Origin of the sequence: Erwinia sp. QL-Z3, from assembly GCF_004551645.1 — a bacterium.
Taxonomy (GTDB): domain Bacteria; phylum Pseudomonadota; class Gammaproteobacteria; order Enterobacterales; family Enterobacteriaceae; genus Erwinia; species Erwinia billingiae.
Genome location: NZ_CP037950.1, coordinates 2,703,329 through 2,760,756, shown reverse-complemented (window position 1 = coordinate 2,760,756; position 57,428 = coordinate 2,703,329). Strand labels below are relative to the sequence as shown.

Below are 57,428 nucleotides of genomic sequence, written 5' to 3'. Positions count from 1 at the left end.
CTGGTATATAAGTCATCTGGAAAGTCGCTTTGCTGTAACCTATTGATGCTAAGGGCAGCACTAAGGGGATGGGAATGTACTTCCAGTTATCACGCGCCGTCACCCCTGCGGTGTAGCCTAAACCGAGGTGAAAATCCTGATCGTTCAACGGTCGCCAGGTCTTTTCCCAGCCGTAACCGCCGATCGGTTCCCATTTATTATACGAGTCCTTAAACGCCATCAGATAGAGGCCGTTCCAGTTCCCTTTCTCATCGTAATGGGAAATCCCGCCACCTGCTCCCCAGGGACGTTCATTGTATCGGTCGGTTTTATCACTGTCGTAGGTCAGCCGGTTATGCCAGGTCACAGCGGGAAGATACAAATCGTAGTTATCAGGGGTGTTCCAGGTTTCGCTGACGTTGTCAGTAAACGCCGTCCAGGTATTTGAGATACCGGTCGCCAGGGTGATCGCCCCGGCAATAGGCGCAAAACACAGACTGGACAGGGCCAGCAAGAAACTGGAAAGTTTTAGTGACTTCACTGAATGATCTACCGTTCGAATGGTGTTGAAAAAGACGCTGTTACTAACGGCAATCAGAAGCAATCCAAATGTCGTTCCGTCGTAAAAATAGCCATTATACCGATGCCGCTTAAACGCTTGCTGAATGTGCCTGCTTTATCTTTATGCAGCTAGCGAGCATCTGACTCAATTTTTTCTGAAGGCTATTTTAACAATGGCTTGCCACGCTTTCTCCAGGATGAATCCCAGGCAAGCGTAGTCCTCTGCTTACCGTCATGAGCGAATCCCCCTCAGTGGCTCCTGCTAAGAATCCCCTGTAAGCAAAATTAAATCCCGCCCTAAGAAAAATACTTAATCGTCAAACGTGAAATAATCACCTACAGACTCTAAGGTCATCCTTATTAATCAATTTGTTACCGGTGAATATCACCTGAGTTTACTGATAAGTATAATTTATCAATGTGCGGATTTTTTTTGGTAGACTCAGAGAACGCTTAAAGCAAGGAGGTGAGAGCTGATGATAATTCGCTGCAATAAATGTGGTGAGGTGAAGATAGTCTTTACCACCCGAGGAGATCGGTTCGGTCAACATCATGGCGCACGTTGTGCAACCTGTAATAACCCCATCAGCCTGAAGGATCTTTCTTTCAGAAGCGCCATATTACAAAGTGAAGAGGTGACAGCGCGCAGGACTCCACTGCCACCTGAGTCTTAGAACAGAATTTTGAACACGCCTGTGATGGTCAATAAACCAACAATAAAAATAATCGCAATAATCCAGAGTATTAGCTTCATTCCATTTTCCTCAGCCACAGTAAAAAGTCACTACGATGTAGTGGCTTGAGTATAGAAGAAGATTTTTTCCTTTGCTCAATCGGCTCCTCACGCCAGCGAATAAAGCCCGTTCAAACACTTAGCGTCCAGATACTAAATTAATGCTTTATTGTCATAACGTTAGCTAAATAATTAACGTTAAAATCCCCTATCCGATTTTTTTCGCGATGGCGGTCACGCTCTGCGTTTTCTTTACGTTTCTCCCCAGGATGTCACTGCGCGGTGGGACTAAACTGATGAGTGTCATTTGCTATGGACTCACTTGCTATGACTTCATGACGTTAACAAGGAGATCTTATGAGCACAATTAATAGCAGCATGGGCCGTTATAGCTTGAAGGCCAAACACAACGGCAATCATATTAAAGGATCGATTGCCATCAATGATGAAGGCGGGTCGCAGCTCACCCTCCAGGAGTTTAATGAACATTACCTGGACGACGTGGTGAATAACGTGATTTATCCCGTTACCGGCGGAAACCGGGTGATTGCCAATGCATTCAGAGATGAGATGGTAAAAGCAGGCTTTGTTCAGCCGCACTAGCGGTGGCGTGATTGATTAAGGGCCCTTATCTCAGGGCCCTTTTGTTTTCCGGACAATCGCGGCGTGCTGATTGTCTCCCCTTACTTCAGGCCGTGCATTCACTCAGGTTACCCGCAAATCCTCATAGGAAACCATCACGTGCTCGACAAAAGCGGGCCGCATCTGCAGGCGCTGATAATACGCCTCGACGGCCGGAAATGGCGTGCGGGCGAGTTCAATATCGAAATAACGGAACAGCAGATGGCCGAACTGAATATCGGCCAGCGTCAGTTCATTTCCCGCCAGATAGGCATGTTGGTTCAACTGCGCCTCGGCAATTGCCAGTTTGCTATTCAACACTGACAGCGCTGCCGCAATGGCCGGATAATCGCGATCTTTTTCCGCCGTTCTGACCACTCGCCAGAACAGGGGAGCAGTAAAGCTGTGGGCCACATTGATCTTGGCCCACTCCGCCCACTTCTCCACTGCCGCGCGTCGTGCAATATCCGCCGGCCAGAACGTCCTGTCGGCATAACGATTGGCGAGATAACGCAGGATAGCGCCGGTTTCCCATAGCGGCTCCCCTTCCCCGTCACGGATCACCGGTACGTTGCCATTCGGGTTCATGGTCAGAAATTCAGCCGTGTCATTGCCACCGTACTTATGGCCAATATCTACCCGTTCACAGGGTAATCCCAACTCAGCAATGCACCACATCACCGCCTGCACGTTGGAAGAGGTTTTTCTGCCCCAGACTTTCAGCATGACGTTATCCTTATGCCGTTAATTACAGGTTTGGTCCTCAGCCCGCGGGAGTTTGCGCCTCCGCCTTTTGCAGTGGCTCTTCCGCTGGCTCATCATCCGATTCATCATCATAGTTTCTTCGTAAGCGCTTGCTCACCAGAAAAACCGGCGTGGCAAGGAACAGCAACAGGCTTCCGGCCATGCCACAGACCAGCAGGCTGATGCAGCCGGTAATCCCTTCACCTGCGGTAAGCCCTGCTACCACCAGCGCCAGGATAAAGAAGAACGACAGCGTCAGGCTGACCGGCCAGATATTGGTGATATCCATATCGCTGAGCGCCATTTTCACCGGTTTTTTAGCCGCTTTTTCCGCCAGTTTTTCCGCTTCAATCGCCTCTTTAACCGCATTCAGATCGACACAAGGCGCAATAAAGTCTTCCGCAGGTTGCGGATGATACAGTGCGTCGAAAATACGCTCGACCGGCGGAAATGTCACTGGCCAACTGCCGCTGTGCACACCATAGGTGGTTAATGCTGGCAAGGTGATGCGCGGCCATTGAACCGGTTGAAGATAACGGTCGTTAAACACCACCCAACTCTGCCGCGTCTGGCCTTTGGTGACGTGATAAAGACGGAAACGGTCGGCCGGAGGATAGTTCAGATTACTCACCCGTGCGGTGATAAAGGGGATATGCCGCAGACGACAATAGTTCACCCGACTTTGCCCCTGCGCAGCCAGCAGCAGCCCAAGCGAAGGCAGGAAATACCATGAGGTACTCTCCGCCGCCATCGGACCGTCCAGGTGCTCAAGGAGTTTCGTTTCACTGGTGGCGCTCAAATGCTCTGGCCACCAGCGCCAGCTGCGCCCAATGACCCGCTCCGTCGGCACGCGGAAAATGCCCAGCGGTTCGGTTTCCGCCGGCAGCCTGGCAAAGGGAAAAATTTTGCTAAAAAAGGTCAGGGCATCATCCGGCCCGTCCCATTCACCGCTGGCTTCAAGGCCGTGAAGGTTGGCCGTCAGTTCACCCCAGCCTGTTTTCCCGAGCATATCGATCTGATATTTGGTGTCCGCCAGGCGTTTTCCTAACCGCAGTATTTCCTGCGAGATCCCCTTAAGCGGCAGCTCGGGGAGCGTCGGCACCTGAATCTGTTCATTTTCCATACTGCATACATCCCCAAAGGCAATTGCCCACAGACCTGTTTAATAAAAAGGATAATTAACCGTTTAACGCAGAAGGCGTTTGAGAAAGGTGTTGGTTGGCCTGCGCCGAAAATGGGGCAAATTGACTTAAGGTCGTTTGTTATTTTTATTGCCGGTCGAAATTTGGCTTTAGTCAAAAAACTAAATACTATCAAGGTGATAGTATACTTAGCAAAGGTGTTTTTTGGCAACAGCCTGGGATGAGATTACCGGGTGCAGGGCGGGATTCGCGAATAAAAGGAGCCGACAAACGGCTCCAACTGATAACGATTTCAGCGAGCTAGCGATAAAACCTGGCCGCTGGTTAAGGCCATTGTATGGCCGGTAGACGCAGCCAGATTGACATCCTCGGGCATATACACCGCAATGCCCTGTTGCTCTGCAGCCAGCGCCACCGAGCCGTGGAAGTGATTTTCTCCCACCACGTCTGGATGGGTGAAGACCGCCAGAACCTCAATCCCGGCCTCGATCAGCGCCTTCAGTCCGGCGCAGCCCATGTCGTGATAAGCAAAGACGATCGCTTTCATCAACGCTCACTCCCTCAATCAGCGGCAGCTTGCAAGAATGTCATCAGACGGCACATATTCTTTGGTCTCGGTCCCCGTGAGCCCCAGCAGGGTGGAGAACAGATTATCCTGAGAATAGTTGTTGTTCGCCGCCTCTTTCTTCAGACAGGTCTCATTAATACCAAAGCGTTTTTTGTAATCTTCCGACAGCCAGATCAGCATCGGCACATGCTTTTGTTGAACCGGCGCAATGGCATACGGCATACCGTGCAGATAGACGCCACTTTCACCCAGCGACTCGCCGTGGTCGGACAGATAGACCAGGCTGGTAGTGAAATTCGCATCGTTCTGCTTCAACACCGTGATGGCTTTATCGACGACATAATCGATATACAGAATGGTGTTGTCATAGGTATTTACCAGCTGCTCGCTGCTGCAGGTCTGGATCTCGTTCGTATCACAGGTCGGCGTGAACTTACGGAAGCTGGCAGGATAACGATGATAATAGGTCGGGCCATGGCTACCGATGGTGTGCAGCACAATGACGCCGTTGCCTTTCAGATTTTTAATATAATCGTCGAGCTTATTAAACAGGATCTCATCGTGGCACTCACCCTCAATGCACATGCCGGGTAAATCCAGGCTGGTGACATCTTCATGGGGGACACGATCGCAAGCCCCTTTGCAGCCGCCATCATTTTCTTTCCACAAGACGTTAATCCCCGCACGCTGAATCACATCCAGCAGGCCTTCCTGATGACTGGCCAGTTCTTCATCGTAATGGGCTCTGGGCATATTCGAGAACATGCACGGCACAGAAACCGCGGTGGCGGTGCCACATGACGTCGTATGAGGGAAATAGAAGACGTTATCTTTCGCCAGCAACGGGTTGGTATCCCGGTTGTAGCCAGATAACGAGAAATTATCGGCACGCGAGGTTTCACCGAGCACCAAAATGGTCAGGGTCTTCTTCGGGCCGGCCAGCATTTTTGGGTTCTGTTTCGCATCTTCGCCTATTTTCACCAATGGCAGATTATCCAGCTTGTGGTGAGAGTAATAAGAATAGGACGCGACGATACTGTTGGAAGGCGAGAGCGATTTCACCAGCTCTTTATCGTTGCGGAATAACGAGGCGTAATCTTTATAAAAGAAGGTGGCAACGAGAGCAATCAGCGCCACCGAGACCACCAGGCTGGCCAGACGAAAAACCAAGCTCTTCCACACCGGCTGCGTTTTTTTAATTTTTATCCAAAACGCCACAAACACCATCAACAGGCCAAGGACCAGGATGGCGAATAACAGTTGCGGGGTCACTAACGCCAGCGTCTCGGAAGGCGTGGTGTCCAGCATATTGGTTATCATTGAACGATCGATGATAATCCCGTAATTCATAATGAAATATTGGGCTGATGCTGAGACCAGAATAAAAATGGCAATAAGAATGCGGTCGAGCCATATAAAGGAGGCAATGGTTAGCAGGATATTAATCACGTTGAATGCCACCACCGGCATCGATAAAAAGACCAACAGGTTATGGAATGAGGTCAGCGGCAGGTTGGCCAGCACCTGCCGGTAATAGGCAATATTGAGGAATACGGCGATATAAACGGAAAACAATATCAGGAAGGCAACCCGACTGAGCGTGGGCCGTTTCAGAATCGATGACAGTGACATAAACAAAGCAGGTCCGGTGAACGTCAGAAATTATTGCAGCAGTATGACATTTTTAAGATTAGGACAACCTTAAGCATTTTAATTTTCTGGACCTGAGGCTCACGACAAAAACGTTATCTGTTCTGGCAAATGGGGGCAAAGGCCTGCCCTTACAGGCAGGCCAGCAAGCTTACACCACGTTCTGCAACAGCAGGCAGCCGATTAGGCCGCACAGCGAAATCACCGTTTCCAGACCAGACCAGGCACGAATGGTTTCGCCGATAGTCAGGTTGAAATACTCCTTGAACAGCCAGAAGCCGGGATCGTTAACGTGCGAGAAGATCACGCTACCGGAACCAACCGCAATCACCATCAGCTCAGGGCTGACGCCGGTGGTGGCGATAATCGGGGCGACAATGCCACCGGCAGTAATCGCCGCAACGGTTGCAGAGCCCAGCGCAATACGCAGCGCGGCAGCAATCGACCAGGCCATCAGGATTGGCGAGATGGTACTGCCTTCCATCATGCCGGCGATGTATTTATCCCCGCCACTGTCGACCAGCACCTGCTTGAAGGCCCCGCCACCGCCGATAATCAACAGCATCATGGCGATGATTTTGATTGAGTCGGTCAGCGTCTGCATCACTTCATCCATGGTGCGGCCGCGGTTCAGCCCGAAGGTGAAGATCGCGATTAACACCGCAATCAGCGTTGCCATGATCGGGTCACCAAAGAACTCGGCATAGGCCAGCAGCGGATGCCCTTTTGGCAACACCATCTCAGCAACTGCACGCAACGCCATCAGCACCACCGGCACTAACGCGGTCCAGACGCTGACGCCAAACCCTGGCATCTCGGCTTCGGTGAAGGTTTTCTTGTTATACAGACCTTCCGGGATTGGCTTATCAATGCTCTTCAGGAAACGGGTGTAGACCGGGCCCGCCAGGATTACCGTAGGGATCCCCAGCAGCGTACCGAACAGCAGCGTTTTCCCCATATCCGCGTGGAACAACGTGGCGATAGCCGTTGGGCCAGGGTGAGGAGGCAGGAAGCCATGGGTGACGGATAGCGCCGCCGCCATCGGCACGCCAACGTAGAGTAAAGGTACGCGCGCAGAAGCCGCGATGGTCAGCACCAGCGGCAACAGCAGCACAAAGCCCACTTCATAGAACAGCGCGAAGCCGACGGTAAACCCGGTCAGCACCACCGCCCATTGAATGTGTTTGGTGCCGAATTTGGCAATCAGCGTGGTGGCAATGCGCTGCGCACCGCCACAGTCCGCCAGCAGTTTGCCGAGCATCGCGCCGAAGCCCATGATCAGTGCCAGGCTGCCCAGCGTGCCGCCGACGCCAGCTTTGATCGAACCAATCACTTTGTTAACAGGCATTCCCTGCATCACGCCGACCGCCAGTGCGACCAGGATCAGGGCAATGAATCCATTCAATTTCAAGCGGATCATCAGCAGCAGTAACAGCACTACGCCAATCGCAACGATGACTAATGGCATAAATATTCTCCGGTGTGTGGCCCGGATGCATCATCAGGGTCACATTAATTTTTCCCGCCTTGCTCAGGGCGTGACGGGTATCAGTGTCAGGGTAATCAGGCATAACTCACGAGGTGTTACCGGGAACATGTTAACGGTAACATCCCAGCGCTGATATGCTCCGGTAGCGGGAAATTTACATTTTGAGATGAAGATCAAACTTTTGACACATGGCGCGTCGATGGGATTTTTCCACTTACTTTGCGCATAGTTACTCTATGCCGTTGCTGTTAATCTGTTTTTCCTCGTCGTATGCAAAGGATCGCCAGATATGAAACTTCATCACGCCACCCTCCCGGATGCAGAGCAACTCTCATCGGTTGGCACGCGTAGCTACTACCACCACTTCGCCAGTCTGTGGCATAACCCTGCGGAGATGGATGCGTTTGTCCAAAGCCAGTTCTCCATTGAATCGATCACCCGTAGCCTGCAAAAACCCGATACTGACTGGTTCTGGATAGAAGTGGCTGGGGAAGCAGTCGGCGTCTGTCTGGTGAACTGGGCCTTGCCGGTGGCAGAAAACCAGCCTGACGGCGCTTACCTCAATAAGATTTATATCTTGCCGGAACACACCGGGAAGGGTTATGGCGCAGGCGTTTTCGCGCACATTGAAGCGCTTTGTCGGCAAAAACAGAAAGCTTACTACTGGCTGGAAGTATTGAAGGAGAATCCCGGCGCCATGCAATTCTACCAACGCCAGGGATTTACCTTTTTAAGGGAAGAGCTGTTTACCAGCCCCAGTCAGCAAAGCGTGGTGTATATCATGATCAAGCGGTTGTCTTAGGCAGGGTAGGCCGTTTGTGGAGTCACACAACGGCTGACCACATTTTGACCCAAAACAAGAAAACGCGTTTTTCGTAAGGGATAAACGTAACAAAATGATTCTATGTGAATCAAAATAAGAAATTAAGGTTTAACATTTACACGGTTTTTCATAGCAAGTGATGACGCAGGGGAACCTGACCATTGTTGATAACATTTAGCGGGTGAATATTTAATTTCAAACACCCTTTAAAATAACAATAAAATAACATACCCCTTTTTGCAGTGATGTTTTTTCTGATTAATTTCCCATTTGTGCGCTTGTTCGAAGAATTGAATCTCTAAAAAGTTATAGCAACGCGCTCATACATAATTAAAAGTCGCGCGCTTTTTTACAATACGTCGCCCTTCCCTCTCCCCGACGGCGGCTGCAAAAAGCCCTTCCGGCCCGAAAGACACAGTATTCTTACATTGCGGCATCATTCGGCTACTCTTATTTAACAGCGCGTCAAAATATTTTAACCTGATGATGAAACAATTCATCGCAAAGATCCGCGCTGTTATAGGCAGATTTCCTATTACTGTAGCTACTCCTTCACCTGATTTGGTCTCAGGATCAATCCTTCGATGAAATACCCGTTTAGCGGCGGCTGAATGTAGCCCGCTTGTTAAATGTCGGTAAATAAAAAAGAAAGGCAGTTTTTTATTATGTTAGATCGAGGTAAGCAATGTTTGGATTAGATGCGTTCCACCTGGCAAGGATACAGTTCGGGTTTACCGTTTCCTTCCATATCCTCTTCCCGGCCATCACTATCGGCCTCGCCAGTTTCCTGGCGGTGTTGGAAGGGCTATGGTTGAAAACCAAAAACCCGGATTATCGCGACCTGTACCATTTCTGGTCAAAAATCTTCGCCGTTAACTTTGGTATGGGCGTGGTGTCCGGCCTGGTCATGGCGTATCAGTTCGGCACCAACTGGAGCGGCTTCTCGCAGTTTGCCGGCAGCGTGACCGGTCCGCTGCTGACTTACGAAGTGCTTACCGCGTTCTTCCTCGAAGCGGGCTTCCTGGGCGTGATGCTGTTCGGCTGGAACCGCGTGGGTCCGGGCCTGCACTTCTTCGCTACCTGCATGGTTGCGTTGGGCACCCTGATCTCGACCTTCTGGATCCTCGCCTCGAACAGCTGGATGCAGACCCCGCAAGGTTATGCCATTCAGAACGGCATTGTGGTCCCGGTTGACTGGTTCAAGATTGTCTTTAACCCGTCCTTCCCGTTCCGCTTGCTGCATATGTCCACCGCGGCGTTCCTCGCCAGCGCCTTCTTTGTTGGCGCTTCTGCGGCGTGGCACCTGCTGCGTAAAAACGACACGCCGGCAATCCGTAAAATGCTGTCGATGGCCATGTGGATGGCGCTGATCGTTTCGCCAATTCAGGCGATGCTTGGCGATGCCCACGGTCTGAACACCCTTGAGCATCAGCCGGCGAAGATTGCCGCGATTGAAGGTCACTGGGAAAACCCACCGGGTGAGCCAACGCCGTTGGTGCTGTTCGGTATTCCCGACATGGAACAGGAAAGAACCAAGTATGCGGTTGAAATTCCGTATCTGGGCAGCCTGATCCTGACCCACAGCCTGCACAAGCAAGTGCCTGCGCTGAAGTCATTCCCGAAGGAAGATCGTCCTAACTCGACCATCATCTTCTGGTCGTTCCGCGTGATGGCCGGTCTGGGCATGCTGATGGTGTTCCTTGGCTTCGCCAGCCTGTGGCTGCGTTTCCGTAACCGTCTTTACACCTCTCGTCCGTTCCTGTGGTTTGCACTGGCGATGGGTCCATCAGGTCTGATTGCACTGTTGGCGGGTTGGTTCACCACTGAAATCGGCCGTCAGCCGTGGGTGGTTTACGGTCTGCTGCGCACCAAAGATGCGGTATCTGCCCATGGCGATCTGCATATGAGCATCAGCCTGATTGCCTTTATCGTGGTCTATATGTCGGTGTTCGGCGTGGGTTATACCTACCTGTTCAACCTGATCAAGAAAGGCCCGCAACCGGGTGAAGGTGACCACACGCCAGACGGCGGTCCGGGTACCCATCACACCCCTTCACGTCCGCTGTCAGCCGTGCAGGAAAAATTAAATTCGCCGGAAGAGGGGAAATAACGTGGGTATCGATCTTCCTGTAATCTGGTTCACCATCATCGTCTTCTCGACCCTGATGTATATCGTGATGGATGGTTTCGACCTGGGTATCGGCATCCTGTTCCCGTTCAATAAGGACGCCACCGAGCGCGACATGATGGTTAACACCGTCGCTCCGGTGTGGGATGGTAACGAAACCTGGCTGGTGCTGGGCGGTGCAGCACTTTACGGTGCCTTCCCGCTGGCTTACGCGGTGATCATTGACGCGCTGTCCGTGCCGCTGACCGCCATGCTGATTGGTCTGATCTTCCGTGGCGTGGCGTTTGAATTCCGCTTCAAAGCCACTGAAGAGCACCGTCCGTTCTGGGATAAGTCGTTTATCGTCGGCTCTTATCTGGCTACCTTCAGTCAGGGTGTGGCGCTGGGCGCGATCATCAACGGTTTCAGCGTGACCAACCGTGCCTACAGCGGCCCGGAACTGGGTTGGCTGACGCCGTTCTCACTGTTCTGCGGTCTGGGTCTGGTTGTGGCGTATGCACTGCTGGGCAGCACCTGGCTGATCATGAAGACCGAGAACGAGCTGCACCGGAAGATGACGGCACTGGCTAAGCCGATGTTGCTGGCGCTGCTGGCGATCATCGCCGTGGTCAGCATCTGGACGCCGCTGGAGCATGCCAACATCATGCAGCGCTGGTTTACCCTGCCGAACCTGTTCTGGTTCCTGCCGGTCCCGGTGCTGGTGCTGCTGGCTTCGTGGGGACTGTTGCGTTCCCTGAAGCGCCATGCTCACTACTCGCCGTTCCTGCTGACGCTGGCGCTGGTGTTCCTGGGCTTTACCGGCCTCGGCATCAGCATCTGGCCGAACATTATTCCGCCGTCCATCACCATCTGGCAGGCGGCCTCACCGCCGCAGAGCCTTGGCTTTATGCTGGTCGGTGGCCTGCTGATCATCCCGGTGATCCTGGTTTACACCTTCTGGAGCTACTACGTGTTCCGTGGGAAAATCAAAGCAGACGAAGGCTACCATTGATTTAACGGCAATCTGATAACCACAACAGAGCCGGGTGCAGGCGGGCAGTTAAGCCACCGGCACCCGGCATACTGCGGGATATTTTGGAGACACGATGATGATTGAAGCACAACACACACAGCAGGCGGTCAAACCGCGAGCGTGGAAACGCGTACTGTGGATGGTTGCCATTTACGCGGGTAGCGTAATGGCACTTGGCGTGGTGGCGATGCTGTTCCGCGTGATGATGACCGCTGCTGGCATGAAGTCACATTGAACCTCTGATTGCCAGTTATTTGCGAAGGGCCGACATTTGTCGGCCCTTTTTCTTTACAGAAGTCATAAATAGTCACATAACCGAGGCGGCATAAGGCGCAGGATGGTCTAAGCTTTTAACGTTCATGAGGAAATCATGCCATCAAGAAGGAGACAGTATGAGTTTATTAGATAAAGCATCAGACAAAGCTGACGAAGCGCTGGGTAAAGGTCAGGAGCAATTTGGTAAAGCTGTCGATTCTCCCGAGCATGAGTTCAAAGGCCGTGTGCGCCAGGGCGCAGCTAAAGCCTCTTATGCCGTTGACGACGCCCTGGATTGCGTAAAAACCAAGACGCAGGACGCCCCGTTTGTCTCGCTGGCGATTGCCGCTGGCGTGGGCTTCCTGGCCGCGAAGATTTTTGGTCGCCGCTAATCAGCCCGCAGCGTCGCCTGGCGACGCTCTGAAAATAAAAGGCCGACATTTTCGGCCTTTTTTTCTGCCCGCTATTCCGCTCTCTGCCCCGCTTTTCCCTGTTGTTACGGCTGTCGCGATTGCTAAATTGTGATCCGATTAAAACTTCTATAACTCATTACTACCAGGCTAATAATTTCAGCACTAATTAGAACACCTTTCCCGCCAATTAATGCTTTCATTCCGTCTGTTAAGGCCGTCATTCCCGGCTTATGTCAGCACGTCCCCCCTGAACAGATCCCCTGAGCAGGAGAAAATGCTTAACAAAGCAGCGTGGCCGCGACGCACCCTGTCCAATAAATAACCTTTTGGACAGCGCTATCACTATAAGAAAGAAGGTGTTTCACATGAAAAGCAAGCAACCAAAAACCACGTTAAAAAGATCGGTGGCGTTCTGTGGTTTAGGACTGATGCTGGCGTCAGGGTCTGCACTGGCAGATTTCGCGCCGCTCAGTATGGATTCTCCCTACGCATTTGGTGACTGGGAGGGTTCCCGCACCCAGCTGAAAAATGACGGTGTGGATTTCCAGGTGAATTACACCATGGAATCCGCCAGTAATTTCTCCGGCGGCTACAACCAGTCAACCAGCGCGCGTTATACCGACCAGTGGGCGTTCGGGACCACCCTGGATCTGGAAAAACTGCTGAACTGGAATGACACCCAGTTCCAGACGACCATCACCAGCCGTAACGGTCAGGACTTAACGCAATATATTAACGATCCGCGTTCGGGTGGCCTTTCCTCAGTGCAGGAAGTGTGGGGACGAGGACAAACCTGGCGCCTGACGCAGTTCTGGTTGAATAAAGGCTTCTTTGATCATGCCGTAGAAGTGAAAGCGGGACGGGTCACGGTTGGTGAGGACTTCGACTCCTTTGACAGCAACTTCCAGAACCTGGCATTTGGTAGCGGCCAGGCGGGTAACTGGCGTGGCGACCGCTGGTATAACTGGCCGGTCTCCCAGTGGGGCGGACGCGTGAAGTTTAACTTCACGCCAGAGCTGTTCTTCCAGGTGGGTTTCTATAATCAGACGCCGTCGAACTACGATACCGGTAACGGTTTCCGCCTCGATACCAGCCCAACGCTGGGGAATATGGTGCCGGTGGAATTGGGCTGGAAACCGGCCCTGGGCGCCGACAAATTGCCGGGTAATTACCGTGTCGGGATGTACTACTCCTCGGTGCGCGGCGATAACTACAGCAGCTACAACGAGGGACAGTACGGCGAAGACAACCACTCTTACGGCGGCTACCTGCTGTTACAACAACAGCTGACCGCGATGGAAGGCGACAACTCGCGCGGTTTAGGCGTGACGGTTCAGGCCGTAATGAACGACCAGAAAACCTCGAAGACCGACAACTATCAGTCCGTCTCCTTCGTCTGGAAAGGACCGTTTGATGCCCGTCCGAAAGATGAGATCGGGGTCGGTGCCGCGCGTATTCACGTCAACAATGATTACGGCAATATGCTGCGCAAAACCAACCAGGAAAACGGGGTTAACGATTACGACAACCCAACTTACCTGCCGATCCAGAGTGGATCCGAATATAACTATGAGATCTATTACAACGCTCAGGTCACCAACTGGCTGAAACTGCGTCCAAACCTGCAGTACGTCGCGTCTCCAGGTGCGGTCAGCGAAGTGAAAAATGCCTTCGTTGGCGGTATCAGCGCCAATATCAACTTCTGATCCTCGCGCGTCAGGCGGATCGTTCGATCCGCCTGCTCTTCATCCCTGCATCAACATCGACATACCCCACCTGCAAACATCAGCCCTGACTAGCGTAGCTGTGCGCGTGCCGTGTAAAAGCGGCGGTAGGCGAGATAGCCCGCAATAATTGTGGAGATGCTGGCCGTCCCCAGCAGCATAAAGGTCACCATGATCTGGTATTTGATCGCTTTAACCGGATCGATGCCGGCAAAAATCAGCCCGGACATCATGCCCGGCAAGCTGACCAGCCCCACGGTTTTAGCCGCATCAACCGTTGGGATCATCGCCGCACGAATGCTGTCGCGGATAAGCCTTCCCGACGCGGTTTTGATTGACGCGCCCAGGCTCAACATCTCCTGGATTTTCTGCCGGTTGTCGGTAAAGCGCTGGTTCAGATTGCTGTAACAGAGCCCCACCGCCACCATCGCATTACCGGCAATCATCCCTGAAATCGGGATCACCTGCATCGGCATAAACTCAATCGAGCCACTTAACACCAGGATCACCAGCGTCAACGTGGTGCTGACGGTAATGGCGATAAAGGAGAGCATAAAGGCATTGCCAATATTGCGGCTGCGTTTACGGGCGTTGAGTGCCGCATTGACGCAGATAAACAGCACCATCAATACCGTCAGCCAGCGGTTGTTGAGGTCGAAAATATACTTGAGAACGTATCCGACAATAATTAGCTGAACGATCGCCCGGGCGATACTCCAGACAATGTCTTTCTCCAGCCCGAGCTTCTCTTTCTTACTGACCAGCAGCGCAATCAGCACCAGAATCAGCGCCAGGCCGAGGGATTCGTTGCTAATATTATGCTGATTCATCTGTGCCCTTCCTGACCGGTGGTTGAAGCGTCACCACGCGTTGCGCCTGATTGATCTCGGTGGCGTCATGGCTACTCCACATCACCGCCACGCCACTATCTTTCACCAGCCCGGCAACAAGCTGATTAATCGCCTGCTTATTTTCCTCATCCAGTGCGCTGGTGATTTCATCCAGCAGCAGCACATCCGGCAGGAATTGCAGATTGCGCAGTAACGCGACCCGCTGCTTTTCGCCGCCGGAGAGCTGTTCGGTTTTTTTGGTCAGCATCTCAACCGGCAGATTGACCTTTTTCAGCCAGTCTTTCAGTTTTTCGCTGTCGACCTTTTTCTGGCGGATTTGCCACGGCAACGCAAGATTGTCATACACCGTGTCGCCAAACAGCGCCGGGGTCTGGAAGCAGTAAGAGACCTGCTGACGATAGCTTTCCGGCTTAAGTTCGTTAATGCTGCGGCCCTTAAACTGAATATCGCCGGTGGTGGGTTCGAGCAGGGAAGCGATGATTTTGAGTAGCGTGCTTTTGCCGCTGCCGGAGGGCCCGGTCAGCAGCACAAACTCACCTTGATTCAGCTGTAGCGAGACGGGGGCCAACAACGTGGTGCCATCCTGCACATAGCTAACGTCCTGCACGTCCAGCAGGAGAGAAGTTCGCGACATAATGAGTCAACCTGATGTGAAATTTAACCCCAGGATAATAACGTGATAAGGCAATAAATTTTCGCCTTTTTATCATTTACGCCGCCCGCAAACGCCCCGTTATGCCCTGGCTGAACGCCATTATCGCTCTGGCGGGATCGGCCGAGGGTCGTCACCGGCGCCTTCAGGCATTTCCTGATACCTTCCATCCCACGCCCCGGACGTTCTTGATCGCTTTACTGCCGAATTTCTTACGCAACGCATGAATAAAAAATTCCACTGCGTTGCTCTCAATCTCTTCACCCCAGCCGTAAATCTTCTCCTCCAGTTCGCTGCGCGACAGCAACGTCCCCGGGCGGATCAACAGCGCCTGCAGCAAGGCAAACTCACGGTTGGAGAGCCGGTAAACCTCGCCCTTTTCCACGTCGCAGGCCTCATGGCTGGCGGGATCGAGCCGGATAATGCCGTTACTCAGCACCGGGCCACAGTGGCCTTCTTTACGCCGCATGACCGCGCGTATTCTCGCCAGCCACGCGGTCATGTCGAACGGTGCGATCACGAAGTCATCCGCGCCCGCGTCAAGCCCGCGCAGCCGGTCTTCCAGCGCGTCGCGGGCGGTGATAATCAGCAGCGGCAGCGAATTGCCTTTACCGCGCAAGCTACTGATTACGCTAAAGCCATCGTTGCCTGGTAGCCGCAAATCCAGCAGCACCAGGTCATAACGCGGGATCGCAAGCATGGCGATAGCCTCGGTGCCGCTGCGCACCCAGTCCACCGCGTAGCGGGCTTCTTTTAGCGCTTCAACAACCGCTTCACCCATTATGGCGTCATCTTCTACCAGCAATATTCGCATGCTGTTCTTCCCGTCAGTGTGAATCGACTGCGTCCCCTGGCCAGCATATCAACAGTAACCCGCTAAAAATCAGCGCCACGCCTGCCAGTTTTCCCCACTGAAAGACTTCATTGAAGGCAGGCAAAATCAGCGCTGCCGCCCACACCAGCACGTAACTCAGGCTGAGCAGCGGGTAAGCTTTACTCAGGGCGATGCGTCGCAGCGCCAGCAGCCAGCACAGCATGGAGCAGGCATAGGCCGCCAGCCCGGCGAACAACGCGGAGGCGGCGAAGGGCCAGCTCAGCAAGGCGCTAAAAAAGGCTGATGGCTCGCCCACTGAAGGCAGAGACATCATTGACCAGCGCAATAACAGCTGCGCCCCGCTGACCAGCAGGACGCTGCACAGTGCCCATAAAATCCCCATCAGGTGTAGGCTCCCATCACCGCCACACCCGCCACAATCAAGCCGATGCCCAGCCAGTGGCGGAAAGGAACGGGTTCTTTCCACAACCCGCGGGCTGCCAGCACCACAAAGATAAAGTTCAGGCTCAGCATCGGATACGCCACCCCGACCGGCACGCTTTGCAGCACCACCAGCCAGATCGCCATCGCCACGCCCAGCAGCAGCACGCTTAACCCCAGCCAGATCAGCAGGTGGCCTTTCCCCTTTTGCAAACCATGATGCGCAGCCTGCTTCTGGCACAGTTGCCCGCCGCAACTCAGCAGGCTGGCCAGCAGGATCAGCAGCAGACTCATGGCGTCTGACTATAACGGAACAGGGCTAACCGGCCCTGTCGGTAACTGAAATCGGCTTTGGGCAGCTCTTTGTCCGGATCCTGATTGCGGGACAGCGACAGCACCAGCGTCACATCGCCCGTGCGCCGATGCGCTGCCAGCCAGGCCGGGAAGTCGGCTCCGCTGACAAACTTATCGCGCGCATCCGGGTAGCTCAGCCCGTACTGCACTTCGCCCGGCTGATCGTACAGAGTGATATCGCTGCGTTGCATCTCCCACGCCAGGCCAGAAGCAATGCCGGGGTTATTCGCCAGCAGATAACGGCTGCCGGCAATATCGCTTTTGATCGCCCGGATAAATTGCTGAGGCTGTTTGGCATCCATCACGCCTGACGGGATCGCCTGGCCGATCACCAGCGCCAGCACCAGCGGGCAAAGCGCGGCCAGACCCCAGCGTGCCTGTGGCGCTTTCAGCGTTAACCCACCGCACAACGCCCAGAATGCGAAGGCCGCAGCGGCCAGCAATACTTTGATCACTTCGTGATGACCGTAAACCGGATGCTTCGCCAGCCCCCACGGCGCCAGGAAACCGAGCACGGCGACCGTCAGCACCAGACCAAACGCCAGGTTTATCCAGCCATTGATTTTTAACGCTTTGCCGTTGCCTGACATCATGCTTATCGCCTGACGCGCCATCAGGATCGCCAGCGGCGCAAAGCACGGCAGGATATAGGTTGGCAGCTTGCCTTTGGCGATGCTGAAGAACAGCAGCGGCATCACCACCCAGCTCAGCAAATACAGGCTGCCGCTGTTACTGTGCCGATCCTGCCAGCCTGAACGTAAGGCAGACGGCAACAGGGCCAGCCAGGGCACGCAGCCCATAACCAGTACCGGCAGGTAATACCAGAACGGCGCTTTATGCTGCGCGTTGGCTTCGGCAAAGCGCTGGATATGTTCCACCCAGAAGAAATAGTGCCAGAAGTCCGGTTCGCTTTTGGCGATAGCCATCGCCCAGGGCGCACTGATTAACGCCGCACCGACGATGGCCAGTGGACCAAAGCACAGCAACGCTTTGAAGCGACGCTGATGAATCGCCCAGGGCAGAATGGCAATCACCGGCACTGCCAGCGCCAGGAAGCCCTTGGTCATAAAGCCCATGCCGCAGGCAAACCCGAGCAGCAGCCAGCTCAGCACTTTTTTGCCGGTGGTCGTCGCTTCCGTTGCCAGCCAGTAGCTGCACATGGCGGCGACCAGCCACAAGGTGATCATCGGATCCAGCACCGCATAGGTGCCGATCCCGTACACCAACAGACAGGTAAGGAAAATGACGCCAGAGACCATCGCCGTAGCACGATCGCGCCACAGGCGGAACGCCAGCCAGGTGACCATCAGCGCGGTCAGGGTAATGGAGAAAACGGAACCAAAACGCACGGCAAAATTGTTATGACCAAAAATCAGCTGACTGAGGTTGTTGATCCAGTAACCGGCAATTGGCTTTTCGAAATAGCGTAAATCAAAGAAGTGCGGCACCACCCAGTTACCGCTGACCAACATTTCACGGCTGATCTCCGCATAGCGGGTCTCATCAGGCTGCCATAACGCCCGAAATTCCAGTGGGACCAGGTAATACACGGCAAATAACGCCAGAAGGAGAAAGCCCTTTCTCGTCATAGTCATAAAAAATTACTCGGTTAATTGCTGGCATCCCAGCCATCCTTCACGACCGGGGAGGCTACCCCGAACAATTTTTCCTGTCGGCAGGCTGTTAAGATCGTCAGGTAAGAGCTCACTCAGCGGGCAAAACTGAATACCCTCCTGCGCGGCCAGCGTCAGCAGATCGCTGAACAGGGTGCTCATTACGATCCCCTCCACTTCCGCATGGATGGTATAAACGGGCGTGCCCTGATCCTGCTTAATCCGGTCGATAATGAACGCATTGAAGTCTTCTTTGCTCACCGTGGAGCCGACCACCTCATCCCAGGTGGGCAATGTCACCGGGATCTGCACCGTACCGGCAGTGCCATCACTTAACAGCGGACGAAACGGCGTGGTTCCCCGGCAGTCGCTGTTGTAATGAAACTGGAACGGCTCCTTCGCATTCACCACCCGTTGGTCAGCACGCCATCCGGCGACCGCTGAACAGGTCACCGGCTGTTCGGTAATCACCGCCAGCGCATCCTTTCCCAGACGGATTTGCTGCGTAAGCTGTGCCGCAGGCCAGACGCCCGCCCAGGTTTGCCACGCAAAGTGATCCCAGGCATGCAGGCCGACTTCGTGATGATCGCTGGCGGCGCTGACGATCTCCGCCAGCCCGCGTCCGATCTGACGGCCCGGCCAGGCGGTGCCCGCCAGCAGAATATCCCAGCCATACAGCGAGGCGGCGTTCGATCTCAGCATCTTCCACAGAAACTTGGGCTTCAGCAGGCGCCACAGGTGGCGCCCCATGTTGTCGGGTCCAACGCTGAAGAAAAAAGTGGCCTGAGTGCGATGCAAACTGAGGATTTCCAGCAGCTTTGGCACGCCATCCCGCGTGCCCCGCCAGGTATCGACATCTATTCGAAGGCCGACTTTCCTCATTTTTTCTCTTCCGGCACGTCCAGTTCGACCGTTCTCAGGAAGAAGTCCAGCGTGGCATCGATGGTTTTATCCATGGTCACTTCCGGCGTCCAGCCCAGCAGGCGACGGGCGTTACGGATTGCCGGCTTGCGGTGCTCAACGTCCTGATAGCCTTTGCCGTAGTAGCTGCTGCTTTCCACGTCGCGGAAACCGGCAAAAGGCGGGAAACGATCGCGTAGTGGATGGCGCTCAAAGCTGGCCAGCAGCTGTTCCGCCAGCTCTTTAATGCTTGCTTCGTTATCCGGGTTACCAATGTTGATGATCTGTCCGTCGCAGTTATTGTCTTTGTTTTCAATAATGCGGAACAGCGCCTCAACGCCATCACTGATATCGGTGAAGCAGCGCTTCTGCTTACCGCCGTCCATCAGTTTGATCGGCGATCCTTCAACCAGATTGAGGATCAGCTGGGTGATCGCCCGTGAGCTGCCAATGCGCGCGGCGTTCAGGTTATCCAGGCGCGGACCCATCCAGTTAAACGGACGGAACAGAGTGAAGCGCAGCCCTTCTTTGTCGCCATAGGCCCACAGCACGCGATCCAACAGCTGCTTGGAAACCGAGTAGATCCAGCGCTGTTTGTTGATCGGCCCCACCACCAGATTCGAGGTGTCTTCATCGAAGTTCGGGTCATCACACATGCCGTACACTTCAGAGGTGGACGGGAAGATAATGCGTTTTTTGTACTTAACGCAGTCGCGGATGATCTTCAGGTTCTCTTCGAAATCGAGCTCAAAAACCCGTAACGGATTACGCGTGTACTCAATCGGCGTGGCGATGGCCACCAGCGGCAGGATCACGTCGCATTTTTTGATGTGGTATTCAATCCCCTCCGAATGGATGCTGATATCCCCTTCGACGAACTGGAAGCGCGGATGGCCGATAAAGCGGCTGATGGCATCGGAGCCAATATCCAGGCCGAAAATATCGAAGTTATCGTCCTGCAACAGGCGCTCGGTCAGGTGGTTACCAATAAAGCCGTTAACGCCGAGGATCAGCACGCGCGTGCGGCGTTTCACTGCCGAAACCGGTTTGTTGGTCAACAGCGCCTGGTTTACCAGACCCAGAGTTTGTGCCAGCTGCGAGCCCTGCATGTAAACGCCGTTTTCGCTCTGTCCGGTCATCACTTCCAGCGCACCTTCACCACAGGCCACCACCAGCGGATTCACTGACAGTACGGTTCCGGCTTTGGCGGCAGGCAGATCGTGACGCACTTTGCCTTTCCAGATAATGAATTTGGCCGCGCCAACGTAGCCAAACGCACCCGGCCACGGATCGGTCACCGCACGCACCAGGTTGTTGACCACTTCCGCCGGTTGCGACCAGTCGATACGGCCATCGTCCGGCGTACGGCGTCCCACCACGGTAGCCTGCGTATTGTCCTGAGCACGTTCGCTGATCTGACCATTTCTCAGCGCTGGCAGGCAGTCCGCCAGCAGATGTTCAGCGGCGGCATTCAGTTTGCGGTGCAGTGTCAGCGCATTATCGTCGGCCAAAATGCTGACTTTATCCTGCGCAATAATGGCACCGGCATCGGCACGGGCCACCATGCGGTGCAGCGTCACGCCGGTTTCCGTTTCACCGTTGACCAGCGCCCAGTTCAGCGGCGCGCGGCCACGGTATTTTGGCAGCAGAGAACCGTGCAGGTTAAACGCGCCTTTGGTCGCGATGCTTAACAATTGATCGCTCAGCAGGTTACGGTAGTAGAAAGAGAAAATGACCTCCGGCGCCATGGTTCTGATGCGGTCAACCCACAGCGGATGATTGACATCCTCGGGCGCATACACCGGGATCCCCTGCTCTGCGGCGGTACGGGCAACGGAGGCAAAAAAGTGGTTTTCGTTCGTTGAGTCAGCGTGGGTAAAAATCGCTTCAATTTCATAACCGGCATTCACCAGCGCATTGATCCCAATGCAACCCATATCGTGATAGGCAAAAACGACAGCTTTCATTATTGGTCTTCCTCAGAGCGGACAGGCGCGGAGGAGTTAACTACGCGCTGGATAAAATAGCGTGGGCGGGCACGGACATCGTTGTAGATACGTCCGATGTATTCCCCTAACAGCCCCATACCGACAAACTGCGCACCGATAAAAATAAACAGCACGGCAAACAGCATAAACACCCCGTCTCCGGACCACTCCGGGCCAAAGAAGAGACGTAAAACAATCAGTAACAGTGACAATGCAAAGCCGGCCAGCGCGATCAGGCTCCCAAACACGCTGAGCATCCGCAGCGGCGTGGTGGTCAGGCAGGTGACGAGGTCATACATCAGATTGATCAGCTTCATCAGGCTGTATTTGGAATCACCAAATTCACGCTCGGCGTGCAGCACCGGAATTTCAATCGCCCGACGGGCAAAGGTGTTGGCCAGAATGGGAATAAAGGTGCTGCGCTCGTGGCAGTTGAGCATCGCGTCAATGATGTGACGGCGGTAGGCGCGCAGCATGCAGCCGTAATCGCCCATCGCCTTACCGGTAGTGCGTTGAATAAGGTTGTTGATCAGCCGGGACGCGCGTTTACGGAACCAGCTGTCCTGGCGATTTTGCCGCACGGTGCCGACCACGTCGTAGCCTTCCTGCGCTTTCGCCACCAGCCGCGGGATCTCTTCCGGTGGGTTCTGCAGATCGGCGTCCAGGGTGATTATTAAATCCCCGCTGACGTGGTTGAAACCGGCCATGATCGCCGAATGCTGGCCGTAATTACGGTTAAGCAGCACCGCAACAACATGGCTGCCCGGTGCTTCCGCCGCGGCGGTCAGCATCTCCGGTGAACGGTCGCTACTGCCGTCGTCCACCAGCAGGATTTCCCACTCCATTGACAGCTGGGAGCAGGCTTCAGAGGTGCGGCGGATCAGCTCCGGCAGACTGTCCTGCTCGTTATAGACCGGGATTACGACGGAGACTTTGTTAATGGGTTGATCAGCGGTCATGGTGTTTCTCAGCAATTTCATGCAGCGCGGCAATAACCCGGCTGACATCGTCATCGGTCATCGTTGGGAACAGCGGAATTGAACAAATGCGCTCGGAGTTCCATTCTGTTTCGGGCAGCGACAGTTCAGAGAAACGGTCCCGGTAATATTTCTGCGTATGCGCCGCGCGGAAATGCAGGCCGGTGCCAATCTGGCGATCCTTCAGTTCCTGCATCAGCTGGTCGCGGCTCAGGCCGCAACGGGCGGGATCAACGCGCAGAATAAACAGATGCCAGGCGTGCTGATGGTCGTAGTCAGGTTGCGACAGCGGCAGGAAAGGCGTGTCGGCCAACTCCTTCAGATAGCGTTCAGCGATTGCCTGACGGCGGGCATTCAGCGTTGGCAGCTTGGCCAGCTGCACCAGCGCAATGGCGGCGTTGATATCGGCGAGGTTGTATTTGTAGCCAGGCGCAATAACTTCCGCCTGCGGCGCGCGGCCGTGGGTCTGGCGGTCAAAGGCGTCCACGCCAAGACCATGGAATTTCAGGCTGCGAATACGGTTGGCCAGCGCTTCGTTATCGGTGACGACCAGGCCACCTTCGGCGCAGGTCATATTTTTAATGGCGTGGAAGGAGAAGATCGCCGTGCCGCTGTTACCAACATGGCGTCCTTTGTAAAAGGTGCCTGCCGCATGCGCCGCGTCATCAATCACCGGGATGCCGTAGCGTTTGCCCAGCGCATGGATGGCATCGATATCCGCCGGCGCACCGGCATAGTGAACCGGCACGATGGCTTTGGTACGGGGAGTTATCGCCGCTTCGATAAGCTCAGGGGTAATCATCAGGCTGTCGCGATCGATATCAATCATGACCGGCTCAGCGCCGAGCAGCGCAATCATATTCAGCGTGGACACCCAGGTCAGCGACGGGGTGATCACTTCATCGCCACTGCCAATGCCCAGCGCCATCAGGGTGACATGCATCCCGGCGGTGGCCGAGCTTACGGCTATCGCGTGTTGGTTGCCGGTCAGTTGGCAAAATGCCTGTTCCAGCTGCTGATTCTTAGGTCCAGTCGTAATCCAGCCAGAGTTCATGACTTCGCCAACCGCGGCCAGTTCGGCCTCGCCCATCGCCGGGCGAGAAAAAGGGAGAAATTCAGACATTGGTAAAATTCCTTTAACAATAACCCTAAAAAACTTTAGCAGAACGTGCGCCAACTGCGCCTAAACCAAACGCTAATGCCTTGAAATTTAATCGTCGTTTAACCAGGCCTCTCCTGTCTGTCTGCGGATAGCAATGGAAATCCCGTTGTTATCACACGCTCAGCAACAGTGGAAAATGACTGTATCAGAGTCAGAATGTCCGTTAATCAACATTTGCTGAACGATATAGGAGATTCCTTAGCTAAAAATTAAGATTGTTCGAGGCGTGAGAATTTAGGCAGGAAATCAGTTGCGGGGTTTAGGTTGGGTTTACTTTCGCGAGGCAATTGCGGGCAGCGGGGGAAATTCAGGCACGGGAAAAAAATGAAAACTTAAGGTTGCCTTCATCTTTTTGCCCTTTTTATTGCCAAAAAAAAAGACGCCTGCATTGCGCAGACGTCCTTATTATTGGCCTTCCCTGATGAACGGGGAAGATTGGGCGAACCGGGGTTCGCCCTTATCAAGGATTACTTGGCATCATCCGGCAGCGCATAAGCAACGATATAGTCGCCCAGCTTGGTGCCGAAGGAACCATGACCACCCGCGGCGATCAGCACATACTGCTTGCCGTTCACTTCGTAGGTCATTGGAGTTGCCTGGCCGCCCGCTGGCAGACGCGCTTCCCACAGGGATTTACCGTTAGTCACGTTGAACGCACGCAGATAGTTATCTGCCGTTGCGCCAATGAACATCACGTTACCCGCTGTAGAGATTGGTGCGCCCAGCATTGGCATACCCATTTTGAATGGCAGTGGAATCGGTGAGCTGTCACGAACGGTACCGATGCGTTTTTTCCACACGATATCGTTAGTTTTCAGGTCAACCGCAGACACATAGCCCCAGGCCGGTTGCTTACAAGGGAAGCCCAGTGGTGACAGGAACGGGTTCAGGGTCACGCCGTATGGCACGCCATACTGTGGCTGAACGCCGGTTTCTGTACCGCTACCGCCTTTGTCGTTGGCATCTGGCCACAGTGGGTTGTTTGGACCACGTGGGATCAGACGGGAAACAAACGGCAGCGCCATTGGGTTGGTCACGGCGATCTGGCGATCGGTATCAACAGAGATGCCGCCCCATTCGAACATGCCCAGGTTACCCGGGAACACCAGCGTGCCCTGCTCTGAAGGTGGTGTGAACGGGCCTTCGTAACGCAGGCTGTGGAACATCACGCGGCAGATCAGCTGATCGTAAATCGTTGCGCCCCACATGTCCGCACCGGTCAGGTTTTTCTTCGGACGGTAGGTCAGCTCAGAATACGGCTGGGTGGGTGACAGACGGTCGCCTTTCGCCGGGCCTTGTGGCACTGGCGTTTCTGGTGCAGGAACCACTTCTTTACCGGTACGACGGTCCAGCACAAAGATGTTACCGGTTTTCGCCGGAACATAAATGACCGGCACTTTGTTGCCGTTTTTGTCGTTGATATCCGCCAGCGTCGGCTGAGCCGGTACGTCCATATCCCACAGATCGTGGTGCACGGTCTGGTAGAACCACGCTAGCTTACCGGTGGTCGCGTTCAGCGCCAGCAGGCCAGAAGCGTAACGCTCCATTTCCGGGGTACGGTTGCCGCCCCAGATATCCGGTGTCGCCACGCCGATTGGCAGGTAAACCAGATCCAGCTTGGCATCATATGACGCCGGTGCCCATGAGTTCGGTGAGTTAGCCACATAATGCTGATCTTCACCCGGCAGGACATTCGGGTCTTTAGCGCCGGTATCGAAGGCCCACAGCAGTTTACCGCTGTTGACATCAAAACCACGGATCACGCCAGACGGCTCTTTGGTTGAGTAGTTATCGGTTACGGCACCGGCCACCACAATCACCTTATCGGTGATGATTGGCGGAGAGGTTGGCTCGTAAGCACCGGCACGGGCGTTAGGCATGTTCTGCTGAAGGTTCAGCTTGCCGTTTTCGCCGAATTCCGGGCACAGCGCGCCGGTTTCCGCGTCCAGCGCGTAGAGGTGACCATCGTTAACCGGCAGGATGATGCGACGTGCGCACATGGCAGGCTTGGTGCCTGCTGGCAGCGTTGCCACATCCGGCGTCTGGTAGTAAGACACACCGCGACAGGTCACGTGCTGGAAGGACGGATCGGTTTTCAGCTGTGGATCAAATTTCCACTTCTCTTTACCGGTTGCTGCGTCCAGCGCGAACAGGATCTGGTGCGGCGTACACAGGTACAGGGAATCACCAATTTTGATCGGCGTGACTTCATCACTCAGTTCGCCTGGATCGGTTGGGCGCTTCATGTCACCGGTACGGAAGGTCCATGCTTCCTTCAGCTGGCCAACGTTCTTGTCGTTGATTTGCGTCAGCGGCGAGTAACGCGTACCGCCCTGGGTACGGCCATAAGCTGGCCAGTCACCGGCAGCGATGCCGTCGCCAGACTTCTCAATGTTCGCCGCTTGCTCCGGGCTCAGGGAACCGTTGATTTCCTGCGGATCGTTGAACACCGAGTAAGCCAGCGCAATCACCGTTACCACCAGTACCAGGCTCAGTGCGCCACGGGCAAATTTGCCCTGGCTCAGACCACGGTAAACAAACGGCAGCACCAGCCACAGGCCGAGGAAGAAGGTGACGTCCAGACGTGGCGTCAGTGCCCAGAAATCGGACCCCACTTCCCACAACGACCAAATCAGCGTTGCGAGCAGGAATACCGCGTACAGCAACAGCGCTGATGAGCGGCGACGGAACAGCAACCAGGCAACAACCAGTTCAATCACACCAGCGATGATGTAATAGAACGAGCCGCCAAGCTTGGCCAGCCAGATACCGCCAACCAGCAGGTATAACCCGCTGAGGACGGCAAACACAGCCGTAAGGATCACGAGGATTCGTGATAACGGTGCTTTACTTTGCATAGTATGGACCTTACCAAAATTTAACGTCTTCGATTTAGATCGTATGCTAAATCGCAAAAAACACCCGGTTTAACCATCTTATCCATCCGGTGTTTTGTACCCGCCGTCTTGCGTTGGCAACACGGCAGGCTGTGCTGGATTCTGTATTACAGGAACGAATAGGAGAGCGACGCGCCCACACCGTAATTTCGTCCCGGCGCCGGCTCGTAGTAACGGCCGTTGCCTTCATTCACGATAACCGAGCCAACATAGGCTTTATCGAACAGGTTATCGACGCGGCTGAACAGGTCGAGAGACCACTTATCCCAGCCAAACTTGTAACCGGTGCTCAGGCCAACCACGGTGTAAGACGGCGCTTTAGCGTCGTTTTCATCGTCGGCCTGAATGCTGCCCATATAGCGCACGTCAGCGCCGGCGTGCCAGCCCTGTTCCGGTGCCCAGGCCAGAGAAGCGTAGCCCATATTTTTCGCCACGCCCGGCAGACGGTTGCCGGATGGCGTACAGCTGCCGCTGTCATCACAGGTCGAATTGCGGTAGGTGGCATCGAGATACGTCCACGCCATTTTCATCTGCCAGTTTTCAGCAAACTGCTGGTCGAAAGACATTTCAACGCCCTGACGGCGGGTTTTACCGGCATTCTTATACACTGAACGTCCGTTGCTGCTGTCTTCCACCACCAGTTCGTTATCGGTATTGGTCTGGAACACGGCGGCAGTCAACAGGCCATAGCCGATGCGGGTTTTGCTGCCCAGTTCCACGGTGTCGCTGGTTGACGGCTTCAGGCCGAGGTTCAGTCCGGTCTGGCTGCCATCCACCGAGCGGTAGGAAAGCTCATTGATGGTTGGCGTTTCAAAGCCCCGTCCGGCGGACAGATAGACGTTCCAGGCATCGGTCACCGCGTAGTTCAGCGATCCCATCGGCAGGAGTTTGTGGTAGCGCTTGCTGCCACTGTCATCGCCGTTTCCGGTGGTGACGTAATAATCGGTAGAGTCAAAGCTGACGGTGCTGTAGCGCATCCCCGCATCCAGCGTCCATTTCGGGGTCAGATCCCAGCTGGTTTGCAGGTAGGGATCGAGATTCCACATGACGTTCTTCTCGTTCCGGCGCTGCTCGCCCTTCTCACCCAGCTCGGTGGTGCCGTTATCGATCACATAGTTCTGGAAGCCCTGACGACGTTCGGTCATGGTTTCGTAATCGAGGCCGCCAATAACGCTGAACGGCACTGAGCCAATCTGATCCTGGTGCTTCCAGCGGGTATCAACACCGGAGTATTTACGTTCCAGCACAATCACCCCGCCCGGATAGGCCGGATTTTTCTGCACGGCGACAGGTATAGACTGATATTGCGTGGTATGGCGCTCGCCATGCCAGGTGGTCAGCGTTAGCTGGTCGTTTTCGCTCATCTCGCGCTGGTAACGCAGGCCCACCTGGGTCTGATCCAGACTCTTACGGGTGTTGTAGGTATCACCGCGCGGAGACTGGCGGGGATTGTCTTTCCATTCGGCGCGCGTCAAGCCGCCGGGATCGTTGGCATCGACCGAGACGCTGTTCAACATCAGCGTTAAGGTGCTGACATCATCAATCCGAACGCCGAGCCTGGCGTTGCCGAGATTCTTTTGCGTGCCGCTGTGGTCGCGATAGCCGTTGGTGGTGAAGCGGGATCCGGAAATGGTGTAATTCACATCGCCTGCATGGGTGCCGTCACCGGTCGAGCCGCTAGCCTTAACGCTGTTGCGCCAGCTGCCGTAGCTGCCGAAGTAAGTGCCTGCTGTCAGTGTAGTTGGCTGGCTGCCGGTCTGCGTATCGATATTGACCACGCCGCCGGAGGCATTGCCGTACAGGGCCGAATAGGGGCCGCGCAGCACTTCGACTTTATCAATCGAGTTGATATCAATATTGGAGGTTTGCCCCTGCCCGTCGGGCATGGTGGCCGGAATGCCGTCAACATAGACGCGCACGCCACGAACGCCGTACATCGAGCGGCTACCAAAGCCACGAACGGACAGCTGAAGATCCTGTGCATAGTTCTGACGATTCTGGATCTGCAGGCCAGGCACGCTGCCGAGGCTTTCAGACAGATTGACCTGCGCCGTGCTGTTACGTAAATCATCACCGCTGACCACGCTGACCGCGGCCGGAGTGTCCAGTTCGGACAGGCCACTGCGCTGCTTAATGACCATCAGCGAGCCTTCGGAGGGGCTGTCGGTGGAGCTCTGCGGAGCCGTTGACTGGGCATAGCTCAGCGCAGGCTGAAGTAAAAACAGCGGCGTTAAGAGAAAAGCAGACGTTTTGTTATTCACAGGATCGGTTCGTTATTTTTTTAAAGTTAGCCGTCAAAGCCTCACCGTCAGAATGGCCACGAAAAGCCGGACTTTTCGTAAGCACCGCTGAGCGACGAGACGCGCGCATCGTGCTGCAAAAGTATACAAGACGTTTTGAAACTTGCCCGTCAAAGCCCCCTACGGAATGAGGGTGATAGCGCAATCAGTCGAGTAAAACGGCTGTTCAGATGCGGAAAACCGGGGGAAAGTGTCAAAATCGGGCTGAATTGTAGCACTCAATAATTGCTTTGCGAACTGTTGTTACGCATTTTGCTGAATTGATTCAGTCGAACCCCACAAATTGATAATACACCGGGCAGTTTGCGTTAAATCAGCGCTTTTACCCCTGATCTTTACCGGGTTTCAGGCCAGGCGATATTTAACACACTCCCCGCTATACTCAGAGGAACACCCGAAAAAAAGGACGCATTATGCGCTGGCAGGAGTCAAAAAGACCGTTGTGCGCGGGTCTCAACCCGGCAATTTTTGCTGTGCCGCTGCTTGCCGCTCTGGCGCTGTTAACCGGCTGTTCATCCGGCGAAAAAGGCATGGTCTGTGAAGGCCAGGCGCAAACGCTGGATGGCCGCGTGCTGGGCAATGTGCAGGGCAAAATAGTCGATCGCTTTACCTCTTTTAGCGTCACCGTACCGGATCTCACCTTAAACAGTGGCCCATTACACTCCGCCGATCGCCAGAAATATGTGCCTGCGGCGGTCACGCCAGAAGGCTGGCTGGCGATGCGGCTTTCCGATACGCGCTTTATGGTGGTCAATGCGCCGCAGGATAAGGTGCTGACCTTTAACTGCCCTTCCCGCTCAATCTGATCTTTATCCCGTCCTGCGAGCTTGCTAGTTTGTAGGCTCTGATTCTGACCTTACTGGAAACCTCAATGACCACCAGCCAGATGATTGCCAACCGCCACACCTATTTTGGCCGTGGAAGCCTGCGCGAGCTGCTGCCGCTGCTGCAAAACGATCCGCAACCCACTTTGCTGTTCTGTGGCCGTTCATTTCTGCAAGGCGGCGCGTGGGACGCGCTGAAAGCCGAACTGGAACCTTTGCTGCTGGGCCATGAGATAGTCAGCCATGAGGCCTCTCCTGCGGAGATTGATGGCTGGGTGGGTCGCTGGCGCGGCAAGGTGCAACGCGTGGTGGCCATTGGCGGCGGCAGCGTGCTGGATGCCGCGAAAGCCTTTGCGGCGCTGAGCCAGCACCCACTGAATACCCTGCGCTATCTTGAAAAAGTCGGTGATACGCCGATTACCGGCGCAACCCTGCCGCTGATCGCCATCCCGACAACTGCCGGCACCGGCAGCGAAGTGACGCAAAACGCAGTGGTAACCGACAAGGCCGACATCAAGGTCAAAGCCTCGCTGCGTCACGCCAATTTTGTGCCTGACATTGCCATTCTCGACCCCGATTTGCTGCGCGGCGCGCCAGAGCATGTGCTGGCCTGCTGCGCGATTGACGCCTTCACCCATCTGTTTGAAGCCTACCTTTCCAGTAAAGGCAATCTGTTTAGCCGTCAGACCGCGCTGAGCGGCATGCGCGCCTTTATCAGCGCCTGGCCACATCTGAACCGCAAAGATGAACAGGGCGATCTGGCGCGTGAGCAGATGATGCTGGCGTCCTGGCAGGGCGGCTTAAGCCTGAGCATGGCCGGGCTGGGGGTGATCCACGGCATCGCCGGGGAATTAGGGGCGATTAAGGATTATCATCACGGGGAAGTGTGCGGGCGCTTACTGCTGCCTTTCCTGACGCTGCTGAACGACAGCGAAAATGAACAGCAACAGGAACTGATGGCGGATCTGGCGGCCACGCTGTTCCCTGGCTTTACCCTGCCGCCGGCCAGAATGCTGGTTCACTGGCTGAAAGATAATGCCATCACGCCTTTCTGGCACGATGCCCAGCCGCTGACGGCGGAAGAAGTCAGCTGGATCCTGGCGCGTTCCAACAGCAAGAATTCAATCGTGAGTTACAGCGAAGAGCAGCAACGCTTTATGCTGGAGCAGGCGTACTCCGTCGCCTGATCGCCAACGGCAGGCGGGCCTTCCCTGGCCTGCCTGCATTATCCAGCCTGATTCACGACGTTATCGGCCTCTCCGCCTGTCATTCAGACCGACCTGACCGGCCGTTAAGCGCTCATGCCATTCAATTTTTCCAGCGCCTCCGCCGGTAAATGCAGATCCTTCGCCGCCATATTTTCATGTAAATGCGCCACCGACGAGGTACCGGGGATCAGCAAGATATTCGGCGAACGCTGTAGCAACCACGCCAGCGCCACCTGCATCGGCGTGGCATTCAGGCTTTTCGCCACGTCGGTCAGCTCGGCAGACTGCAACGGGCTGAAGCCACCCAGCGGGAAGAACGGCACATACGCCACGCCCTGCGCGGCCAGGCTATCGACCAGCTGGTCGTCCTGACGGTTAGCGAGGTTATACAGGTTTTGCACGCAGACGATTTCGGTCATTGCCTGCGCATCGGCAACCTGTTTCGGCGTAACGTTACTGAGGCCAATATGACGGATCAGCCCCTGCTCCTTCAGCTTTATCAACGCCTGCAACGGCGTGTCCAGCGAGCCTTCCTGCGGCTGATGAACGTTGAACATGCTGCGCAGATTCACCACATCCAGTACATCAACGCCCAAATTTTTCAGGTTGTCGTCCACCGCGCGCGCCAGCTCATCGGCACTAAACGCGGGCAGCCAACCGCCCTTCTCATCCCGAAAGCAACCGACTTTGGTGACAATGCACAGGCTTTCAGGCCAGGGATGCAGCGCCTCTTTGATTAACTGATTGGTGATATGCGGGCCGTAAAAATCCGAGGTATCAATCATATTGACGCCGGCGTCGACCACCGCACGCAGCACGTTGATGGCGGCCTGGCGATCGGCCGGTGGGCCAAACACGCCCGGACCGGCTAACTGCATAGCGCCGTAGCCCATACGGTTAATCTGACGACCCGCGAGGGGAAAGGTAAGCGAAAGATCGGACATAACAAACCTCCAGAGTTGATGACCTGATGATTGTAGCCCTGCTGAGTCTGTGCAACTATCCAGCAGAATCACGACAGACTGTACGATAAGGCGGACAATGAAACTCGATATTTCCCTGCTTCATGCGGTGGTGGCGGTAGCCAAAGCCGGCGGCTTTCGCGAAGCGGCACGCGTTACCGGCAGCAATCCCTCGCGGCTAAGCGATGCGGTCAGACGGGCGGAACAGCAGCTGGGCATACGGCTGTTTCACCGCACCACCCGTTCGGTCTCGCTGACCGACGCTGGCCGAGCGCTGATGGCGCGGCTGATGCCTGCTATGAACGAGATGGAGTCGGCGCTGGATGACATTAATCGCTATCGCGACACGCCTTCAGGCACCCTGCGTTTAAACGTGCCGATAAGCGTCTCAAGGCTGATCCTGCCGACGATCGTGCCGGCATTTCTGGCGCGCTACCCGGACATCCAGCTGGAGATAGTTGCCGAAAGCAACGTGCAGGATGTGTTCCGCGAGGGCTGTGATGCCGGCATACGCTACAACGAAAAGCTGGAGCAGGATGTGATTGCCGTTCCGATTGGCCCGCGCAAGCAACGGTTTGCGCTGGCCGCCTCAGCGGATTACCTCAATCAGGCCGGACGGCCAACCCATCCACACCATCTGATACAGCACCGCTGCCTGCGCGGTCGCTTCGCCAGTGGCGTGGAGCCGGAGTGGGAATTTGAGCGTGAGGGAGAAAATGTGCGGGTTAAGCCGCCCGCCGCGCTGTTGGTCAGCATTGGCGCCGGTGTCGACCTGGCGGTGGATACCGCCATCGCCGGCGGCGGCATCGTTTACCTGTTCGAAGAGTGGCTGAAGCCCTGTTTTGCCCGCGGCGAACTCGAGCCCATTTTGCAGCCGTGGTGGCTGACCTTCCCCGGCCCGTGGCTCTATTATCCCGACCGCCGTCTGATCCCGGCACCCCTGCGGGCATTTATTGATTTTGTTGGGGAATGTGACTGAGAGCCGGTTTTGCAGTTTCGCTTGTCTACACTTATCTCTTTTGCGACCCATAAGGAGATCGACATGAAGATTGAATTAACCGGCAAAACGGCGATTGTCACCGGCTCAACCAAGGGGATCGGTAAAGGGATTGCGGAAGGTCTGGCGGCCGCGGGTGCAACGGTGATTGTCACCGGCCGCAGCGAAGATCAGGTGAATTCGCTGGTGAAAAAACTCGGCAACAATGCGCGCGGTCATGTGGTGGATTTGGGGACGGAAGAAGGCTGTCAGGCGTTGATCAACGCCGAGCCCACCTGCGACGTGCTGGTCAATAACGTCGGGATTTTCCCGCAGGGGGATTTCTTTGAAACCACCGACGATACCTGGCAAAAGATCTGGGACGTCAACGTGATGTCCGCCGTACGCCTGAGCCGTGCCTATATGCCGGCGATGAAGCAGGCAGGCTGGGGACGCGTGGTGTTCCTCTCTTCTGAATCTGCGGTGAATATCCCACCCGATATGATCCATTATGGCGTCAGCAAAACCGCGCTGTTGGCTCTCTCTCGTGGACTGGCTAAAGCGGTTGCCGGATCCGGCGTCACGGTAAATGCCGTGCTGCCCGGCCCGACGCTGTCCGATGGCTTCAAAGAGATGTTTAAGGAAGAGCTGGATCAGGGTGCCGATCTGGAAGAGCTGGGCGCGAAATTTGTCAAAGCTAACCGCCCAACCTCGGTAATTCAGCGTGCCGCCAGCGTCGAAGAAGTCAGCAATATGGTGGTGTATGTCTGTTCACCGCTTTCGTCCGCCACGTCCGGTGCCGCCTTACGTGTCGACGGCGGTGTGGTCGAAACCCCGTTCTGATCCACAATGCGCCACTGCGGTGGCGCGTGTTCGCCGTATTTACTGGCACTATTCATCCGCTTTCAGCGCCCGATTTCGCCCCTTTTGCCCCTCCTCCGTTAGCGTTGCGCTAAGCAAGTGTAAATTTACCGTTAAGATCATCATTCTTAGGAGTATTCAGGTTGTTCTTCCCTTCCCTGCCCCCCAAATTGTCTGCATCAACACGACTTTTGCTCCATACCCACAGGGAAAAAAGATGAAAAAATCAGGAATTATTGCCCTTTCTGCGCTGCTGTTTGCTTCAACCAGCCTGAGCGCATTTGCCGAAGGCCCACAGCAGGGTCATGACGATCAGCATCAACAGCAGCCAGTGAAACGTCCACCGCAGGGCGGCAACCAGCACGGCGGCCAGCCGCAGGGAAATCCGCACGGTGCACAGCCACAGCGTGCTTCCGATCACCGCGAGCCGCAGCACAAACAGTCGCATCACAATGACTTCCATCAGGGTCGCCCACTGCCGCAGAAATACCGTGGCGAAGGTTACCAGGTCAACGACTGGCATCAGCGTGGCCTGAAGGCGCCACCGGCCGGTCACCGCTGGCAGAATGTTGATGGCAACTATGTCCTGATTGCCATCAGCACCGGTGTGATTGCTTCCATCATTGCCCATCAGTAAGCGCTGAGATCCCGCGCTAAGCGGGCAATAAAAAGCCCCGCCAGATCGCTCTGGCGGGGCTTTTTTATGGCGTTAACACTGCCTGAGCAAATCAGGCGGCGTCAGACCGTGTTATCAGAACGAGCTCCAGTTATCCGTTGCCAGTTCAGGCTTAATCAGTTTTCCCGCCCTGGCCGGTGATTTCACCACCGCTGGCTGATGAACGGCGGCGACCGCGCTGCCGGCCTGCACCTTAAACGCACCCACCAGATTGCTCAGGGTCTGTGCCTGTTCCTGCAACGACTGGGAAGCCGCTGACGCTTCTTCCACCAGCGCGGCGTTCTGCTGCGTCACCGAGTCCATCTGACCCACAGCCAGATGTACCTGCTCAATGCCCTGGCTCTGCTCAGAGGTTGCCGCCGCCATTTCACCGACGATATCCGCTACCTGACGGATCGAACCCTGCACTTTCGCCATATTATCGCCGACGTTCGCCACCTGTACGGCACCGCTTTCCACCAGCTGCGCCGAGGTAACGATCAGATCTTTGATCTCTTTGGCTGCCACCGATGAGCGCTGAGCCAGGTTACGCACTTCGCTGGCGACCACGGCAAATCCCCGACCCTGCTCACCCGCACGTGCCGCTTCTACCGCGGCGTTTAACGCCAGGATGTTGGTCTGGAAGGCAATGCCTTCGATTAACCCGGTGATGTCGGAGATTTTGCTGGAACTGGCCTTAATGTTGTCCATGGTTTTCACCATTGAGGACACCGCATTCCCGCTCTGCTCGGCCATTTCGTTGGCGTTGCTGGCTAACAGGCTGGCCTGTTTGGCGTTTTCGGCGTTCTGCTTCACCGTGTCGTTCAGGGTGCTCATGCTGGCAGAGGTCTGCTCCAGTGAGGCAGCCTGTTCTTCCGTACGGGCAGACAGATCTTCGTTACCGGCGGCAATCTGGGTTGAAGCCGAGCTGACGGACTGCGCCGAGGCGGTAACGGCGGTCATCGCAGTTGCCACACGCGCCATCAGGGCGTTGAAGGCGAAGGCGGTTTTGCCAATCTCGTCATGACGGCTGTCGTCCGCCAGACGGGTCAGATCCAGCGATTCGCTGGTCTCAACCATCACCTGCTGAATACTGTTCAGGCTGCGGCGCACGCCGAAGATGGTTTTGCACGCCAGTGCGCCCATCAGCAGGATCACTACCGCAGAGAAGCTGAGTAATCCCCAGAACACTCGGCTGTAGATCGCGCTGTTTTCTTTGCGTAGCCCTTCGCCGATTTGAATGTTCAGCTCAATCTGCGCTTTCAGTTCCCTGGTCAGTTTATTTACGGCCGCGCCAATTCCACCTTCGCCCTGCATCATCGGCAAGGTAACCGCATCGTTATGCGCCAGTGAAGCGGTGATAAAGGCCGGCAACACCGCTTTGATCGCCTCGATATTCGCCAGCGCATCGACGGTCATGGCTTTATCTTCATCGCTGGAGATATCGTTAGCCATATAGTAATCGGTCTGGGTTTTTAACAGGTCAATCTGATCGTTAATCTTTTTCTCAAATTCATTCTGCTTGCTGTTGTTCGCTTCACTCTGATGCTCGTAAAGCGCCAGATTCAGATTGCTGGCGGTGCTGATAGCCTTATCCAAATCTTTGATGCTGGGAATGGCGTTCATCTGAACGTATTCAAATCTGTTCTGGAACCCGGTGATGGCATAGAGAGAGAACCCGGCCAGCAGGCACAGGGCCACGGCGAGCAGGGAAAAAATAAAGAACAGTCTTTTTGTAATAGTCATGCTGAAACCTCAACGTGATTTCACTGGTGCCGTATAAATAGCTGACAGACATCGCCCTTACCCTTACAGGTGAAGCAGCCGTCGGATCTAAGCTGGAATTAAGGTCAGAGAACGGCCTTACAGGGGTTATCGGTAGTTGAGCGGCGAAACTTTACCCTGAAGGAAGGATATAAAATGCGGGGTTGTAGCGGGCTGAAAAGTAAGGGGAAACGCAAAACGGCTGGCGCAGAGGCCAGCCGTCAGAAGGACTAGTGGAAGGCGTTATTTAACAGGATTGAGGTAATCACCCCGGTTGCCGCCGCAATCAACACATAGTTGCCGTCGATGTAAGCCCAATTTTCACCCCGCGGGGGTTCACGCAGGCCACGTTCGTGCCAGTCATTGACGCGGTAATCATCGTAGCGATAGTGCGGTGGCAGGCGGTCGCCACGACGGAAGTCGTGTCCCTGCCACGCAAAGCGGTCGCGGGATTCGTAATGACGATCCGGGCCACGATTGTCGTGACCGCGATCGTGATTATCATGTCCGCGATCGTCATGTCCGCGATCCGGACCACGACCTGGGCCGCCACCGTGGCCGTCAGGGCCGCCGTGTCCATCATGGCCGCCCTGCTGATGCCATGGCTGTCCCGGAGGGCCATCAGCCTGAGAAACAGTGGAGAACAGGGTGCTTGCCGTAAAGACGGTCATTAACAGTGCCAGAGTCGTTTTTTTCATTTTTGTATCCTCGATTTTCACCCGGCTTTCGTGCCGCCGTTGAGTCGTACTATCGGCTAAGCGCAGGCGGTTGAATATCTCCAAATGTCTTAAAACCCATGGACTTACGCTACTTTACCCCTTCTTATCACTTCCTTAACACTATGAACGAATTAAGGACCTTCCAGACGCGAATGATTTATGTTAAGAGGGCCAAATGGCATAAAAAAAGAGAGGCCGAAGCCTCTCTCTGTATGTGGTGCCCGAAAATCCCTTACTTCTTCAGCGATTCTCTGACTTTCGCCACCTGGTCAGCGGTAACCGCCGACGCTTTGTTGCTCCAGCCCTGGCGGATAAAGGTCGCTAACTGCGCCACTTGATCATCGCTAAGACGGTTGGCAAAGCCTGGCATCGCCAGCGTGGATGGCGCTTTCGCCGTTGAAGGCTGCTGCGCACCGGCCAGAATGGTATGAATCAACCCACCCGGATCGCCGGCATTAACGATGGTCGCCTGGTCCAGCTGCGGGAACACGCCCGGTGCGCCTTTACCGGTGACAAAGTGACAGGCGCCACAGTTGTCCAGATACAGACGCTCGCCCGCAGACAGGTTTTTCGCCGCCGTCAGCTTCGCTTCTGTTGGGCTGATGGTGGTTTCCTGCGCGGCAGGTGCCGCCGGGTTGCCGCCAATAAACTTCAGGTAAGCGGCAATCGCTTTCAGGTCGGCATCGCTCATGTACGAGGTGCTGTGCTCAACCACCGAGGTCATTTCGCCGCCCACAGCCGCCTTGTCGTTACGCCCGGTTGCCAGATAGTCGACGGTTTCCTGCCCGGTCCAGTGTGGCAGACCACGCAGGGAAGGCACTTCCCATCCGTTGAGGTTGCCCCCGGCGAGGAACTGATCGTCACCGCTATCCAGCGCTTTCTCGTTCATCCCCAGACCGCGCGGCGTATGGCAGCTGCCACAGTGACCGAGGCTTTCCACCAGATAGGCACCGCGATTCACTTCCGCCGTGGCCCCACCGATAGGCTGGAACGGCTTGTCGGACACAAACGCCCAGTTCCAGAAGCGCATTCCCCAGCGCTGGCTGAACGGGAAGCTCAGATCCGTTTCCGGCGGCACGTCGGCACTTGGCTTCACGCCCTGCATAAAGTAAGCGTAAAGCGCGTGCATATCCCGATCGTTGATCTTGGCGTAGTCCGGATAAGGCATTGCCGGATACAGGCGCTTGCCGTCTGGCAGCACACCCTTACGTACCGCATCAGAGAACTGTTGCTCGGAATAGTTGCCAATCCCGTGATCTTTATCCGGCGTGATATTGGTCGAATAAATCGTGCCGAGGTTCGACTCAATCGCCAGGCCGCCGGAGAACGCCGGTTTGCCCGGTATCGAGTGACAGGCACTGCAGTCGCCCAGACGGGAGATGTATTCCCCCTGCTTTACCAGCGCCGCATCGTCTGCCTGCGCCAGCTGACAAAATCCTGCGCCCAGCAGCAACGTGTTGGCCAGAACCAAACTTTTTAATGTCATCTTCATATCGCTTACGCCTGTACCAGTGGGCCGGGATTTTTCAGATAGTGATCCTTGATCGCCTGAGCCGCCATCAGCGTGATTGCGCCAATGGTATCGGTCGGGTTCGCCTGGAAGTTCTGCGGGAACGCATTACCGCCTGGCACAAAGACGTTATGAACATCCCAGCTCTGCAGGTATTTATTCAGCGCAGAGGTCTTCGGATTATCGCCCATCACCGCGCCGCCGACGTTGTGGGTCGAGACGTATTTGGTCAGGTCAAAGTGCGCATCCATCGGCAGGAAGCTTTCGCTGTAGCTGTCCGGGTTAAGCTCTTTGGTGATATTGCCGACGATCTGCTTCAGGTGCTGCTGCAGCTTAAGCTCGTTGAGTTTCCAGTCGAAGGTCATACGCAGCAGCGGATAGCCATACTCATCTTTGTAGTTCGGATCCAGATCGAGATAGATATCGCGGTAGGACTGGCAGGTGGTGGTGATGCTGATCTTCATCGAATGGCCGTACCACTCTTCCATCCCCTCTTTCCAGCCGGTTCCCCATGCCGGAGTGCCTTTCGGCAAGGCGGTGCTGATTGGCGTACCGGTCGCCTGCGAGCTGTGAATTTTCGCGCCGCCGATAAAGCCCAGAGAAGGACCGTCGAAGTTGCCCGGTGACAGATCGTTAAACATCTGGCCGGTGGCGCCTGCGGTGGCGAACGGGTTGAAGTTTTTGTCCTTGAAGAACAGGGTCGAGCCGCCGTTGCTCAGGAAGGCATAGTTACGACCGATCACCCCTTCTTCGGTGATTGGGTTATAAGGCTGGCCAATGCCGGACAGCAGCATCAGGCGCACGTTGCAGAACTGGAAGCTGCTCAGCACCACGATTTTCGCCGGCTGGAAGCACTCGTTGCCCTGCGCATCGATGTAGATCACGCCCTTGGCGGTTTTCTTATCATCATGCAGCACCACTTTCATCACGTTGGCATGCACTTCGTAGGAGAAGTTATCCATACGCTTCAACGCATCCATCACCGCGGTCTGTGGCGAGGCTTTGGAGTAGTTGAGGCACGGATATTTACTGCAGTAACCGCAGTAGTTGCACGGCGCGATCTGGTTGCCGTACGGGTTGGTCCAGGCACGGGAAACGCAAGCAGAGGGGTTCGGGAACGGGTGATACCCCATTTTTTTGGTCACTTCCGCAAACATGCTGCTGTTCAGCGTATCTTCCAGTGCGGGCAGTGGCTACGGCTCTGAACGTGGCCCTTCGAACGGATCGCCGCCTTCCATAATCTGGCCGCGCAGGTTACCGGTTTTACCGGACTGGCCGCAGATATGTTCAAACTTGGTGTAATACGGCTCGATTTCATCCCAGGTGAACGGGAAGTCCATGATGCGCATATCTTCCTGCAGAATGCCGGGCTTGTAGGCTTCGTCTGCATAGGTTTTCAGCTTGAGATCGGTTGGCGTAGGACGGATCAATACCGCCGTCCAGTGCAGGCCCGATCCGCCGACGCCGGTACCGGGTGCGAACGCGCCCCATTTACGGGTTGGCAGCGCGGTTTCGCTCATGTTGTAGCGTACGGTCACCGCGGCTTCCGCCGGCGTGGCCATCACTTTATTACGGACCGCGTAAGCGTACTCATCCGCCGGTTTTGGATATTTGAACTCTTCGTAGCCGCGATCGCCACCTCGTTCCAGCGCACGGACTTTCAGCCCGGCCATCGCCAGCTCAATACTCATCAGTGAGCCAGCCCAGCCCAGGCCGACGACTACGACGTCGACTTCTTCTTTATTTACAGTTGCCATCTTAAATCCTGTCACTCATCAGAAAACGGAGTCAGCGCGATTAGCGCAATCAGCGTGATTAGCGCACTCAGGCCTGCATACCTAACAGGCTGACCGGGCCCAGCGGATACGGCACGTTGTGCTGCTTCACCCATTCGGTAAAGCTGGCGCGCGCGCCAGGGAAGCCGATGGCGATCCACGCCTTCATCCCCTTGTTTCCGCCATAGATAGGATCGGCCAGGTAACCGTGCTTGGTATCGGCCAGCAGCTCGCTAAAGAACTGCGATCCTTTCAGTGCCTCTTCGCCCAGATCGGCGAAGCTGATGGTGTTTTTCTGAACCTGGGTCAGCACGGCGTCTTTGTCCGCATCAGACAGTTCATGGAAGGATTTTTGATGGGTCGTCTGGCACCAGCCCTCGATCAGCTTGATACCGGTTTTGTAAATCTGCTGAGGACGGAACGGGATTTGATACCCCATAGTGGCAGGCGCGTGGGTGTTGAACGGCCCCTGCATATAGATTTCAGATCCCATATCGCCGTGCATTTGCTGATCGATAAAGATCGGCACGTTGGTTTCCAGTGCGCCTGGTGCTTTGCCTTTGCCGCCAGCCGGGATCAGGCGGTCGCAGGCAGCCATGATGAATTGCCATTCATCGGCGCTAAAAAAGATCGGTTTATAATCGACCAGCTCGGGTGCGGCCATTTCCGCAGCCTGGGCTGCAGTAATACCTTTCAGGACCATATCGCCTAGCGGTAATGCCAACAGCGATCCTATTAAAAACTTACGACGGGTAGTTTCTTTTTGAAGGAGCATAACATCACGACTCTCACATGCTAATAAAATGTAATTTGAGTTAATAAGTATGGTTATCGACAGTGCTGAACGTAATGTTATGGATAGGAGAGTTACAAAATGTAAAATTTGAATTCAGTTTATTTATAGTTAAATGTTTATCACGTTGTTAAATTTAAGCATGAAAATGATAAAGGCCTGTTATGGTTAAAAAAACCGCATAACCCCTGTTTTTATGCTGATTAGGGCCAGTTATCCCTTGTGATTATCCGGGAATAATTCAAAAGCGTGACTATACCCCCATTAAATAAATGGAAAAAATTCGTCTGACGGCTTTTTTATTATTTAACCTGAGGAGATCATGATATTAACAAACACAAAACAACTGAGCGCTGAATTCCCGCTTATTCAGGCATTCAGCGGCAACGGGAATAAGCGGAAATCAGTGACGATCGAGGCGCGAATGCAGGGAATAGACATTATTGTGCGGCTCATCAGGCGAATGGTCGTCTGGCGGCGCAAAGCGGGCGTTATAGCGCTGACGAAATGCCAGCATTTCCTGCGCGTCGGGTTCCAGCTCGCGCAGGAATGACATCGCCAGCCTGACGTGTTCATTGCTGAGTTCGGTCGGAAGATAGGCTTTACGCAGCACGCCGCGCCAGAACATCAGGCTTTCGTCGGACTCGTCGACGATAAACACCTGGTAGATCAGCAGCACGCTGGCCCCGTTGGCGATATGGGCTTCATTATCCCGCGCCAGGTACTGCACAAACTCTTCGCCCGCCACGCGTCCCATCGTATTAATCAATGACTCCACGTACACCGGCTCCAGATTCAACCGCTTAGTCAGCGCTTTGCTGGCCCGCCGGGTCTGGGAATTCAGCACACGAAAACCAATTATAAAGACCACAACCAGGGTCACGAGCATCAGCCAAATCATTAACTATCCTGTTCCAGACACGGGCCGCTCAAGGACGGCGATTCTGCGGGGCGTCAGAGTAACAGCAGCCTGTCAGCCTTTGCAACAAAGAGAAAAGGCTGCCCGCAGGCAGCCTCTGAATTAACGCTTCTTCATGCAGCACAGTGGACATAAGCGGCTGCTACCATAACGTTTGTTTGCTGTAAGTAATGCATCTGCTGAGGTATAAAACGTGCCCAAAAACTCTCTTTGTCGTTTCAGGATGCTGAGCTTCAGGCAGCCTGAGCGGTGGACAACTTTGAGAGCATCCTGGCGCGCTTTCTGCTCCAGATAATAGTAATCGCCCATTGTTATCTCTTTGTCATAAATTACCCGACAAACAGACAGTACACCCGGTCGACTGTTAAAAATGTCTTTATATTCGCCTTTCCGGCAAATTCAGAAAGCTCCCCAGGATAAGCCTCAGGCTAGCCCCGCAGCGTGGACGGCGTGCAGCCATACACGCTTTTAAAGCGGTTGCTGAAATGGCTGGAAGAGTTAAACCCGCAGACCAGCGCGATCTCCGTCAGCGGAAGCGAACTTCCGCGCACCAGCTGTTCCGCTTTTGCCATCCGCCGCTGCATCACGTACTGATGCGGTGCCAACTGGGTGGACTGCTTAAACATCCGCGCAAAGTGAAACTCGCTGAGTCCCGCCTGCACCGCCAGTTCGGCCAGCGTTAACGGGCTGGCAAGATGCTCTTCGATAAACGCCATAATGTTGCGTAACACCGCCGGGGCCAGCCCGCCCCGCACCGCGGGCAACTTCCACAGCACCTCGCTGTAATGCTGCAACAGATGGGTCATCAACAGGGTTGAGGCGCTGCTGAGCATCAGATGGTTGGCATTCTGCTGCCAGTCGCTGCTCAGTAAAAAATGGCGATACAGCTGGGTAATGCGCACATCCTCACTGAACACCTTTTCATCCAGCGAAATGCTTGCCGGGCTTTTATCCCAGATTTGCTCGGCCAGATGGCGCAGATGACGATCGGTGCAGTAGAGATGCACGAAGGAGAATTCGGAACGGATATCCCAGACCGATTCGCTGTTTTCGGGCATCAGGCAAAAACGGTCCGGACCGCCGCCGTTCTGCCAGCCGGAACGGGTTTTATGCCAGGTGTTCACTCCACCCTCAACGTACAGGCTCAGCGTGTGGTGATCGCTACGCTGCCGGACGCAGTCAAAGTCATTACGCCATGCCGCCAGTTGAATACCCGAGCCAAGCTGCACGCTGCCCTGCAGGCGCGCGCGATGCTGACGCAGATTTTCAAAAGCCTGATAGGGCTGGGGCATAACGATACCTGAAGGTGGAAGCAAAGCCGTATTTTAAGGAGCTGCCGGACCAGATTCCAGCGCTTATCCCCGCAAGCCGAAAATAACCGCAAGAATATGCAAGTCTGCGCAGGCTGCTGAAAGCGACACGGTCAGGTAACTAACACACTGGCGGCAATTAAACACGGTTTTTGAGGTGTCACGATGAACGGAATTTTATACGCATTGGTGGTGGTGATTTGGGGGACGACATGGATTGCCATTGTGATGCAGCAAGGCGTGGTGTCGGTTACCGTCTCCATTTTCTGGCGCTTTCTGGTGGCGGCGCTGGCGATGGTCATCGTGCTGGGCCTGGCGGGTCGGCTGCGCAAAATCAGCCTGAAGGATCACCTTTACTGCCTGTTACAGGGCTGCTGCGTGTTCGGCTTTAACTTTGTCTGCTTCTACCATGCGGCTTCTTATATCAGCAGCGGGTTGGAGTCGGTGATTTTCTCAATGGCGGTGCTGTATAACGCGGTAAACAGCATGCTGTTCTTCCGCCAGCGTCCGCATCCCAATCTGTTACCGGCCGCCGCGCTGGGCATCATCGGCATTATCGCCCTGTTCTGGCACGACCTGATGGCCACGCAGATGGCGCCGTCTTTGCTGATCGGCATCGGCCTGAGCGCGCTGGGGACCTTCGGCTTCTCGCTGGGCAATATGATCAGCACCCGCCACCAGCGTCGCGGGCTGGAAATCCTCTCGACCAACACCTATGCGATGTTTTACGGTGCGCTGGTAATGGCCGCCATCAGCCTGTTTAACGGCGATCGCTTTATGCCGGACCTGTCGGTGCGCTATCTGGGATCGCTGCTGTATCTGGCGATTTTCGGTTCGGTGATCGCCTTCGGCGCTTACTTCACGCTGGTTGGCCGCATTGGTGCCAGCCAGGCCGCCTACAGCACCCTGCTGTTCCCGCTGGTGGCGCTGACCCTGTCCACGCTGTACGAAGGCTACGTCTGGCATGCGAACGCGGTGATTGGCCTGGTCTTGATCCTGCTGGGGAATCTGGTGATGTTTGCTAAACCCGGTTTCTTCCGCGTTGGCCGCACTACGCCACTGCCGAAGTCTTCCTGAGAGAAAAAGCTCAAGGTGCCTCCTGAGCACCGGGCGTGAAATGCTAGACTGTAAGGCATTCGCTGTCGCGATGCGTCGCGACAGTCTGCCCATAACGCCAGAGGAGGCACCATGAGCAAGCCACTGCAGATAGACTTCGTTTCCGATATTTCCTGTCCCTGGTGCATTATCGGCCTTCAGGGGCTGGAGCAAGCGCTGGCTGAACTCGGCCCCGACGTTCAGGCTAACATCACCTTCCAGCCCTTTGAGTTAAACCCGTCAATGGCGGCTGAAGGTCAGGATCTGGTTGAGCACATCGCCGAGAAATACGGTTCGTCGCCGGAAGAGTCTGCTGAGAATCGTCAGCGCATCCGCGAACGTGCTGAGGCGGTGGGCTTTGAGATGAATAACGCCGGGCCGGGACTGCGCATCTATAACACCTTCGATGCGCACCGCTTGTTGCACTGGGCGGAAGGCTTTGGCCTGCAGCAGCCGCTGAAGCACGCGCTGTTTACCGCCTACTTTACCGATGGCGAAAACCCGTCGAGTCACGTGGTGCTGGTTAACGTCGCCGAAGACGTTGGGCTGGATCCGGTTGAAGCGGCCGAGGTGCTGGCGACCAACCGCTATGCTGACGAGGTTCGCGCGCTGGAGCGTGAATGGGTGGATGCCGGTATTCAGTCCGTGCCGTCCATCGTGTTCGATCGCCAGTATCTGCTCTCCGGTGGACAGCCGCCGGAAGCCTTTAAATCGGCCATTGAGAACATTTTGCAACAGCGGGAAACAGCGGCAAGCTAAGGACGGAACATGACCTTTTTTATCTTTCTTTTTGCCTGCTGTGCAGCAGGCAGTACCGGGATGCTGTTTAAACCTGGCGAGTGGTATAAGTCGTTAAAAAAACCGGGCTTTACCCCGCCAAACTGGGCGTTTCCGGTGGCCTGGTCGATTATTTATCTGCTGCTTGCCTGGGCAGGCTACCGTCTGACCATGCTGCCAGGCAGCGAGACGCTGCTGGCATTGTGGGCGGCACAGATTGCGCTGAACACGCTGTGGACGCCGGTGTTCTTCGGCTCGCACCGCATTCTTGCCGGGATGATAATCCTGACCCTGCTGTGGCTGGTGGTTGCGGCGATGGTGGTGATGGCCCTTCAGCTGGAAGCGCTGACTGGCCTGATCCTGCTGCCTTATCTGGCGTGGCTGTCGATCGCCGCCGCCCTCAACTTCTCAATCCTGTGCAATAACCGCAGATAATGCGCGATGGCTCCTCGCATTAGCGGGGAGCTTCTTCCAGCACCTTGTGGATCACCGCCGACAGCTGGTTGATCTCAAACTTCGCCACGTAGCCATTCGCACCGACCTTACGCACATGATCTTCGTTTGCGCTGCCGGACAGCGACGAGTGGATCACCACCGGAATATCCCGCAGGTTAATGTCGGTTTTGATATTGCGCGTCAGGGTGAAGCCATCCATTTCCGGCATTTCCAGATCGGTCAGCACCATCGAGATTTTATCGCGGATCGGGATCCCTTCTTCCTTCGCCTGCTGCTGGATACTTCTGATGCGGTTCCAGGCTTCCAGACCGGTGTTGTGCATCTCTGCCGGAATGCCCATCGCCTTCAGGCCCTGTTCCAGCATCTGCCGGGCAACCTTCGAATCTTCTGCCACGATCGCCACCGAACCTGGACGGATATCAAACTCTTTCAGCTTGATGTCGCCTTCCTTCACTTCACGCACCGACGGGATCACGTCATGCAGGATCTGCTCGACATCCAGCACCAACGCCATGGTGGTGTTGTTGTCTTTGTCGGTATTCAGACAGGCGATACTGGTGATATTACGGCTGCTGACGCCGGCTTCCGCAGCGTGGACCTGGCTCCAGTCCAGACGCACGATATCCTCAACCGATTCGACGGCAAAGGCCTGGGTGCTGCGGGCATATTCCGTCACCAGGATCAGGTTAAGACCGGTGGTTGGCGTGCAGCCGACGACCGCCGGCAGGTCGATAACCGGAATAAACTGGCCGCGAATGTTGGCCATCCCCAACAGCGGTGACTTCATGCCTGCCGCTTTGGTGATGGTGGTCATCGGGACGATTTCACGCAGCTTAAAAACGTTGATGCCGAACAGTTCAGACTTTTCTTCGTTGAGATCCGAGCCTAAACGAAACACCAGCAGTTCAAATTTATTGGATAAGGCGAGGTTGGCGCGCTCATCGATCTCTTTCTGAAAGTTATCCATTTTAATCCTCTAGTTTTCGTCGCTGCTCTCAACGAGGCGCATACGGGAAGTGTTACCCCTGCACGCCATTGCGCGCTGAAATCACTCTGAGAGGGTTATCGGCAGAAGACGAAAAAAATACAGGGGACTTCTGTCCCCTGTTGCTGATTTTATTCGCACGCTGACTATTGTTTCGCCGCCGCAACCAGCGAATCGCGGGTGATCTCAGCGATGCAACTGGCGCCGGTCAGGGTCATCGCCACACGCATTTCTTTCTCAAACAGGTTGAGCAGGTGGGTCACGCCCGCCTCGCCGTCGGTGGCCAGCGCATAGAGGAACGCGCGGCCAATCAATGCGGTATCGGCGCCCAACGCCAGCATGCGCAGCACATCCAGCCCGCTGCGCACGCCGCCATCGGCCAGAATGGTCAGATCGCCTTTGACCGCATCGGCAATCGCCGGTAACGCCCGCGCCGACGAGAGCACGCCATCCAGCTGGCGACCGCCGTGATTGGAAACGACAATGCCATCGGCACCAAAGCGCACCGCATCGCGCGCATCGTCAGGATCCAGAATGCCTTTGATGATCATCGGCCCCTTCCAGAAGTCACGGATCCACTCCAGATCGCTCCACGAGATCGACGGATCGAAGTTATTCGCCAGCCAGCCGATGTAATCCTGCAGATTGGTCGGCTCGCCGCGATAGGCCGAGATATTGCCCAGATCGTGCGGGCGTCCATGCAAACCCACATCCCAGGCCCACTGCGGATGGGTCACCGACTGCAGATAGCGGCGCATCGCGGCATTGGGACCGCTCATCCCGGAGTGCGCATCACGGTAACGCGCGCCCGGCACCGGCATATCCACGGTAAACACCAGCGTGGTACAGCCCGCGGCCTGAGCGCGCTCCAGCGCATTGCGCATAAATCCCCGGTCGCGCAGCACGTACAGCTGGAACCACATCGGCCGGTTCATCACCGGCGCGACTTCTTCTATCGGACACACGGAGACCGTCGACAGGGTAAACGGGATGCCCTTTTTATCCGCCGCGCGCGCGGCCTGCACTTCCCCGCGCCGGGCGTACATGCCACACAGGCCGACAGGCGCTAACGCCACCGGCATCGACAGCGTTTCGTTAAACAGTGTTGTTGTCAGGTCCAGCGAGGACATGTTGCGCAGAATGCGCTGACGCAGCGCGATATCGGCCAGGTCTTCACAGTTGCGTTGCAGCGTGTGTTCGTCGTAGGCCCCGCCATCCGCATAGTGAAACAGAAACGGCGGGATCTTGGCCTTTGCCGCGGCGCGGTAGTCTTTCGAGGAGGAGATAATCACAGGTGTGCCTCACTTAAGCTGCGGTTTAATGTCGGGAATACGCAGGCTGCGGGCGTGTCGCGCCGCCTGCTCGGTCAGGCCATGTAGAGTCTGGGCAACAAACTCCAGATGGTGAAGGGTGGCGTCGCGGGCAGCATCCGCCTCTCCGGCGACAATCGCCCGGTAGATGGCCTGATGCTGGGCGGAAAGCCGATCAAGGATCGCGGGCTGGGTAAACATCTTCTGGCGGCTTTGCATCACCGAGGATTGCAGCAGATCGAACAGGCCGCGCATCGCCTGCAGCAGCACCAGATTGTGCGAGGCTTCGGCAATCGCCAGGTGAAAGCGCACGTCAGCGTGTGCGGCAAGATCGGGATCGTCACGATCGGAGATGGTTTGCATCGCCTCGAAGCACATTTTCAGCCGCGCCCTATCCTCTTCGGTGGCGCGGCTGGCGGCGTGCCAGGCGGTGCTGGCTTCAATCGCCATGCGCGCTTCCAGCACGTCATAGCGATAGCCCGGGTCCTCGGCCAGCAGTGAGCTGAGCGGCATCACCAGACGCTCTTCGCTCCAGTCCACCGTCTCGGGTTGCAGGAAGGTGCCGCCTCCGCGACGGCTGAATAAGACGCCTTGGCTGGTGAGCGTTTGAATCGCTTCCCGCAGTGAGGATCGCGAGACGCCAAACTGCTGCGCCAGCTGACGTTCGGCAGGCAGACGTGCGCCCGGTTGAAGGTGATTTTGGTGGATAAAGTCCCGCAGACGATCCACCAGCAGTTCGTTGCTCATCGCTGATTGGTCCTACCAAAAAAGGCGTTTGACCGGGCGATTGTTCCTCTTTCGCTAACCTGAATGCAACGATTGCGTAACCTGGTGCGTTCAGGGCCTAAGCGGGATCACAGAATGGATGAATTGGTAGGACCAAAAAATGAAAAACGCCGGGGGATTTCTCCGTCCGGCGTCATTGCGGTGTGGCGGGAATGCTTATTTCAGATCGGCAACCATGCACACGGCACGGGCGGCTTCAGCGCCCTTCTTGATAAAGTGCTCACTGTAGAAACCGGTGAACTCTTCAGCGGGCTGGAAGTTGTGCGGCGTCAGGGAGACGGAGAACACCGGCACGTCGGTGGCCAGCTGCACATCCATCAGGCCAGTCACCACCGCCTGAGCAACAAAGTCATGACGGTAAATGCCGCCATCAACTACCAGTGCGGCGCAAACAATCGCATCAACGTCACCCCGTTTTGCCAGGCGCTGTGCCAGCAACGGCATCTCAAAGGCACCGGGTACGTCCAGCACGGTGATCTGGCAGTCAACGTCACGCGCGGCCATCTCTTTCTTGAACCCAACCAGCGTCTGGTTAACGATGTCGGCGTGCCAGTTGGCTTTAATAAATGCAACCTTCAGCGGGGAAACCATACATTACTCCTGTCAAATGGGCGACGATGACCACCCTAAAGTCAGATAGTTTAAGCCTCACCGCAGCAATGGGAAAGCCTGATTCGAAAACATTTCAAAAATGTTATATGCAAGTGACGGAAAAATAGCACTAAGCCGCCTCGTTGAGGCGGCTGCGGCAATAAAAAACCCAGCGCGGTGGCTGGGTTGTTTGAGCGTCACAAACGAGGTTACTTCGCGGCGGGCTTACAGTCCGAATAGACGTAGCTTTCGCTTTTGTTGCGCAGCACATAGCTGTCTTTCAGCTTAACGAAGGTGACATCTTTCACCCTGGCAGCCAGCGCCGTTTCACCGTCATCGGTCTTTAGCGGCTGCAGCTCCGGGCTGGTGATGCGCTTCTGTCCATCGGTGGAGAAGGTGAAGCTGGTGCCTTCATCGGTCACCGCAGAATTTTTGCTGACCACCGAGACTTTAGGCTGCTGTCCCGGAGACTCCACGCTGTGCGTCAGGCTGCAGGTTAACGATTCGGCAGCGGAAGCCGACAGTGAAACTGCCGACAAAGCGATAATCAAAAGTGCATTTCTTGTGCGCATAGGCCTCCCTTATATGTCTTCCCATAGGGTAGCAGAGGTCAGCCCCGGTTTGGCGCTGGATAATTCCGAGAGCTACGCGCCCGGCATCCCCGCGCCGCTGGCGATAAACCAGATCAGCAGAGTGACACCTGCGATACCCACCGCAGCCGGGAATAAATAACCAATTTTCATGATTTCCTCATTCATCATTAACGCCCGCGACGGGCAGCAGAAACACGCGCGGCGATGATAGCACAGGCTCCGGCCACGGCTGGTGCAAACTTCGCCGCCTTCCCTTCGCCAGATGCCAGAAACGAAAAAGCCCCCAACGCGGACGTTGAGGGCTTCAGGACACTCAGGCTTACAGCGCCATATCGTGCTGGCCAGTGACCACAGATTTATGGTCGGCAGGTTTGGTTACCGCATCTTTATCAACGTTGTTCATGTTGATCACCGGCGGCGTGGTCAGCTGCAGTGCTGCAGCCGTGTCATTCCACACTTTCTGCGTCAGTGCCACGTTGCCATTCAGCTCCTGGCCGTAGCTCGGTACGATGGTGCGGATTTTGCTCTGCCATTCTGGCGAGTTGAACTGCTCAGGGAACAGCTTTTTCATCACGTTGATCGAGATCGGTGCAGCGGTCGATGCGCCTGGTGAAGCACCTAACAGCGCAGCCAGCGTTTTCTGCTGGTCGGTGACAATTTCGGTGCCCAGCTTCAGTACGCCGCCCTTGTCTGCATCTTTCTTGATGATCTGCACGCGCTGACCGGCCTGGATCAGTTTCCAGTCTTCTTTACGGGCGGAAGGATAGTACTCTTTCAGCGCCGCAAAACGGTCGTCATCGCTCAACATCACCTGACCAATCAGGTATTTCACCAGGTCGAAGTTATCCAGACCGACGTCGGTCATTGGGATCACGTTTTTGGTGGTGGTGGTGCTCAGCAGATCGAGGAATGAACCCTGCTTCAGGAACTTGGTGGAGAAGGTGGCGAACGGTCCAAACAGCACCACACGCTTACCGTCAAGGAAACGCGCATCCAGGTGCGGAACGGACATTGGCGGCGCGCCAACAGACGCCTGACCGTAAACCTTCTCACCGTGCAGACGGGTGATGTCCGGGTTTTCAGTCACCAGGAATGAACCGCCCACCGGGAAGCCAGCATAGTTGTCTGCTTCCGGAATACCGGTTTTCTGCAGCAGCTTCAGCGCGCCGCCACCGGCACCGATAAAGACGTATTTCGCATCAACGGCGTGGGTGTTGCCGGTTTTCACATCGGTCACGGTCACGTGCCAGGAGTTATCGGCATTGCGTTTGAAGTCAGTCGCTTCGGTCGAGGTTTCCAGCTTGAAGTTGTCGTTCTTCTTCAGGCTGCCGACCAGCTGACGGGTAATTTCACCGTAGTTGACGTCGGTGCCGACTGGCGTCCAGGTCGCGGCCACTTTCTGCTGTGGATCGCGGCCTTCGATGATCAGCGGTGCCCACTTCTTAATCTGGTTCTGATCGGTAGAGAACTGCATTCCCTGGAACAGCGTGGTTTCCTGCAGCGCCTTGTAGCGTTTGGTCAGGAAGTCGACATTTTTGTCGCCCCAGACAAAGCTCATATGCGGCGTGGAGTTGATAAAGGAGTGCGGATTATTCAGCACGCCGCGCTGCACCTGGGTGGTCCAGAACTGGCGGGAGATCATAAAGGCTTCGTTGATTTCCAGCGCTTTGCTGTAATCAATGGAACCGTCCGGGCGCTCTGGCGTGTAGTTCAGCTCCATGTTGGCGGAGTGACCGGTACCGGCGTTGTTCCAGCCGTTAGAGGACTCGAGCGCAACACCATCCAGTTTTTCAACCATCAGCTGCTTCCAGTCAGGCTGGAGGTCGTGCAGCAAGGTGCCTAAAGAAGCACTCATAATGCCGCCGCCAATCAGCAGGACATCGGTCTTTTCCGTTTCTTCAGCGTGAACGCTGGAGCAGACAAGCAGGGCCAGAAGCGAGACAGCAGGAATAACTTTTTTTGTTTGCGACATATGAGTAACTTAGTTCAACAATTATTAAAAAATTAGGGGAATATTTTAATAATTTTGTTAACAAATCACAGATACCTTTAACTACAAATAAGCTTTCTTTACTTACTTTAATTAAAATTTGTTCAATATCAATGCATTGAACTTATTACGTAAGTTTACAAGATTAATTTGCGTTAATGCGGTAATTATCCTTAATTCGGCTAAGTGAATTATTCATCGATCGCCCTCTCAATATCCGTGAATAGCGTAGGGTTTTAGCCAGATTTGTGGCATTTATCGTCTATTCTTAATACTTCTGGAAAAGAAGGAGTTAAGCATGTCTGATAAAACGCATGAGCATGAAAAAAAGCCAAAAGACAACGAGAAAGGCCAGCATCCTGCCAAGGATAATCCCAATGAACATGGCGAGATCCCACGAACCCGTGATGACAGTGAAGATCACAAGAAAGATCCCTACCAGGATCGGTAAATTACGGCATTAAAGGCAATAAATTTGTCTCGTCTGTGACAGAGTTGGCAATTAACGTCACAGACGGGGTGAACAGAGAGAGGCTGGTTATAATTACAGGACTTCTGCAAACCCATTGGTGACTTATGCTCTGGCTGGAACAAGGCTTGTATTTGAAGGTGAAGGAAATGGAAAACGGTCCTCGCCCTCTTCCGCTGCAAAGTGGATTCAACAGCGAAACGGCTTACCGGGCGTTGGGTTGCTACAATCCGTCCGAAACCTCCGACGCGTATTACATTCTCTCGAATGACCGGGATGAAATCTGGTTTATCTGTAACCGCCATTTACGCACGGTGTGTTTGTCCGGCGAGTCGGTTGATTTCAGGCGTCCGCTGGTGTCGGAACAGCAACTGCTGGGGAAAATGACCGACGCCGATATCAGGATCCAACACAGCTAATCCCGATACGGCGGTTTTTCTTAACGGCACTGCCCGGTTACGCTGTCGATGCCGTTCGGGCACACATCTGAGGAAGGAATCAGCGAAGCCATCCCTGCACCACACCCGGACAGCACCAGGCAGGCTAATATCACGATCACTGTCTTCATAAACTCCCCTCCAGGCAACATGCCTGCACATAAGATAACCCCAGATCCAGCATATCCCTATGCTCTGCGTCAGCTGGATGGTTTCAAAGTTTGTGCAACGCTGTTTTCTGGCGAAAAAACCGGCTCCTTTTAGGACGAATTGGGTCCAAAAGGAGCAAGCCGGGTCAGTTTAGTGTCAGCGAGGTATCCGGGCCTTTTGCCAGCGTCTCGCCTTCCTTCACGGTGAGAGTGATGTTCTTCCCTTCCCCGCTGACATACCTTGCCTGCACGCCATACTGCGCATCAATGCGGATGTTATTCAGCGTGACGTCTTCAACAGGTGATTCCGGCAGGCCACTGAAAATCATCGCATAGCTGGCTTTCGTCGCCATCAGGTCGGAAATATGTATCCCTTTCATTTTTGGTGTGGAGGCGGTGACCGCAGCCGTTTCAATCGGCTGGGTCAGCGTGTGGCCCTGTGCGCCTGCCTGGCCGCTGTAGCTGTTGGTCACCAGCACCGGCGTCACCACATTGGTCATGGTGAGATGACTGGCGATCAGCGGACCGATATTCTCGCCCCGATCTCTGGCTGATTTAATGCGCACGCCATTTTCGGTATTCAGGAAAGTGACGTGATTAATCGTAACCTTGCCGATGCCGTTGGCGGTTTCACTGCCGACAGAAATACCGTGGCCATCCCGCATCACCGAATCCTCGATAGTAATGTCCTTCGAGGCGGCAGCCGTGCCGTTAACCAGCCCGGACTTGATGGCAATATTGTCGTCACCGGTATGAATATCCATATTTGACACGCTGATATTGCGCGAGGAAACGATGTCCATGCCGTCGGTATTTGGCGAGCTGACGGGATTGGTAATCTTGACGTTTTGTACATTAATATCGGCGCTGTTGCGGATAACAATATTCCACATCGGCGAGTTGGTCAGGTGCAGTTGTTCGATCTTACTGTGGGTGACGTTGTTGAATTCGATAAACCACGGACGCGGTGCGCCGTTGGCTAACGGAATGCCAGGGAAGCGATCGGTAAAGGCTTTAGGATTGCCCCCTCTCACCTCTGCGCGGATTTTCAATGCTTGCGGCCACCAGCTTTTTTCACCGTCGCCATCCAGCGTGCCGCCGCCGGTTATCGCCACGTTGTTGACGTTGCTGGCATAAATAAAGGCTTCATTCACTCTGGCGGGATGGCCAATAAAGGCGTTAACAAATTTTCCTTCCTGATTACTGGCTTGCAGCGTGGCGCCTTGATCAATCTGAAGCGTGATATTGCTCTGCAATTGCAGCGGGCCGCTTAACCAGCGTCCTGGCGACAGCTGAACCGTTCCGCCGCCGCGCTGACTGCACTGGTCAATCGCCTGTTGGATGGCAGCGGTATTGAGCTTTTTTCCATCCGCCTTGCCGCCAAAATCTTCCGGCGTACAGTGTTCCGCATAGGTCACCGTCGTCACCCAGTTCGCATCACGGCCGGCTGGTGCTTCACCGACGCGCTTAAGCGCCCCGCTTTGCGGATCGATGGCATAACTGCCGGTAACCGTACTCTTCTCCCCGCTGGCAATCAGCCAGCGACCGTCGGAGGTAATCGCCATACCGCGCGGCTGTTTCTCAACCTGCCAGCTATCAATCAGCGTCAGCGTGCCGTCGGCCTTATTCACCCGATAACCGCTGATGGTGCTGCTGGTCCGCTCGCTAACATACAGAAAACGGCCATCCGGCGTCAGGCGGATATCGGCGGCCCAGATGCGCGGCGTGGGATCGCTGTAGTTTGCCGGGCGCTCTTTGCCATGTTCCAGATGGTGTTTTTCGGCCACCGCATTCGGCGTCTCCGCCACTTTTACCAGCTCGCCACTGGCTTCACGGCGGAACTGGGTGATGATTCCGCCCATCTCGCCGATGTTGTAGAGGTAGCGATTATCCGGCGACAGCACCGAATGGCGCGGGCCATTTTCAGCGGCCGTTTTGACATAGCCGTTGCCAAGGGCCTTCAGCTCGCCGGTAGCGCTTAACTTCAGCTGCAGCACCCGATCGGTGCCGAGATTGCCAACGTAGGCATTTTCCCCACGGGCATCGACAATCACCGAGTGGGCCGCGTGACCGGTCTTAAAGCTGCCGACCGGCGGCGCAATCACCTTGCCGTCACTGGCGAGCCGGTAGACGTGCACCACGTCGCCATCATAGGACGCGCCCAGCAGAAAACGTCCCTGCGGGTCGGTGCTGATATAGGGATAGCTGGCGGCGGCGCTAACAGAACTGGACGGGCTGAGATCGCCGGTTTTGCTGTCGATATGCCAGCTTTCCAGCTGCAGCGGTTTACTGCGGATGGCCGCATAGAGCTGGGTACGATCGGCACTCAGCGCCATCGGCATCACTTTGCCGGCGGTTTTGGTGCGTCCCAGCAGGTTAAGCGCACCGGTTTGCTCATTCAGCGCGTAGCGTGCGATGGTGCCATCATCGGCTTCCGAAACGTAGACAAAGGTTTGCGCCATCACTGGCGCGCTGGCGGCGATCGACGCTAACAGCGCCGCTGCACGTATTATTTTCTGCATGCTTATTCCTTAGCGTACCAGTGACGGTCGTTTGGCGTCATAGCGCCAGTTGTCGATCAAAAACTGCATTCCCAACGCATCGTTGCGATTCTTGTCAGGCAGCGCGTTATACAACGCATGCGCCTGCTCAACGCGTTCCATATCCAACTCGATGCCCAGTCCGGGGCCTGGCGGTAATTCCAGGAAGCCATCGCGGATCTGCGGCGGCTGACGCGTCAGCTGCTGGCCATCCTGCCAAATCCAGTGGGTATCAAAGGCGGTCTGACGATCGCCCGGTGCCGCTGCGCCAAGGTGTGCTACCATCGCCAGCGAGATATCAAAGTGATTATTGGAGTGGCAGCCGGTGGTCAGTCCCCATTCGTTGCACAGCTGCGCCACCACGTTGGCGTTGCGCATCGTCCAGAAGTGCGGGTCGGCGAGCGGAATGTCGATGGCATTCAGTTGCAGCGCATGATGCAGCTGTCGCCAGTCGTTGGCGATCATATTGGTGGCGACCGGCACCCCGGTGGCGCGACGGAATTCGGCCAGCGTTTCCCGACCGGAATAGCCCTGCTCCGCGCCGCACGGATCTTCCAGATAGGGCACCTTACCGGCCAGCTGTTTCCCAAAGCGAATCGCTTCCTCCAGCGACCAGCTGGCGTTGGGATCGACGGTCACCCGCGCCTCGGGGAAACGCGACAGCAGCGCTTCAACGGTTTCGACTTCCACTTCGCCCGCCTGCACGCCGCCTTTCAGCTTGAAGTCGCGAAAGCCGTACTGCTCAACCGCCGCTTCGGCCAGTCGCACCACGGCGGTGCTGTCCATCGCCGCTTCATGCCGCAGGCGGAACCAGCCATCCTGCTCATTATCGCCCGAGCGATAGTGCATATTGGTCAGCTTGCGGTCGGCGATATAGAACAGATAGCCCAGCACCGGAATACGATCGCGCTGTTTGCCACTGGCCAGCAGATCCGCCACCGGCAGGTTAAACAGCTTGCCTTGCAGATCCAGCAACGCCGCTTCGATAGCGGCGGCGGCGTTATAAAACTTCTCCGGATTCATCTGCGGAATATGAATGTCGTTGGTATGCGAGGTTTGCTGCTGACGCGCGTCGCTGCTGAACAGCTGGCTTAGCGTCGCGTTCAGCCGCAGCAGCGAACTGCCCTCAATCAGCGGGCGAAACTGCGCCAGCAACTGCAGGGTTGAGGCATGACAGGGCGTTTCGCCAACGCCGGTGTGTCCGGCAGAATCGGTGAGGATCACGATAATGCGGGTAAAAACGCAGTTATGGGCACCGCCAATATTCAGCAACATGCTGTCGTAACCGGCAACCGGCACGATGCGCATCGATTTAATGACTGGACTGTCTGACATGGTTTGTCTCCGTATGACCAAATGCCGGGGGAACAGGTTTGCGACGCAGCAGCAGCCACAGGCCGGTCACGACGGAGACGCTGGTCAGCGCGTAGAGCCCGCCGGTGGTGCTGCCGGTATGCATTTCGAGGTAGCCGAACACCGTTGGCGCAAAGAATCCGCCAAGGTTGCCAATGGAGTTGATCAGCGCAATGCCGGGGGCAGCTATCGATGACGGCAATTCGCTTTGCGGCATCGGCCAGAAGAAGGCGGCGCTGACCTTGGAGCCAATACAGGCAACAATCATCGCCACAAAACCAAACCATGGCGTGCCCAGCGTGGCCATAAAGGTGCCGCAGGCGGCGATCAGCATGGCGATACCCAGCCCTTTATCGAGCATATGGCGATAGCGGTCGGTGGCTTTGCCCAGCAGAAACAGCGCCACAATGGCGAACAGCCACGGAACGGCGGTCAGCAGTCCGGTTTCAAAACTGTTGAAGCCCTGAATGCGTTGAATAATTTGCGGTAGCCAGAACACCAGCGTGTAGCCGGTCATGGTCATGGTGAAGAAGATCAGGCAGTACGTTAACAGGCTGCGGTCGGTAATTAATCCCCAGCGGCCCTGGGTTACCGCATGCTCTTCACGAGCGGCATCTTCCAGCGCCAGCTGCTGCGCCAGCGCCTGTTTCTCCGCGCTGCTCAGCCATTTCGCCCCGTCCGGTTTCGACACCAGCACCATGACCGCCAGCAAACCGATGACTATCGACGCGCCACCTTCCAGAAACATCACCCATTTCCAGCCTGCGATGCCGCCAAAATCGTGCATCATCAGGATGGCACCGGTCAGCGGACCGGAAAACAGAAAGGCG

The 57,428-nt window shown here is 55.4% G+C and carries 53 protein-coding genes and 2 pseudogenes (2 of these 55 running past the window's edge); 17 read left to right on the top strand and 38 right to left on the bottom strand.

Annotated features, from left to right (window positions below):
* Positions 1 to 520: the 5' portion of a lipid IV(A) palmitoyltransferase PagP gene (gene pagP / locus E2F51_RS13390; protein WP_256372208.1), read on the bottom strand. Its footprint begins 53 nt before the window's first position; only the first 520 of its 573 coding nucleotides appear in the window; the start codon lies at positions 518 to 520; its stop codon lies off the left edge, out of view.
* A 1,110-nt stretch (positions 521 to 1,630) separates the two neighbouring features.
* On the opposite strand from pagP, the gene E2F51_RS13385 reads away from it, so the two are divergent.
* Entirely contained in the window at positions 1,631 to 1,876 is a 246-nt protein-coding gene (locus E2F51_RS13385; protein ID WP_013201257.1) for a hypothetical protein, read from the top strand.
* A 102-nt stretch (positions 1,877 to 1,978) separates the two neighbouring features.
* On the opposite strand, the gene E2F51_RS13380 is transcribed toward E2F51_RS13385, so the two are convergent.
* The 5 genes and pseudogenes from E2F51_RS13380 to gntT form a co-directional block, all read right to left on the bottom strand.
* Positions 1,979 to 2,620, bottom strand: a complete 642-nt coding sequence (locus tag E2F51_RS13380; RefSeq protein ID WP_134823693.1) for a glutathione S-transferase family protein — start codon at positions 2,618 to 2,620, stop codon at positions 1,979 to 1,981.
* Between the two features lie 37 nt (positions 2,621 to 2,657).
* A complete protein-coding gene (locus E2F51_RS13375; RefSeq protein WP_134823692.1) occupies positions 2,658 to 3,761 on the bottom strand; it encodes a hypothetical protein in 1,104 nt (367 codons plus the stop codon).
* Positions 3,762 to 4,138: 377 nt separating this feature from the next.
* Positions 4,139 to 4,327, bottom strand: a pseudogene (locus E2F51_RS13370) (ArnA); the annotation flags it as partial.
* Between the two features lie 18 nt (positions 4,328 to 4,345).
* Positions 4,346 to 5,980, bottom strand: coding sequence for a phosphoethanolamine transferase EptA (gene eptA / locus E2F51_RS13365; RefSeq protein ID WP_134823690.1), 1,635 nt, complete (start codon positions 5,978 to 5,980; stop codon positions 4,346 to 4,348).
* Positions 5,981 to 6,149: 169 nt separating this feature from the next.
* The gene (gene gntT, locus E2F51_RS13360; RefSeq protein WP_134823689.1) at positions 6,150 to 7,466 is read right to left on the bottom strand and encodes a gluconate transporter; all 1,317 of its coding nucleotides are present in this window, start codon (positions 7,464 to 7,466) and stop codon (positions 6,150 to 6,152) included.
* Positions 7,467 to 7,776: 310 nt separating this feature from the next.
* On the opposite strand from gntT, the gene E2F51_RS13355 reads away from it, so the two are divergent.
* The 6 genes from E2F51_RS13355 (at position 7,777) to E2F51_RS13330 (ending at position 13,824) form a co-directional block, all read left to right on the top strand.
* Positions 7,777 to 8,289 carry a GNAT family N-acetyltransferase gene (locus E2F51_RS13355; protein ID WP_134823688.1) on the top strand — a complete coding sequence of 171 codons (513 nt, stop codon included), beginning with the start codon at positions 7,777 to 7,779 and terminating at the stop codon, positions 8,287 to 8,289.
* A gap of 706 nt (positions 8,290 to 8,995) precedes the next feature.
* Complete coding sequence (locus tag E2F51_RS13350; RefSeq protein ID WP_013201252.1) at positions 8,996 to 10,420, top strand: cytochrome ubiquinol oxidase subunit I; 1,425 nt, start codon at positions 8,996 to 8,998, stop codon at positions 10,418 to 10,420.
* Between the two features lies 1 nt (position 10,421).
* Complete coding sequence (cydB, locus tag E2F51_RS13345) at positions 10,422 to 11,429, top strand: cytochrome d ubiquinol oxidase subunit II (RefSeq protein WP_013201251.1); 1,008 nt, start codon at positions 10,422 to 10,424, stop codon at positions 11,427 to 11,429.
* Positions 11,430 to 11,526: 97 nt separating this feature from the next.
* A complete protein-coding gene (locus E2F51_RS13340) occupies positions 11,527 to 11,685 on the top strand; it encodes a DUF2474 domain-containing protein (protein WP_013201250.1) in 159 nt (52 codons plus the stop codon).
* 157 nt (positions 11,686 to 11,842) lie between these two features.
* Positions 11,843 to 12,097 (top strand): CsbD family protein, encoded by a 255-nt coding sequence (locus E2F51_RS13335; protein WP_013201249.1) that lies wholly within the window; start codon positions 11,843 to 11,845, stop codon positions 12,095 to 12,097.
* 386 nt (positions 12,098 to 12,483) lie between these two features.
* Positions 12,484 to 13,824, top strand: a complete 1,341-nt coding sequence (locus tag E2F51_RS13330; RefSeq protein ID WP_134823687.1) for a carbohydrate porin — start codon at positions 12,484 to 12,486, stop codon at positions 13,822 to 13,824.
* Between the two features lie 89 nt (positions 13,825 to 13,913).
* On the opposite strand, the gene fetB is transcribed toward E2F51_RS13330, so the two are convergent.
* From fetB to pqqU, 12 genes are all read right to left on the bottom strand, one after another.
* Positions 13,914 to 14,672, bottom strand: coding sequence for an iron export ABC transporter permease subunit FetB (gene fetB, locus E2F51_RS13325; RefSeq protein WP_013201247.1), 759 nt, complete (start codon positions 14,670 to 14,672; stop codon positions 13,914 to 13,916).
* The gene (fetA, locus tag E2F51_RS13320) at positions 14,659 to 15,327 is read right to left on the bottom strand and encodes an iron ABC transporter ATP-binding protein FetA (RefSeq protein WP_134823686.1); all 669 of its coding nucleotides are present in this window, start codon (positions 15,325 to 15,327) and stop codon (positions 14,659 to 14,661) included. The genes fetB and fetA overlap by 14 nt, the downstream gene beginning before the upstream one ends.
* Before the next feature lie 163 nt (positions 15,328 to 15,490).
* The gene (locus E2F51_RS13315; protein ID WP_134823685.1) at positions 15,491 to 16,159 is read right to left on the bottom strand and encodes a response regulator; all 669 of its coding nucleotides are present in this window, start codon (positions 16,157 to 16,159) and stop codon (positions 15,491 to 15,493) included.
* A gap of 13 nt (positions 16,160 to 16,172) precedes the next feature.
* The gene (gene arnF, locus E2F51_RS13310; RefSeq protein ID WP_134823684.1) at positions 16,173 to 16,562 is read right to left on the bottom strand and encodes a 4-amino-4-deoxy-L-arabinose-phosphoundecaprenol flippase subunit ArnF; all 390 of its coding nucleotides are present in this window, start codon (positions 16,560 to 16,562) and stop codon (positions 16,173 to 16,175) included.
* Complete coding sequence (arnE, locus tag E2F51_RS13305) at positions 16,562 to 16,894, bottom strand: 4-amino-4-deoxy-L-arabinose-phosphoundecaprenol flippase subunit ArnE (RefSeq protein WP_134823683.1); 333 nt, start codon at positions 16,892 to 16,894, stop codon at positions 16,562 to 16,564. The genes arnF and arnE overlap by 1 nt, the downstream gene beginning before the upstream one ends.
* Positions 16,891 to 18,549, bottom strand: coding sequence for a lipid IV(A) 4-amino-4-deoxy-L-arabinosyltransferase (gene arnT, locus E2F51_RS13300; RefSeq protein ID WP_134823682.1), 1,659 nt, complete (start codon positions 18,547 to 18,549; stop codon positions 16,891 to 16,893). Before arnT ends, arnE begins: the two co-directional genes overlap by 4 nt.
* A 6-nt stretch (positions 18,550 to 18,555) precedes the next feature.
* The gene (gene arnD / locus E2F51_RS13295) at positions 18,556 to 19,449 is read right to left on the bottom strand and encodes a 4-deoxy-4-formamido-L-arabinose-phosphoundecaprenol deformylase (protein WP_134823681.1); all 894 of its coding nucleotides are present in this window, start codon (positions 19,447 to 19,449) and stop codon (positions 18,556 to 18,558) included.
* Positions 19,446 to 21,434 (bottom strand): bifunctional UDP-4-amino-4-deoxy-L-arabinose formyltransferase/UDP-glucuronic acid oxidase ArnA, encoded by a 1,989-nt coding sequence (arnA, locus tag E2F51_RS13290; RefSeq protein WP_134823680.1) that lies wholly within the window; start codon positions 21,432 to 21,434, stop codon positions 19,446 to 19,448. Before arnA ends, arnD begins: the two co-directional genes overlap by 4 nt.
* On the bottom strand, positions 21,434 to 22,414 hold the full coding sequence (gene arnC, locus E2F51_RS13285; RefSeq protein ID WP_134823679.1) for an undecaprenyl-phosphate 4-deoxy-4-formamido-L-arabinose transferase: 981 nt from the start codon (positions 22,412 to 22,414) through the stop codon (positions 21,434 to 21,436). The genes arnA and arnC overlap by 1 nt, the downstream gene beginning before the upstream one ends.
* The gene (gene arnB / locus E2F51_RS13280) at positions 22,404 to 23,555 is read right to left on the bottom strand and encodes a UDP-4-amino-4-deoxy-L-arabinose aminotransferase (RefSeq protein ID WP_134823678.1); all 1,152 of its coding nucleotides are present in this window, start codon (positions 23,553 to 23,555) and stop codon (positions 22,404 to 22,406) included. The genes arnC and arnB overlap by 11 nt, the downstream gene beginning before the upstream one ends.
* A 506-nt stretch (positions 23,556 to 24,061) precedes the next feature.
* On the bottom strand, positions 24,062 to 26,452 hold the full coding sequence (locus E2F51_RS13275) for a glucose/quinate/shikimate family membrane-bound PQQ-dependent dehydrogenase (protein ID WP_134823677.1): 2,391 nt from the start codon (positions 26,450 to 26,452) through the stop codon (positions 24,062 to 24,064).
* Between the two features lie 146 nt (positions 26,453 to 26,598).
* Complete coding sequence (gene pqqU, locus E2F51_RS13270; protein ID WP_209215441.1) at positions 26,599 to 28,752, bottom strand: TonB-dependent receptor PqqU; 2,154 nt, start codon at positions 28,750 to 28,752, stop codon at positions 26,599 to 26,601.
* Positions 28,753 to 29,204: 452 nt separating this feature from the next.
* Here pqqU and E2F51_RS13265 point away from each other — a divergent pair, with 452 nt between their 5' ends.
* Together E2F51_RS13265 and E2F51_RS13260 are read left to right on the top strand one after the other, a co-directional pair.
* Positions 29,205 to 29,597, top strand: coding sequence for a hypothetical protein (locus tag E2F51_RS13265; protein WP_082267278.1), 393 nt, complete (start codon positions 29,205 to 29,207; stop codon positions 29,595 to 29,597).
* Between the two features lie 65 nt (positions 29,598 to 29,662).
* Positions 29,663 to 30,802 carry an iron-containing alcohol dehydrogenase gene (locus tag E2F51_RS13260; RefSeq protein ID WP_134823676.1) on the top strand — a complete coding sequence of 380 codons (1,140 nt, stop codon included), beginning with the start codon at positions 29,663 to 29,665 and terminating at the stop codon, positions 30,800 to 30,802.
* Between the two features lie 104 nt (positions 30,803 to 30,906).
* Here the strand turns inward: E2F51_RS13260 and E2F51_RS13255 are convergent, their stop codons facing one another.
* Positions 30,907 to 31,767 carry an aldo/keto reductase family oxidoreductase gene (locus tag E2F51_RS13255; RefSeq protein ID WP_134823675.1) on the bottom strand — a complete coding sequence of 287 codons (861 nt, stop codon included), beginning with the start codon at positions 31,765 to 31,767 and terminating at the stop codon, positions 30,907 to 30,909.
* A 97-nt stretch (positions 31,768 to 31,864) separates the two neighbouring features.
* On the opposite strand from E2F51_RS13255, the gene E2F51_RS13250 reads away from it, so the two are divergent.
* From E2F51_RS13250 to E2F51_RS13240, 3 genes are all read left to right on the top strand, one after another.
* A complete protein-coding gene (locus E2F51_RS13250) occupies positions 31,865 to 32,764 on the top strand; it encodes a LysR family transcriptional regulator (protein WP_134823674.1) in 900 nt (299 codons plus the stop codon).
* Between the two features lie 63 nt (positions 32,765 to 32,827).
* On the top strand, positions 32,828 to 33,604 hold the full coding sequence (locus tag E2F51_RS13245; RefSeq protein WP_134823673.1) for an SDR family NAD(P)-dependent oxidoreductase: 777 nt from the start codon (positions 32,828 to 32,830) through the stop codon (positions 33,602 to 33,604).
* Positions 33,605 to 33,839: 235 nt separating this feature from the next.
* Positions 33,840 to 34,259 carry an RcnB family protein gene (locus E2F51_RS13240; protein WP_134823672.1) on the top strand — a complete coding sequence of 140 codons (420 nt, stop codon included), beginning with the start codon at positions 33,840 to 33,842 and terminating at the stop codon, positions 34,257 to 34,259.
* Between the two features lie 114 nt (positions 34,260 to 34,373).
* On the opposite strand, the gene E2F51_RS13235 is transcribed toward E2F51_RS13240, so the two are convergent.
* From E2F51_RS13235 to E2F51_RS13200, 8 genes and pseudogenes are all read right to left on the bottom strand, one after another.
* Entirely contained in the window at positions 34,374 to 36,023 is a 1,650-nt protein-coding gene (locus E2F51_RS13235; RefSeq protein ID WP_134823671.1) for a methyl-accepting chemotaxis protein, read from the bottom strand.
* Positions 36,024 to 36,271: 248 nt separating this feature from the next.
* On the bottom strand, positions 36,272 to 36,739 hold the full coding sequence (locus E2F51_RS13230) for an RcnB family protein (protein WP_134823670.1): 468 nt from the start codon (positions 36,737 to 36,739) through the stop codon (positions 36,272 to 36,274).
* 253 nt (positions 36,740 to 36,992) lie between these two features.
* A complete protein-coding gene (locus E2F51_RS13225; protein WP_209215549.1) occupies positions 36,993 to 38,246 on the bottom strand; it encodes a cytochrome c in 1,254 nt (417 codons plus the stop codon).
* A gap of 11 nt (positions 38,247 to 38,257) precedes the next feature.
* Positions 38,258 to 40,027, bottom strand: a pseudogene (locus E2F51_RS13220) (GMC family oxidoreductase).
* Between the two features lie 67 nt (positions 40,028 to 40,094).
* On the bottom strand, positions 40,095 to 40,820 hold the full coding sequence (locus tag E2F51_RS13215) for a gluconate 2-dehydrogenase subunit 3 family protein (protein ID WP_013201225.1): 726 nt from the start codon (positions 40,818 to 40,820) through the stop codon (positions 40,095 to 40,097).
* A 421-nt stretch (positions 40,821 to 41,241) separates the two neighbouring features.
* A complete protein-coding gene (locus E2F51_RS13210; RefSeq protein WP_013201224.1) occupies positions 41,242 to 41,739 on the bottom strand; it encodes a DUF1198 family protein in 498 nt (165 codons plus the stop codon).
* 120 nt (positions 41,740 to 41,859) lie between these two features.
* On the bottom strand, positions 41,860 to 42,066 hold the full coding sequence (locus E2F51_RS13205; RefSeq protein ID WP_071822104.1) for a hypothetical protein: 207 nt from the start codon (positions 42,064 to 42,066) through the stop codon (positions 41,860 to 41,862).
* Between the two features lie 119 nt (positions 42,067 to 42,185).
* Complete coding sequence (locus E2F51_RS13200; protein WP_134823668.1) at positions 42,186 to 43,049, bottom strand: helix-turn-helix domain-containing protein; 864 nt, start codon at positions 43,047 to 43,049, stop codon at positions 42,186 to 42,188.
* Positions 43,050 to 43,232: 183 nt separating this feature from the next.
* Between E2F51_RS13200 and E2F51_RS13195 the strand changes: the two genes are divergently transcribed.
* The 3 genes from E2F51_RS13195 to E2F51_RS13185 all read left to right on the top strand — a co-directional run bounded on the left by E2F51_RS13195 (position 43,233) and on the right by E2F51_RS13185 (position 45,374).
* Complete coding sequence (locus tag E2F51_RS13195) at positions 43,233 to 44,144, top strand: DMT family transporter (RefSeq protein WP_134823667.1); 912 nt, start codon at positions 43,233 to 43,235, stop codon at positions 44,142 to 44,144.
* Positions 44,145 to 44,255: 111 nt separating this feature from the next.
* Positions 44,256 to 44,921 carry a DsbA family oxidoreductase gene (locus E2F51_RS13190; RefSeq protein WP_013201221.1) on the top strand — a complete coding sequence of 222 codons (666 nt, stop codon included), beginning with the start codon at positions 44,256 to 44,258 and terminating at the stop codon, positions 44,919 to 44,921.
* 9 nt (positions 44,922 to 44,930) lie between these two features.
* Entirely contained in the window at positions 44,931 to 45,374 is a 444-nt protein-coding gene (locus E2F51_RS13185) for a TspO/MBR family protein (RefSeq protein WP_013201220.1), read from the top strand.
* 19 nt (positions 45,375 to 45,393) lie between these two features.
* Here the strand turns inward: E2F51_RS13185 and E2F51_RS13180 are convergent, their stop codons facing one another.
* The 7 genes from E2F51_RS13180 to mqo form a co-directional block, all read right to left on the bottom strand.
* Positions 45,394 to 46,362, bottom strand: a complete 969-nt coding sequence (locus E2F51_RS13180; protein ID WP_013201219.1) for a chemotaxis protein — start codon at positions 46,360 to 46,362, stop codon at positions 45,394 to 45,396.
* Positions 46,363 to 46,526: 164 nt separating this feature from the next.
* Positions 46,527 to 47,672 (bottom strand): FMN-dependent L-lactate dehydrogenase LldD, encoded by a 1,146-nt coding sequence (gene lldD / locus E2F51_RS13175; protein ID WP_134823666.1) that lies wholly within the window; start codon positions 47,670 to 47,672, stop codon positions 46,527 to 46,529.
* Positions 47,673 to 47,681: 9 nt separating this feature from the next.
* Positions 47,682 to 48,437 carry a transcriptional regulator LldR gene (gene lldR / locus E2F51_RS13170; protein WP_134823665.1) on the bottom strand — a complete coding sequence of 252 codons (756 nt, stop codon included), beginning with the start codon at positions 48,435 to 48,437 and terminating at the stop codon, positions 47,682 to 47,684.
* 195 nt (positions 48,438 to 48,632) lie between these two features.
* On the bottom strand, positions 48,633 to 49,067 hold the full coding sequence (locus E2F51_RS13165; RefSeq protein WP_053146238.1) for a 6,7-dimethyl-8-ribityllumazine synthase: 435 nt from the start codon (positions 49,065 to 49,067) through the stop codon (positions 48,633 to 48,635).
* Between the two features lie 209 nt (positions 49,068 to 49,276).
* The gene (locus E2F51_RS13160) at positions 49,277 to 49,639 is read right to left on the bottom strand and encodes a hypothetical protein (RefSeq protein ID WP_013201215.1); all 363 of its coding nucleotides are present in this window, start codon (positions 49,637 to 49,639) and stop codon (positions 49,277 to 49,279) included.
* A 72-nt stretch (positions 49,640 to 49,711) separates the two neighbouring features.
* Positions 49,712 to 49,810, bottom strand: a complete 99-nt coding sequence (locus E2F51_RS23845; RefSeq protein ID WP_167738401.1) for a YoaK family small membrane protein — start codon at positions 49,808 to 49,810, stop codon at positions 49,712 to 49,714.
* A 169-nt stretch (positions 49,811 to 49,979) separates the two neighbouring features.
* Positions 49,980 to 51,632, bottom strand: coding sequence for a malate dehydrogenase (quinone) (gene mqo / locus E2F51_RS13155; protein ID WP_013201214.1), 1,653 nt, complete (start codon positions 51,630 to 51,632; stop codon positions 49,980 to 49,982).
* Positions 51,633 to 51,948: 316 nt separating this feature from the next.
* On the opposite strand from mqo, the gene E2F51_RS23840 reads away from it, so the two are divergent.
* Both E2F51_RS23840 and E2F51_RS13150 read left to right on the top strand, forming a co-directional pair.
* The gene (locus E2F51_RS23840) at positions 51,949 to 52,101 is read left to right on the top strand and encodes a hypothetical protein (RefSeq protein ID WP_167738400.1); all 153 of its coding nucleotides are present in this window, start codon (positions 51,949 to 51,951) and stop codon (positions 52,099 to 52,101) included.
* Positions 52,102 to 52,226: 125 nt separating this feature from the next.
* Positions 52,227 to 52,538 (top strand): hypothetical protein, encoded by a 312-nt coding sequence (locus E2F51_RS13150; protein ID WP_013201213.1) that lies wholly within the window; start codon positions 52,227 to 52,229, stop codon positions 52,536 to 52,538.
* Between the two features lie 20 nt (positions 52,539 to 52,558).
* Here the strand turns inward: E2F51_RS13150 and E2F51_RS24200 are convergent, their stop codons facing one another.
* The 4 genes from E2F51_RS24200 to E2F51_RS13135 all read right to left on the bottom strand — a co-directional run.
* Complete coding sequence (locus E2F51_RS24200; protein ID WP_256372207.1) at positions 52,559 to 52,687, bottom strand: hypothetical protein; 129 nt, start codon at positions 52,685 to 52,687, stop codon at positions 52,559 to 52,561.
* A 164-nt stretch (positions 52,688 to 52,851) separates the two neighbouring features.
* Entirely contained in the window at positions 52,852 to 55,227 is a 2,376-nt protein-coding gene (locus tag E2F51_RS13145) for a beta-propeller fold lactonase family protein (RefSeq protein ID WP_134823664.1), read from the bottom strand.
* Positions 55,228 to 55,236: 9 nt separating this feature from the next.
* On the bottom strand, positions 55,237 to 56,580 hold the full coding sequence (locus E2F51_RS13140; protein WP_134823663.1) for an enolase C-terminal domain-like protein: 1,344 nt from the start codon (positions 56,578 to 56,580) through the stop codon (positions 55,237 to 55,239).
* Positions 56,558 to 57,428, bottom strand: the 3' portion of a protein-coding gene (locus E2F51_RS13135) for an MFS transporter (protein WP_134823662.1). The gene runs 482 nt beyond the window's last position; only the last 871 of its 1,353 coding nucleotides appear in the window; the start codon falls outside the window, past its right edge; its stop codon occupies positions 56,558 to 56,560. Before E2F51_RS13135 ends, E2F51_RS13140 begins: the two co-directional genes overlap by 23 nt.

Coding starts and splice junctions, on each gene's coding strand:
- E2F51_RS13200 (WP_134823668.1), bottom strand. CDS start 43,049: ATGCCCCAGCCCTATCAGGCTTTTGAAAATCTGCGTCAGCATCGCGCG.
- E2F51_RS13240 (WP_134823672.1), top strand. CDS start 33,840: ATGAAAAAATCAGGAATTATTGCCCTTTCTGCGCTGCTGTTTGCTTCA.
- E2F51_RS13145 (WP_134823664.1), bottom strand. CDS start 55,227: ATGCAGAAAATAATACGTGCAGCGGCGCTGTTAGCGTCGATCGCCGCC.
- fetA (WP_134823686.1), bottom strand. CDS start 15,327: ATGTCGCGAACTTCTCTCCTGCTGGACGTGCAGGACGTTAGCTATGTG.
- E2F51_RS13210 (WP_013201224.1), bottom strand. CDS start 41,739: ATGATTTGGCTGATGCTCGTGACCCTGGTTGTGGTCTTTATAATTGGT.
- E2F51_RS23845 (WP_167738401.1), bottom strand. CDS start 49,810: ATGAAAATTGGTTATTTATTCCCGGCTGCGGTGGGTATCGCAGGTGTC.
- E2F51_RS13190 (WP_013201221.1), top strand. CDS start 44,256: ATGAGCAAGCCACTGCAGATAGACTTCGTTTCCGATATTTCCTGTCCC.
- E2F51_RS13165 (WP_053146238.1), bottom strand. CDS start 49,067: ATGGTTTCCCCGCTGAAGGTTGCATTTATTAAAGCCAACTGGCACGCC.
- E2F51_RS13380 (WP_134823693.1), bottom strand. CDS start 2,620: ATGCTGAAAGTCTGGGGCAGAAAAACCTCTTCCAACGTGCAGGCGGTG.
- E2F51_RS13160 (WP_013201215.1), bottom strand. CDS start 49,639: ATGCGCACAAGAAATGCACTTTTGATTATCGCTTTGTCGGCAGTTTCA.
- arnC (WP_134823679.1), bottom strand. CDS start 22,414: ATGACCGCTGATCAACCCATTAACAAAGTCTCCGTCGTAATCCCGGTC.
- fetB (WP_013201247.1), bottom strand. CDS start 14,672: ATGAATCAGCATAATATTAGCAACGAATCCCTCGGCCTGGCGCTGATT.
- E2F51_RS24200 (WP_256372207.1), bottom strand. CDS start 52,687: ATGAAGACAGTGATCGTGATATTAGCCTGCCTGGTGCTGTCCGGGTGT.
- E2F51_RS13255 (WP_134823675.1), bottom strand. CDS start 31,767: ATGTCCGATCTTTCGCTTACCTTTCCCCTCGCGGGTCGTCAGATTAAC.
- E2F51_RS13235 (WP_134823671.1), bottom strand. CDS start 36,023: ATGACTATTACAAAAAGACTGTTCTTTATTTTTTCCCTGCTCGCCGTG.
- E2F51_RS13215 (WP_013201225.1), bottom strand. CDS start 40,820: ATGCTCCTTCAAAAAGAAACTACCCGTCGTAAGTTTTTAATAGGATCG.
- E2F51_RS13335 (WP_013201249.1), top strand. CDS start 11,843: ATGAGTTTATTAGATAAAGCATCAGACAAAGCTGACGAAGCGCTGGGT.
- E2F51_RS13340 (WP_013201250.1), top strand. CDS start 11,527: ATGATTGAAGCACAACACACACAGCAGGCGGTCAAACCGCGAGCGTGG.
- E2F51_RS13315 (WP_134823685.1), bottom strand. CDS start 16,159: ATGCGAATATTGCTGGTAGAAGATGACGCCATAATGGGTGAAGCGGTT.
- arnF (WP_134823684.1), bottom strand. CDS start 16,562: ATGGGGATTTTATGGGCACTGTGCAGCGTCCTGCTGGTCAGCGGGGCG.
- arnT (WP_134823682.1), bottom strand. CDS start 18,549: ATGACTATGACGAGAAAGGGCTTTCTCCTTCTGGCGTTATTTGCCGTG.
- E2F51_RS13350 (WP_013201252.1), top strand. CDS start 8,996: ATGTTTGGATTAGATGCGTTCCACCTGGCAAGGATACAGTTCGGGTTT.
- E2F51_RS13260 (WP_134823676.1), top strand. CDS start 29,663: ATGACCACCAGCCAGATGATTGCCAACCGCCACACCTATTTTGGCCGT.
- arnE (WP_134823683.1), bottom strand. CDS start 16,894: ATGAGTCTGCTGCTGATCCTGCTGGCCAGCCTGCTGAGTTGCGGCGGG.
- E2F51_RS13355 (WP_134823688.1), top strand. CDS start 7,777: ATGAAACTTCATCACGCCACCCTCCCGGATGCAGAGCAACTCTCATCG.
- E2F51_RS13185 (WP_013201220.1), top strand. CDS start 44,931: ATGACCTTTTTTATCTTTCTTTTTGCCTGCTGTGCAGCAGGCAGTACC.
- E2F51_RS13385 (WP_013201257.1), top strand. CDS start 1,631: ATGAGCACAATTAATAGCAGCATGGGCCGTTATAGCTTGAAGGCCAAA.
- mqo (WP_013201214.1), bottom strand. CDS start 51,632: ATGTCGCAAACAAAAAAAGTTATTCCTGCTGTCTCGCTTCTGGCCCTG.
- E2F51_RS13140 (WP_134823663.1), bottom strand. CDS start 56,580: ATGTCAGACAGTCCAGTCATTAAATCGATGCGCATCGTGCCGGTTGCC.
- eptA (WP_134823690.1), bottom strand. CDS start 5,980: ATGTCACTGTCATCGATTCTGAAACGGCCCACGCTCAGTCGGGTTGCC.
- E2F51_RS13225 (WP_209215549.1), bottom strand. CDS start 38,246: ATGACATTAAAAAGTTTGGTTCTGGCCAACACGTTGCTGCTGGGCGCA.
- E2F51_RS13205 (WP_071822104.1), bottom strand. CDS start 42,066: ATGGGCGATTACTATTATCTGGAGCAGAAAGCGCGCCAGGATGCTCTC.
- lldR (WP_134823665.1), bottom strand. CDS start 48,437: ATGAGCAACGAACTGCTGGTGGATCGTCTGCGGGACTTTATCCACCAA.
- arnA (WP_134823680.1), bottom strand. CDS start 21,434: ATGAAAGCTGTCGTTTTTGCCTATCACGATATGGGTTGCATTGGGATC.
- E2F51_RS13250 (WP_134823674.1), top strand. CDS start 31,865: ATGAAACTCGATATTTCCCTGCTTCATGCGGTGGTGGCGGTAGCCAAA.
- arnB (WP_134823678.1), bottom strand. CDS start 23,555: ATGTCTGAATTTCTCCCTTTTTCTCGCCCGGCGATGGGCGAGGCCGAA.
- E2F51_RS13180 (WP_013201219.1), bottom strand. CDS start 46,362: ATGGATAACTTTCAGAAAGAGATCGATGAGCGCGCCAACCTCGCCTTA.
- arnD (WP_134823681.1), bottom strand. CDS start 19,449: ATGAGGAAAGTCGGCCTTCGAATAGATGTCGATACCTGGCGGGGCACG.
- E2F51_RS13150 (WP_013201213.1), top strand. CDS start 52,227: ATGCTCTGGCTGGAACAAGGCTTGTATTTGAAGGTGAAGGAAATGGAA.
- E2F51_RS13375 (WP_134823692.1), bottom strand. CDS start 3,761: ATGGAAAATGAACAGATTCAGGTGCCGACGCTCCCCGAGCTGCCGCTT.
- gntT (WP_134823689.1), bottom strand. CDS start 7,466: ATGCCATTAGTCATCGTTGCGATTGGCGTAGTGCTGTTACTGCTGCTG.
- E2F51_RS13265 (WP_082267278.1), top strand. CDS start 29,205: ATGCGCTGGCAGGAGTCAAAAAGACCGTTGTGCGCGGGTCTCAACCCG.
- E2F51_RS13245 (WP_134823673.1), top strand. CDS start 32,828: ATGAAGATTGAATTAACCGGCAAAACGGCGATTGTCACCGGCTCAACC.
- E2F51_RS13275 (WP_134823677.1), bottom strand. CDS start 26,452: ATGCAAAGTAAAGCACCGTTATCACGAATCCTCGTGATCCTTACGGCT.
- E2F51_RS13330 (WP_134823687.1), top strand. CDS start 12,484: ATGAAAAGCAAGCAACCAAAAACCACGTTAAAAAGATCGGTGGCGTTC.
- E2F51_RS23840 (WP_167738400.1), top strand. CDS start 51,949: ATGTCTGATAAAACGCATGAGCATGAAAAAAAGCCAAAAGACAACGAG.
- E2F51_RS13230 (WP_134823670.1), bottom strand. CDS start 36,739: ATGAAAAAAACGACTCTGGCACTGTTAATGACCGTCTTTACGGCAAGC.
- E2F51_RS13195 (WP_134823667.1), top strand. CDS start 43,233: ATGAACGGAATTTTATACGCATTGGTGGTGGTGATTTGGGGGACGACA.